Below are 57,671 nucleotides of genomic sequence, written 5' to 3' on the forward strand. Positions count from 1 at the left end.
CACTTATACCGAGCGATCTACCCATTTCTCGATAACTTTCATTTCCGTTCAAATAACGTAGAACGATTTGTATTTTTTCATCAGCTGTAAATTTAGCCATAGAAAAACTGCACCTCCAATTGTTAGACTGTGTCTAACAATTGGGGTGCAGTTCATTAATCCCTACTCTTTTTTACTTTTATTCGATATGATAAACATTCATTTAAAGAGGATCGCTCTTTATATTTCCCAGCTTCAAAATCATGCGCTCCTCCTGGGAAAATCCCAACTATACTTAAATGAGCCTCGGCACATAAATTACTAATCTCACCTACAGCATAGCAGCGTAAAGATTGTGTCACGATATCATTTGAAGAATCTATTTCCCACCAATGGTCTAGCATTCTTGCATTTTCACTATCATATTCATACTTTCGCATTGCAGAACCTATCGGCATTTCTTGTCCATTGGCCTTTTCCCAATATAACGGTTGATAAATATCAATAAGTGCACATCCATCATCCATCATCCAATTTTTAATTCGTTTTAATAGAATCAATTGTTCCTCATCTGTTCCTACACCAAATCCGTCTAAATAAATAACAACATCAAACTTTTCTTTAAAGTTAATTTTATAAAAATCGGCGCAATGAACCTCAATATCATTAGTAGCATGTTCTTTTGCAAACATAGCTAACTCCGGTACAAGCTCAACAGTAGTCATTTTTACATTCAAATTAGACATCGCCCTTGCAAATCCGCCATTTCCAGCTCCTAGTTCTAACATCGTCTGAATTGGATATCCAACTTGTTCTTGCACTTCTTTAGCAACTTCCTGTAACCAATTTTCATTATTTATATCATAGCTTATTAGTTCAAATTGTTTTTTATAAAATTCTTTTACATTTAATTCGTTCATTATTATTCTCCTCCTGCAAATTATTTTTCTGTTACAGGTGAGAAACTAAATTTCTAATGCCCATGAAAAATCCTCCTTTTGATTTCCCTATATTTACAATTCATCAAAATAATAAGAATTTTGAAAGTGAAAGTATAAAAAATAGATAATGGATTATTCCACTATCTACTCTTTAGCTACTTTTATTTTTCTTTTTGATACTCCACCCAGTCACCAGAATCAATAACTTTCAATATCATCTTTTTATCTTGAGCGATATACACATATGCTTCTATTTCCCTATCAGCAACATATACTGTTTGCGTGATTCGATCATATAAATCGGTCTCCGCATTACCTGTATATTCTTCTAGTTCATCTAACTTACACAATATCTCATAATTTACTACATAAACTTCTCCATACACCTTTTCTTCAATCGAATAAGTCATAGCCGGATATCCTTCATTCGTATCAAATAATTTTCCATATGTCCAAGCTCTGTCTGCAATGCACGTTGCACCTAACATATAATGAGCATTCGTTTGTCCTCTTCTTAACGTGCCATAAACGAAAACATGATACATAAAATCTTATCCCCTTTATATGTCTCTACTTTTTTATTTGTAAATAAGCACGAATCATAAAGTAACTCACTTCATTCGGAAGCTGTTCTTTAATAGATTTCAGACCACCCTCAGCATTTTGAACGGCAGTTTCAATAAGAGATTCATACTCTGCTGGAACAAAACTTTGCCACTCTACTTCCATTCCATCCTCGTAGCAGCGAATTAAATGGTTTTCGATTGTTTGTCTTGATAAGTTACGTTCTTTTGCAATCTCATTCAAATCAATACCTTGTTTATACATTTCATACGTTTCTAAATGAGAATTTGCGGACGCTTTTCCTGACTTTTTACGCTCTGCAACTACTTCTGTCTTAATCGTTTCAGCGTAATTTGGATTTTCCTCAATAAAATGCTGAACTGCTTGTAAGAAGTGCGAGCCATATTTCACAAGTTTGTGTTCTCCGATACCTTTTACCGTCAACAATTCGGAATCACTTTGCGGCATTTTCACGCACATATCTTTCAATGTTTGGTCAGAGAAAATAACGAACGGAGGTACACCTTCTCCTTGTGCAATTTCTTTACGTACCTCACGAAGCACTTCAAATAAAGGATGGTCTTGTACAATTTGTCTTGTCTCTACTCGTTCTTTTCGTAAAACATTCTCTTTACCAAGTAATACTTCTTTCCCTTTTTCTGTTACTTTTAACGTCGGATAAGTGCCATGTTCAACTGCAATTAACTCATCTGAAATTAAAAACTCAATAAACTCACTGACCTCTTTTACACTACGGTTCGATAAAAGCCCATACGTTGGTAAAGTATGAAAATTAAATTCAATAACTTTCTTATTTTTCGACCCCGTTAATACTTGCGCTATCATTTGCTTCCCAAAGCGTTGGTTCGTTCTAATCATGCATGATAAAACCATTTGTGATTCCCTTGTCACATCAATGCTCTCGCGATCGTCTGTACAATTACCACAGCGTCCACAATCTTCTTTCGGTTCTTCTCCAAAGTATTGCAAAATGAATGATTGTAAACATTGTTCTGTATGACAGTAATCGGTCATATTTTGCAATTTTTCAAGTTCATTTGAAAAACGTGATTCTCCAGTTGATTGATCAATTAAAAAACGCTGTACTTGTACATCTTGAGAAGAATATAACAATATACATGTACTATCTAATCCGTCACGACCAGCACGTCCTGCTTCTTGATAGTAACTTTCCATATTTTTTGGAAGCTGATAATGAATTACGTAACGAATATTCGATTTATCAATACCCATCCCGAATGCAGATGTTGCTACCATTACACTTACTTCATCTCGTAAAAAGAGTTCTTGTTGCTCATTTCGATCACTATCACTCATACCAGCATGATATTTTGATACAGAAACTCCAGCCTTCATTAAATCTTCATATAACTGATCGACTACTTTTCTAGTAGCTGCATATATAATCCCAGATTCCTTTTGATTTTGACGAATATAATCCGCCAAATATGCATTTCGATCTTGCCCTTTAATGACAGAAAACGATAAGTTCTCACGCTCAAACGTTGTCATAATTGTATTTTCTTGATTAATTTCAAGTGTGTTACAAATGTCCTCACGTACTTGCGGTGTTGCTGTTGCTGTTAATGCTAATACGAGCGGTTTTTCTGGAAGATAATCTAATATGCGATGTATATGTAAATAACTTGGACGGAAATCATGTCCCCACTGTGAAATACAGTGTGCTTCATCAATCGCAATCATAGGGATTTTCATATCGATAAGTTGGTCAACAAACTCCATCGAATCAAGACGCTCAGGCGCGACATAAAGTAATTTGTAATGTCCTTGTTTCGCTAATTGAATTCGCTGATTTGCTTCGGCAATAGAAATAGAACTATTAATATATGTAGCTGAAATGCCATTCTGTACCAATGTATCTACTTGATCCTTCATAAGTGATATTAAAGGCGATATAACCAACGTCGTTCCTTCAAATACTAATGCCGGAATTTGATAACAAATCGACTTACCGCCACCCGTTGGCATAATACATACTGTATCTTTCCCATCTAGTACATTTTTAATTGTTTCATCTTGTCCTCTTCGAAACGAAGAATAACCAAAGTAGGACGCTAAAAGTTCTTGTGCTTTAGTAAACAAAAAAGAGTCACCTGCTTTTCTTTATCTTTCATCTACTTCTATTATATCAATCACTTATGCGACTTGAAAGAGATGAATAGATGCTTATTATTTTTTCATTATTCTATGTTTCTCCACCTATTTAATATGAATTAGCATCCATGTTTTATATGTTTTACAACATTTATAACGTAAATCCAGTAAACATGAAGAAAGAGTTTCAATTTAAATATTCATTTTATTTCCCTTTCTTGAATACTACTAATCGTATACATATAAATTCAGGAGGTTTCTATATGAAACATCATAATATGAGTTCCATCACGGCAAAAAAGAAAACAACACAACTCCAATTCTCTAATAATGATGCGTGGAAATATGAATCATACTATAAGTACCAACCATTATTCTCTTATAAAAAGCTTTTTAATTTTCTTTCTCAACTTTTTAGATGTTAATATATGCGCAAAAAATATATCATTCGCAGAATTTTTCTCAATATTAAATGTATAGACTTACTACAATTCAGTTGTTACCATATATAATAATCTGTTGGATAAACCCCTTAAGTTGACCTGCTTATATTAGCAGGTCTTTTTCATGATTACTTACTTCTACACCTCAATCTCACTTCCAAGTCTTTTTTCCATTTTATAACCATATTTAAATCCCAACAATTAATGATAATCATAAATTGTTGGGATTTTAATTGTTCACATATAATTATGCAATTCTTCTTTCTCAATACACAAAACACATTTTACTTGTTACTATGAAAGTACTCCAGATGAGTTTTTGCTCATCGACATTATCTAGTTAATGGGGCCTGCCGCGGGAAGCAGGTCTCTTTGACTTTATTAAGGTCCCAATTTAATTTGGACACATTTACCAGGTTTTTTCAAAAGAATTTTATGATAACATTACGTAGTCGAGTCCGACATCTCGGCAATACCCTTTTGAGGGTCTGTAACTTCCCTTGCAGACCCTCTTTTACTTTATATTCAATTTATTCATATATACCACAAGATCATTCACCTAATTTCTCCAATTCAAATTCCCTAAAAATAATCTAGGACACGTAACTAAACATAAATCTATATCATACTTTGAGTTATACATGTTCAAAGGAGTGTTACTATTTATGTATTCTTATTGGCAATCGTATTACTCCCCCTACCATAACCCTTATGTAAACTATGATTTATCCGTACGTAACTACCGAATTAGTAAAAACGAGAATTTTTTAAAAGGGTATATGCGTTCTTTATGGGAACAACACGTCGCTTGGACGAGATTGGCTATTATAAGTATTGTATTTAATTTACCCGATGTTAACGTTACTGTTGGACGACTTCTACAAAACGCAACACATATGGGACTATCACTTGAACCATTTTACGGTGAAGATGCAGTAAAAAAATATAGTGCATTAATTAAGGATCACTTAGTCATTGCAGCAGATCTTGTTAAATCCGCAAAAACTGGTGATCAAAATGCAGCTGCCGCTATAGAGAAAAAATGGTACGCTAATGGTGATGAAATCGTTGAGTTTCTTAATAACATCAACCCATATATAGGAAAAGAAGAATTCCGAAAAATGTTTTATGAACATTTAGCACTAACGAAAGCAGAAGCACTTACCTTCCTAAATAAAGATTATGAAGCAGGAGTACAACTTTACGATAAAATTGAAAAAGAAGCATTAGAAATGGCCGACATGATAACAAACGCAATCGTAAAACAATTCCCACAAGTATTTCAATAAAGTGAAATGTTAATCAGAGTAGGTATTACTACTAAGTAATACTTGATAAAATAAGTCGATTCCCCAACATAAATCGGCTTATTTAACTTTCTCTCCATGATATTTCACCTCTCCTCTTTACATTTAGCTTATATCGATATATTTTATTAATATCCGTTTTTTATAGGAGGAAATAGTTTGATTAACGCGATTGGGCTCGTTTTTATACTTACAAATAAACACGAGAAAAAAAAGAAAGTTTACCTAAATGAAAAATTTGCACTAATAGATATTATTGATTCTAAAGAAGTATTTGATGATGAAGGGAATCCTTTAGTAGAACTAACATGTAAATACAGTATATATTTAGATGAAAAATATTACTGTAAATCTCTCGATGATTATACTGGACAAGTATTTCCTTTCTTAAGTGCAAAAATAGGAAAAGGTCTTCTAAGAAACTTAAACTACTACTTTTCTTACGTTGATGCCTATGATAAGAAACCACCAGTTAAAGAAATAAGACCGCTGATGAAACAAGTAACTAACAGATAGCGAAACATACAAAAAAGGAAAGCATCTAGCTCTGGATGTTTTCTTTTTTATTGAAAACTCATTCATTCTCATCCTCTTCTAAAAGTATGTATCCAAGCATATTTTAAATTAAAAACATTGGAGGATTAGACTGAATGAAATACTCAGAAACAATTATAAGTAAACGACTTCGAATGCTTAAAATGACGGGTATGTTTTTCATGCTAGTATTAATAGCATGGATTGGATATACAAAATTACTTTATGAAAACGGATTTCTTCAAGAAAAAAAGAATTCAGTAGAAGTAATGAATACTAGCATTACAGGAGAAATAGAGCAGCTTTTTCATATAAACTTGCAAGGTTATCGAAAAACAAACCTTGATGCTGTTATAGAAGCAAGTAAAACCGATCCAAGCGAACTATCCCTAATTGAACTGGTCAACAAATCCTGCTCGCGAGATTGCATAGGTGAGCCAGTAACATATGTAAACTCAAACAATGGATATATCTTTTATAAGGAATCTAATGGAACTAATGTAGCTATAACGGTTAAAAAGAAAGACACATGGGTAATTGTAAAGAAATCTGTTCAAGATGGAATATAACCACCCTAAAAAAGAGTACGTATCGTACTCTTTTTTATTATTAATACCCTTCATCTTCATCTCTACAATGGCATTTCGGTTTTGTTTTACAATGACATTTTTCACACTCACATTTCGGTTTCTCTTTGCAACAACATTCGTGAAAATCACTGCGTTTACATCTACATCTCCCAAACATTAAATTATCCCAAAATTTATTACAATTTCGGGAATGCCCACAATGACAAGTATTCCCCATGGATATGCTTCCTCCTTAATAGAATTCATCATATTCTATGTTTGAAAGTATACAAAGGCTTGTTTATTAGTCTATTTTCTCCATATTATAACTAGATTTAGAAGATTACATAAAAATAAAAAGCCGTCATATGACGGCTTTTTATTTAGCAAACTACTCTTTTGTATAAAAAAATTTAATTCCTTTCGTATCTAACCAAGCCGTTGCTTTGTCCAGTTCGTTCCCTTGACGATAATCTGTCTCGAAATACACAAGTCCTTGGTTATTTCCGGGAGATATTATTTTAGAAGTATATCCAAGCTTATCCATCATTTGAATCATGTCAGGAATTAAATTTACACCAAATTCATAAGTAACTATTTTGTTATATTTATTCACTATAATTCCAACCCCTTCTTGTTTCTTTATTGGCTCAACAGTTTGATTTATAAACCAAGCTAACGGTTTATTTCCAATTAGCTCATTTAAATCACATTTTCCGATACCAGCTACATTCCCTGTTTCTGTGTATTGCCAAATATCACATGGATACGCCGGTTTGTTACCACCATAACGAGGAATCCATACAAAATCAGAATTGACATTTGCCATTCCAAATGGAGCATACATATGATGAGCAATATATAAACCGACCTTCTTAGCTCCTAATCTACGTAATTCATCAATAAATGCTTGTGCACCCGCTCTCATATCATTCATTGTTTTTACTTCTACGTCAGCTACCCAAACTGTGGCATTTTTTTCACCACGGTTCCAAAAGTCTCTTGCTTCTATCCGTGCATCCTCTACTGAAACGAAACGACAGAACGCATAATTACCAAACGGAATATTTCTTACTTTCATTGCTTGTACATAATTATTATATAAAGGATCAACGTAAGTTGAACCATCTTGCACACGTGCAATTACGAAATCTAATTGTGGGGCTGCGATATCCCAGTTAATATTGCCATTCCATTTTGAAATATCTACAATGTAACCCATTATTCATCATCTCCTTTTTTATTATTATATTCAGAGATTGTATTTTTTGCTCTTATCCCTTAAACAATCAAGTCAGTTTTTTAATTAGCAGTAGAGATTTTGTATTCATTGATAATGATTTAAAATTTAACTTATGTATCGAAAAATAGAATATTATTATAGATTTAAAAGATGATTATTCAAAAAAACTAAAGTATATAATTAAAACCACCTTTTTGATAGGTGGTTTTAATTATATACATTGTCCATATTTGTGGTTACATAGTATATTATCGTGAGCCATTAAAATAATAAAAGCCAACTTGTATTTTTAACCCACTGATTAAAGTTTTACTTTATCTCACATACTCATAGTACCACTTACGCGCATCTAACCAAGCTGTAAATTTATCGATATTTCCAGCTGGATAGCCATTCGTTATAGCATAACCAATGCCATCTTTCTGAACGACAATTTGTCCATCAATACCCGCATCAACCATCGCTTGAGCCAAAGCTTGTAAATTACTAAATGCTACACCGCCAGTTTTTACTTTGAGCAAATCCACTGTACCTCCTCCAGTTTGTCCTGTAAGAGCAAACACAATAGAATTAGCGATTTTATCAACATTCCATTTTGCCATGTCAGATTCATTATCAATAAATCCTAATTCTATAAGAATAGCAGGTGCTTTCGTCCCATTTAATACCGCTAAATCTGTACGCTGTTTTGCACCTCGATCACGCCATCCAATATCTTTTGCTAGTTGAGCTGAGATTTTAGCCGCCAAGTCTTTCTGATCATAATACAGAACCTCAACACCCTGTCCATTTCCATCGCTTGCATTAAGATGAAAAGAAATAACTAAATCCACAGCATGGGAATTGCTTTTACGAATGATATTATTTAAATTTTGTGATTGAGTTGTCCCTACCTCGTCCGTATCGTCATAAACCGTGTGTCCTAAGGCTCTTAACTTAGCCGCCACGGCATCTTTAACTTGCCTATCCAGAACGTGTTCTTTCCGATTCCCGAAATTAGCACCTTGAACAATACTATTATGTCCTCCGTGCAAACTATATCTAGCCATTATTCATCAACATCTCCTTTCTTAATATTCTATTCAAAACTTGTCTTATTGCTATTCCCACTTACAATCTTAACTGTACCCATACACCCTACATTTTCTAAAATTGACGGTACGAACAAAAAAGCATCACCCTTTCGGCGATGCCTAAGCTCCCTAAATAAATAGAGTTTAAAATCACTGAAACTTCACCTATATTTCCTCCCCTTCCTTCACAGCTTCTATTAACCTCTGCAACATATACCCAATCCCTTTACACCCCTCTAGCGGATATGTAATCATTTCTTCTGGATATAACTTTGTCACTACTTTTTTATGCTTTTTTCCTGCTAGTAAGACGATTTCGTCAAACTGTAATAAACTTTTATCTACCATCTGTTTTTGTAATTGCTCTATACTTATTACCTCATCGCTTTTTGAATCAAATGCAAGATCATAGTTTTCTAATACAATATCATTTGGTCTTAAAAATCCATGTTTCGCTGATAATATAACCCAGTTTTCGAAAAACATAGTTGCGTACGCCTGACATGCTTTTCCGAACGGACTAATATATACATCTTTTGCTTCCATCGGTCCGTAGTTTGAATGCTTATCCCAAATTTTCTTTTTTCCACAAGGAATTATACATAGCCTTTTCATATATATTTCTACTCCCTTTACTTCTGTAAATAAAATTCGTTATTTTGTACATTTTTCTCTCGAAATACTATATAATAATTCCGAAAGCTAAAATTACACATTTTACCATATACGTACTATGGATCACTCTCATTGCAAATATTATAATACCATAAAAATTTTTGCTTTTTTCTTCAAAATATTAAATATAAATTTTAACATAAGGATGTATAGATATAATTAAAAAGGAGGTTCATAAAAATGAAAAATATTATCCCTGCACTATTAGTCTATTTTATCGTTTGCGTTATTTCCGTTATCATCCCAGCATCTGAAGGCTATAATTATGTCGGCTGGAAGTTATTTGTTGGGCAAGTGTATGCGATACCTATTTTCTTCATTACTGCGATAATCACATTTTATATAAACAAGAAAAAATCTTACGAATAAACGATTATAAGGATAGCTAACGCTATCCTTATTTTAATTCGTTAATCAAATCTAAAATAGCCCTTGCAGTACTTTGTATCCTTTCTTCCGAAAAGTCAAACGCAACACCTGTATTTATATATATTTCCTGTATAGGTAAATTCCAATCTGAACTCGCTCCCTCTTTAAAGAAAGCAATCGCTTGTTCCTGATTCTCTCGATAAATTTGAAACAATTGCATCGCTCCTATTTGCGCAATTGCATATTCAATTTTATAAAAAGGAAACTGAACAAAGTGAAATGACTCGAACCAATTTCATTCTCTACTCCTGCAATATCAACTGATGAATATTGATACCTTTTACATAGTTCAATATATTTCTCATCTCGCTCTTCTGGTGAATGGTTTGGATTTGTATAAAGCCAGTGCTGGAATACATCTCCTGAAACTGACGATATTAATAACGATAAAGTACGATATAATTGAGCTTGCTGTACTTCTTTATAATCATCCTCTTGCTTATAAAAAATATTAAGCTTATCCATTAATAGTAATTCAAGACTAAGGGAATAAAGTTCCGCCACCTCTTCACGAAGGTATCTTTCCTGCATACTACTTTCATTGTTAAATTGTTTATAAAAGTGAAATGCATGCCCCAATTCATGTATTAATGCATGAATCGCATAAAATGAAGAACTAAAATTAGAATAAACAAAAACGTCTTTACTATGAGATAAGGTAAAGCAAGCAGCTCCTGGTGCTTTATTTTTCCGTTCTTGTACGTCAATTAATCCCGCTTTCCTTTATACGAGTAAATTCCTCATGAAAACATGAATCTGTCTTCCGCAACATTTCTTCAATTCCATCCAATAAATCAATGTAATTTTCAAATGGATATTTTTGCAAATTACAAGGAGCAAGATCCCAGGGACGATACGTTTTTACATCAAGATTCTTTTTAAGAAAACTTCCTAACTGTTTCCAAATTGATACAACACACTTTTCTATCGACTCATGAAACTTAAAACAATCTTCAATACTGTAATCTCTATTTTTTTGTTTAAAGGCATACTCACTATAATTATTAAACCCTGCATTTAATTTTCTGTTTTTTAGAGATAAAAAAGGACAAGTAGCCAATCTGACTACTTGTCCTTGCTGTTTATGTGTACTCAATAAAATTAAGCTTGGAATGCTTCTGTTAATACTGGTACGATTTGTTTTTTACGAGATACAACACCTTTTAATGTAGCTGTGTTGTTTTCTAGTGATACGTTGTATGCTTTCTCAACAACGTTTGCTGCTTTACCGATCGCAAGACCGACAGAATCGTTAGTTAAGATATCAGTTACAACGAATAAGAATAGGTCTAAACCTTTTTCTTCTACTACTGCAGAAATTACTTTTTCAAGTTCCGCTTGGTGTACAAGAACGTCGTTTGTATCAACAGCGTTTACTTGTGCGATTTCAACTTTCGCATTACCCATTTGGAATTCTTTAGCGTCAAGAGAGATTAATTGCTCCATTGTTTTTCCGCTTAAGTCAGCACCAGCTTTTAACATTTCTAAGCCGTAGCTATCAGCATCTACACCAGCGATTTCCGCTAATTCACGAGCAGCTGCTACGTCTTGTTCTGTGCAAGTTGGAGATTTGAATAGTAAAGAATCTGAAATAATTGCAGATAACATTAAACCTGCAAATTCTTTACGAATTGTAACGCCATTTTCTTTGTACATTTTGTTTAAGATTGTAGCTGTACATCCAACTGGCTCACAACGATAGTATATAGGATCGCTTGTTTCAAAGTTAGCAATACGGTGATGGTCAATAACTTCTAACACACGAACTGATTCGATATCGTTAGCACTTTGTTGACGCTCGTTATGGTCAACTAAAATAACGTTGTCCACTTCGCTTGCTACTGTCTCAACAAAACGCGGTCCTTCTACTTTAAAATAGTCTAACGCAAATTGAGTTTCACCGCTGATTTCGCCTAAACGTACAGGCTCAGCATTCATTCCTAATTCTTTTTTCAATTCTGCATAAGCAATTGCAGAACAAATTGCATCTGTATCTGGGTTTTTATGCCCGAAAACTAGTACTTTTTCCATGTTTTCCACCTCTTCATGAAAAGGATATCTTAAAGAAGCAAATATGACAATATTTAAAGCATATTTTTTTATAAATAATTGCACTTTCTTCTATATTTTTCATCATTTTCATAAAAAAAATCATCTAAAATGAATTAGATGATCGAAATATATGTTTCAATTAAAATAGTGTAGGAGCTTGCACTACGTTGTTAAAAGCGAAATTTGAAGCTAAGCCATTATTCACAAGGTTTACATCTATAACTTGATAAAACGCATTTCCAGTGTCTGCAATTTCCCAAACAGCTAAAATAAGATGGTATCCACTACGATCAGTTGGTACATTTGCTTCATGCGTTACTGTTGTCCCTGGTCTAGCCCCACCGTCATTTTTCACATAGAATGGCACTAAATCTAAATCTGATCGCGTTAAAGGTTTATTTGGATTCCAGCCTTTTTTCGTAATATAATATTTCCACTCTTTCGTACTATGAGGAGCAGTTAGTTTCCACTTGAATGTATTCGTCCCGCCATTTAACGTAACTTTCTTCCACCTATCCACAGTTTGAACATCTAAAGCAGGAAAATGACCAGCCCCTGCAATTTGTCCATCAGAAGGTCCTAGTTGCGGAAATCCCCCTATCCCTTCTACACTTTGTGGTTCATATTGAATCGGTCCACAATTTACATTTACCCCTTGCTTACATAAATAAGATCGGCTCGCTGGTGATTCTACATAACCATGAGCTGAAGCCTTTTCTGAAAATCCAAATGTTAATAATCCCGTAAGTAATACGCCACCACTTAAAATAACTTTCTTCATCTTTTGTAAACTATTCTTTTTCATTCTTTCATCCCCTTCCGATAATAAAGCGAAAATAACTATAGTTGGCTAGTCATCTTCTCTACATTTATTATAAGACGAGAATCATTACTAAAAGAACCCTCTAAAAACTTTCTCAAATTCATTTAGTGCGTTAAATGGATTATATCAATAAATTTATTTAACACCGCCAGAAAAATATAGACGGTGTTAAAATAGTTTCTTATTATTCAGTATGATAACCTTTTAATCACAATTTATATGCATTTATAATAAAGAACCGTAGCATCTAACTTTCCATTCGGAGAAATTGCATATCCTGGTATTGTTCCAACTTCTTGGTAGTCTAATGATTTGTACAATTTATTGGATGGATCTCCTTCTCTAGTATCTAATACTAAAAGAGACCTGTTTTCTTGCTTCGCTCGTTCCTCTGCTTTTTGCATAAGCAATCGTCCAATACCGTTACGTCTAAAGTTTGGATGAGTCATTAATTTGCAAATCTCGGCTCTATGAATTCCGTTAGGCTTTGTAACTAATTGTAATTGAATACTCCCTGCTACTTCGTTGTTTATTTTAGCTACATACAATATCACTTCTGGCGCTATGACTGTTTGCCAATACTTTGTTGCGTCTTTTTGTTCCAGTGGAGGCAAAAAACCAATTGATGCCCCATCATTTACAACCGTTTTCAAAAGTTTCGAAAGTTCTTCCATATCATTTTCTAGTTGCTTAATTTCTTCAATTACTAAATTTCGCATTACTTTTCCCCCTTTTGTTTCATTGTAACAATTTTTAAAGAAGGAATAATGAAATAATAAGATGAATTTATATTAAGATATGATTTTTTGTGAAAGGATAACGATATGAAATATATATTAGATAGAACGTACGCAAAAGAACTACTCGAATGGGCATATGAACAAAACCCGGGCCCTTGGTTTGAACATTCACTACATGTTGCTCATGCAACTGAAAACATAATTATAGAACTTATAAAAAAAGGGTATGACCTAGATGCTGACATAGCATATAACGCTGCCCTTTTGCATGATATCGGAAGATACAAAGGTTTTACCAAATCGGTCATTCATTCCTATGATGGTTATATGTATATGAATGATTTAGGATATGCAGGAAACGCCATTATTTGTGTGACACACTCATTTCCCTGTAAAAATGAACATATAGATATCGCAGCGGAATGGCATCTCGTTCCTGACCATATGAAAAGCCGGTTGGTTGCAATATTGAATGAACATAGTAACTACGACTTATACAATAAAGTAATTACTCTTTGTGACGCTCTTGCTGACGCGGATGGCTTTACTACGCTGGAAAGAAGATTAATTTCCGTTGGTTTGCGTCATGGTACAACATCTCATACATCTTTACATTGGAAAGGGTTTTATGCAATTAAGAAAGAATTAGAAGCTTTAATCGGTAAGAGTATATACACAGTTCTTCCTGATGTAGAGAATTCGATTTATGAAGATATAGAATACTAAAGTGAATACAAATTTAATTTCACATAAAAAAACGTTTTAAACATAAAGTTTAAAACGTTTTTTTATTCAATGCTTTTGATTTTTCAGTTCTGTTAAACACTCTTGCACTAAAGTTACCGCTTGACTCATCGCAGCTCCGCCAGCAAATGCTGCTGAAACACCACATGCTTCCAGAATCTCTTTATCCGAACATCCTTGATCAAGACAACCTTTTGTATGATAAATTGTACAATACTCATCTTGCGTTGCTAAACTAATTCCTAATGCAATAAGTTGTTTTTCTCTTTTTGTTAAAGCACCCTCTTGAAAACAAGCTTGCGTAAACGCATTATATGTCTCAGCGATTTCAGGAATTTGATTTGTAAAACTACCTATACCTTCTTTATAATGATGTAGAATATCATTTATCGAACTATGTTGCTCATGTTCCATCTTATTCCCTCCAGTCATATTATCCATACCTATTGTAGTATGCGATGAAATGGAGGCAATATACCTTCTTTTAAATTAAGAATTTTCAGTTAATTTATGTTATAATTTTAAATTATCATCTACAATAACTTTTTCTCTAGAACTTTTTCTTTCAACCTCTTTACTTCTTTCTTCCCAAAATGTTAATCCTTCAATCCCCACATTTTTAGGATTAAATACTGGATCTTTCCCTTCTTTTTTCTGCGTTTCATAGTCTTTTAACACTTTTAATGCAATTTTACTTAATAATAGAATCGCGATTAAGTTTAACCATGCCATACTACCGATTCCTAAATCTCCGAGATTCCATAAAAGCGACGCTGATTCAACACTACCGATGTAAACCATAATTAAAAATCCAAATTTTAAAACTGGTTTTAACCAGCCATACTTCAATTGACGATCTAAATAAGTAAGCGTCGTTTCAGCGATATAGTAATAAGCGAGTAACGTTGTAAATGCAAAAAAGAAAATTGCAATTGAAATAAATATTGGACCAAACCCTGTCATCACAGTTTCAACTGCTTGTTGCGTATAAATTGGACCTGCTTCCACATTTCCTATGTTTTTTACAATAGCGCGTTTCCCTTCAGGTATAACATTATACATACCTGTAATTAATATCATAAGAGCTGTCGCTGTACATACGACAATTGTATCGATATATACGGAAAACGCTTGAACTAATCCTTGTTTTGCAGGATGCGATACTTCAGCAGCAGCCGAACTATACGTCGCTTCTCCGACACCAGCAACGTTTGAAAATACAGCGCGTTTTACGCCCCATGCAATAGCTGCACCAACAATTCCACCAAACATTTCATTTACACCAAATGCGCTAGAGAAAATTAAAGCAAACATACTTGGAATCTCCGTTACATTCGCAATTAATATGATACATGTAACAATTACATAACCAATTGCCATAAATGGAACAAGCATTTGAGAAACGCCAGCAATTCTCTTTACACCACCAAAAATAATTGCTGCTAGTAACACGACTAAAAATATACCAGTTATATATTTGTTAATACCATTAGAGTTTTCAAATCCAACTGCGATACTACTAGATTGAATACCTGGTAATAACACGCCATATGAAAGTGTTACAACTACCGCTACAATGACTGCAAACCATTTCATTTTTAAACCTTTCTCAATGAAATATGGAGTACCGCCGCGATATTCATTCCCTACTTTACTTTTGTATACTTGAGATAATGTTGATTCAACAAACGCGCTCGCTGCCCCTAACAAAGCCATTACCCACATCCAAAATACAGCTCCAGGCCCGCCGAAAGCGATTGCTGTCGCTACCCCTGCGATATTACCAATTCCAACTCTTCCTGATAAGGCTAAACAAAATGCCTGAAAAGATGATATTCCCGTCTCTGAACTCTTTCCTTCAAATAATAGTTTAATCATCTCTTTAAAATAACGAATTTGCAAAAAGCGTGTTGCAATCGTGAAATATACGCCTGCCCCTAATGCAAAAACAACTAAACCGATACTCCACACTTGCCCTACTAACCATTCTACTAAATTCTCCATCCAAATCCCCCTTATCATTCTTTTGAAAAACAATTTTGTATATAAGAAAACGGACAACTATTATCAAACTTTCTAGTTGTCCGCATCTTTCATTATTTCATCCCTCAATTTTTGTCAGTAAAACGCCCTATTACTTTATATTTACCCAAACACTTTTCACTTCTGTATAATTATCAAGCGCATATGAACCTAATTCGCGGCCAATACCAGATTGTTTGTATCCACCAAATGGTGCAGCTGCATTTTCTAAGTTATAATCATTAATCCACACTGTTCCTGCTTTTAATTTATTTGCCACTTGATGACCCGTTTTGATATTTTGCGTCCATACACCCGCAGCAAGGCCATAAGATGAGTTGTTCGCTCGTTCAATTACTTCTTCTGTCGAATCAAATGGAAGTACAACAACAACTGGTCCAAATATTTCTTCCTTAACGATTGTCATATCGTCTGTAACGTCTGTGAATACAGTTGGCTTAACGAAATAACCTTTTTCAAGCGCACGTTCACCACCAGCCGCAACTGTAGCACCTTCTTTCTTCCCTTGCTCAATGTAATTTAACACACGCTCTTGTTGTTTCTTAGATACGAGTGGACCCATCTCCGTTCCTTTCTCCATACCTGCTCCAAGTTTTACGTTGTTCGCCATTTTCACAAGTGCATCTACTACAGTTTCATAATGTTTACGATGAACAAATACACGTGATCCTGCGCTACAATTTTGACCGTGATTATACATAATACCTTGGAATGCACCATTAATTGCTTCTTCCAAGTCCGCATCTTCTAAAATGATATTTGGTGATTTGCCGCCAAGCTCTAACGTTACATGCTTAATCATTTCTGCAGACTGACGCATAATATACTTTCCTGTAACAGTAGATCCTGTAAAAGCAACTTTATCAATGTCATGATGATTTACAATTGCTGCTCCTGCTTCAGGACCAAAGCCTGGTACAAAGTTTACAACACCGTTTGGAAATCCAGCCTCTTTAAAGAGTTTTGCTGTATATAGTAAGGATAAAGGTGTTTGCTCTGCTGGTTTTAATACGATCGTACAACCTGTCGCCAGTGCAGCTCCCATTTTCCAAGAAGACATAACGAGCGGAAAGTTCCACGGAATAATCTGACCTACAACACCTACAGGTTCATGTCTCGTATAGTTTAAGTAATCTTTTGAAATCGGGATTGTTTGCCCAATAATTTTTGTAGCCCATCCTGCGTAATAACGATAATTTTCTACAGTCGCTGAAATATCATCCTCAAGTGCTACTTGATACGGCTTCCCATTATCTAAAGCTTCTAATTGCGCTAACTCTTCTCTATGTTCTTCAATTAAATCTGCTAATTTATAAATAAGATGCGCTCTTTCAGCAGTAGTCATTTCTGCCCACGGACCAGATTTAAATGCAGATCTTGCTGCTTTTACTGCAGCATCAATATCCTCTTCTTGCGCTTCACATACGACTGCTAGAACATCTTCTGTTGCTGGATTGTACGTTTCAAACGTCTTTCCGCCAATAGCAGAAACAAATTCGCCATTAATAAACATTTTAATTTCTTCATTTAAAAACGCTTCCACTTTTGGTTTCAGCTCAATATTTGTCTTTAACATTATGTTCTCCTCCTTATTTAAACAGCTGCATGAGCTGCAATATTTGATAAAATCGTTTGAAGCTTTTGATCTTCGTTAACAGTTAATCCTAGTCTTGGATAGCGAGAAGGTCCTCCCGCTTGCCCATGTAATTCCATGGAACGTTTAACGATTTGAACATATTTCCCTGACCCTTCAAGAAACTCGCAAAGTGGTAAAATAGCATCGTTTATTTCCCATGCTTTTTCTAATTCACCATTTTGAAAATGCTCATACATTTTTGTAACGAGACCAGGAACGATATTTCCTGCTACTGAAACCCATCCCGAGGCACCAACTAAATATGATTCCATAACTAAATCTTCAGAACCACAGAAGACTTGGAAAGCCCCTTCACTTTGTCTTACTAAATCTCTTGCTTTTCGAATATCTCCGCTAGATTCTTTAATACGTGTAACATTTTCACAATTTTTTCCAATACGGAGCATTAGCTCTGTACTCATATCAACACCAGAAGTAAATGGATTATTGTATAACATAATTGGTATATTTACAGAGTTTGAGATTTCTTTAAAATGAAAATAAATCTCCTCTTCCTTCGGTTTACAATAGTAAGAGTTTATAATTAATGCACAATCCGCTCCGTGTGCTTCTGCATGTTTCGTATATTCAATTGTTTCTTTCGTCGTCTCTGCTGCAGTTCCAACAATGACTGGAATACGGCCATCAATTTCTTTCAACACGGTTTCTACCATTTTAAATCGCTCTTCTTTTGATAAACTTACAAACTCTCCTGTACTTCCATTAATGATGACACCTGCAACCTTTTGTTCGATAAAGTAATTTACATTTTGTTTTACCCCATCCCAATTAATTTCCTGAAATTCATCCATCGGTGTTATTAATACTGGAAATGCCCCTTTAATTTTTTGCATATTTATCTCTCCTTATCACATTTTATTTTAATAAGAACCCTGCCGGAAATGGATCCGTAGGGTCTAATAGAAACGTCTGCATTCCTGTAATAAATCCTCTACTTTCAAAACGGAAAATGTATCCTAGCTCCTCCTTCTTCACTTTTTCCACAGTTATAAAACTATTAAATATACTTTCATTTTTAAAAGGTTTATCCGCCGTATAATCATTTTTAAATAACGCATGAACATAGGAAACGATAGTAGAAACAAAACCTGGCGAACGTACGATAAAGTTATCTTCATGAAATGTAATCGACTTTATATGGTTCTTTTCTTTTTGCGAAGGATCTACTAAAATAAGCCTTTTTATTAGCGACTGTTTTTGTATAGCCTGCAGTGTAGCTTCTCCCCATCTTTTCAATTCTGGAATGTTTTCAACACGAATTTCTGGCGAATACGCACCTTTTTCTACAACTGCATATACTTTATCTGCTTGTATGAGAGAATAACTTACATTACCAACCTGTAAATTTTCCTCAATCAAATAGCAAAGTTTGCTTTCAAACGAAACAGATATAACTTCATCATTCTCTACATACGCATGAACTAAAAATATTCCAGATAACGTTTCAATTTTATATTGATTGGACTCTCTCTTTTTTAAATACCCACTTTCGAGTAACATCGTTATTACCGCAACAATGCCCCCATAATGAAGCGGAATCGAACCTTCATAATTAAAAAATAATACAGCTGCATCTACTTCATTATGGATAGATGGAACGACAATACACCCATTCAAACCAATAAAACCACGTGGTTCATTTAATAAAAGCTTCATCTCTTCTGCTAATTCACCTAAAAATTGTTCATTTAATTGCTCCAAACTGTAATAGTATTTGCATGGTACGTCCTTCATTACACGAAATGCCTCGCCATTTACATGTACGTCTACTGCTGTATACATTTTTTGAATGTTCATTTTATATCCTCCGTTTCATGTTCCATCGGCGGAATTAGCAAAAATCCTTCTTTGAGTGGATCCATTTCATTGTAAAAAAATTTATGCATACCCATAAGCCAAGCTGATCCCGTAATTTTCGTTATGACAGCTTCAATATTTTCAACATGTGTCGTATTCACGACATATCCTTTAAATAAAGAACCAACGATACTCTCATGAATGAACTCTTCACCAATTTTGATTTCTTTCTGAGCGTATAATACAGCTAGCTTCGCAGATGTTCCTGTACCGCATGGGGATCGATCTATTCCGCCTGGTGGTACAACAACTGTATTTTTCACATGCGCACATTCATGAGTAGCATCTGTATAAAATTCAACATGTGTTAATCCTCTAATAAACGAATACTCTGGATGAATGATTTCAAACTTCTCATTAATTGTGTTTCTTATATGAATCGCCTTATCGATGATTGTAGATGCATTTTCTGGTACTAATTCTAGGCCTACTGACTTCGCATCAATAATGGCATAAAAATTCCCTCCATACGCAATATCAGCCTCTACAGTTCCAATGTCTTTGACGTGTACAGTAATATTTTTCAATAAAAAAGCTGGTATGTTACAGAAAGATACCTCTTTTGCTTTTCCATCTTGAACAGCAATATCTACTTCCACTAAGCCAGCCGGGGTATCTAGTTTTAAAGAAGTAATCGGTTCAACTACTGGAATTAAACCTGATTCAACTAACGCTGTACATACACCGATTGTATCGTGACCGCACATCGGTAAGTATCCACCTGTCTCTATGTATATAACACCTATATCAGCCTCAGGATGACACGGGTCTGTTAATAATGCCCCTGACATTACATCATGACCACGCGGTTCATTCATTAACAATTTTCGAATCCAATCATATTCCTTTTTCATATGTAACATCTTCTCTGCCATCGTCTCTCCAATCAACTTTGGAAGTCCGCTAATTAATGTCCTCGTTGGATTCCCGCCCGTATGTGTATCAATAGTCGTAAAGACTCTTTGTGACCTCATCCGTTTAACACCCTTTCTGTAAAACGACTCAAACGAAGTGGTTCAATAGGAATAATTGTCTCTTTTTCATTTAATAACTCTTCAATTACTTTCCCAGTAACTGCTGCAAGACTAATCCCATCCCCTTCATGTCCAGCGGCAATGAAATAATTCGGAATATGTTCCACTCGTGAAATAATCGGCAAATGATCTTCTGTCCACGGACGTAAACCAGCGTAAGAACGAATTACCATCATATCTGCCATTTTCGGATAAAAGCGAATCGCTCTATTTGCGATACATTTAATGACTTCATTGTTTATTCTCGTATGAAACCCTACAAATTCACGACTACTTCCAATTAAGAAATTTTGACTTTCAGTAGGCTCAAATACGAGCGCAACCCCGTATTTTTCAGTTAAAGCATCTACTTTTCTTTTTCCGCCAAATTTAGAAATTAAATAACCGAATTCCATTACTTTACGGCATCCTACATGTTGTTGCCTTGATGCTACTATAATATGCCCTTTTCTCGGTTCAATTGGTATATTTACATTTAACATCTGACCAATCTTAGGAGCCCACACACCGGCTGCATTTACAACTTGTTTTGCTGTAAAAGTACCATTCGTAGTTTCTACAACAAATGAACCATTCGTCTCTATTTTCATACTCTTTACTTCGGTCTGCTTAAAGGCTTTTGCGCCAAACTTTTGTGCCTCTGACAGAAGCGAGAAAGCAAGGAGATATGGATTCACAGTTGAATCCGTCGCACATTCTAAACCGCCTAATAAATCATCAGCAAAAAAAGTCGACTCTTCTCTTATATCTTGCCTATCAAGCATTCGAAACGGTAATCCAGCTTCTTTTTGCCGATCTACCCATTGCTGCGCAGCTTCCATCTCTTCGTCTGACTCACATACGAGAATACTTCCTGGTGCCCTATATTCAAATGAATGCTCTAATTTTCCACTTAAATCAGTTACTAATTTTTGACTTACTAAAGACATTTGACTATCAAACCCTGGGTCTTTATCAATGGCCAAAATATTCCCATCACACCGTGAAGACGTCCCGCTGACAAATTCTCCTTTTTCAATGATTGTTACGTCTCTTCCGTATTTTGAAGTGTAATAAGCGATAGAACACCCTATTATTCCACCACCTATAATTAAAACGTCGCAGTGCCTCACAATATACTCCTCCTTTCCCTAAACCTCTCACTTTCTTTTATGCAATTGACGTGCCAATTCTGCACATATACAATTTCCATAAACAATATTTTTATTTGTAAAAATAATTCAAATTTATAGTAAATAGGTGTATTATTTTTTTATCACTGTCAAAATTTTTATACATAACGGGAGGATATTATGGCATTTTCATTTCCGACTATACAAGAGTTTTTGGAAAGTATTTTAATCGATCATACATGTAGCCTTAATCACATTAAGCAAGTAAACGGAAGGTTTTATTATCTCCCTTCTACTACAGAAGAATATAATTGCGCCATTATTTATGTAGATGACTCATTCACTGCATTAATTGACGCTTTTTCTTATGAATTAGCTGTTATCATCCTTAACGAAAACGATGAGCCGATATTCTGTATAACCTCTCAGCAAATGATTCCATTTCTTTATAAGTCCTACAATGAACTACAGTCATTTTATAACACCGTAATACAAACAACTGACTCTTCTGTTACAGTCATTGATAGTAAAGAATGCGTTCGAACTTGGACAGATGGTGCTGAAAAAATATTTTCAGTCAACCATAATGAGATTATTGGGCAACCGATTACTCGTTTTTTTGATTATAAAGACTTGGAAATTTTACAATCTTTACATGATGGAAAAAATATAGTCGCTCAGTTCCATCAGCCTCGTCCCGATTTATTCGTATTAATTAATTCAAATCCAGTTTATTGTAATGATGAAATTATAGGAGCAGTCGTTTCAGAAACAGATGTTACAAATCAAGTCGCTTTAAATGAAAAACTATTTAATATGTCACATGAAATGCACCGTTTAGAACAAGAAGTGGCAAAGTATAAAGATGAATCCGATCCATTCCTTGCGATGAATGGGAAAAGTCCTGTTATACAAAGAACGATACAATTAGCTAGAAAAGTTTGTTCGGTGAAATCAACTGTTTTAATACTTGGGGAAAGCGGAGTTGGAAAAGAAGTATTTGCGAAAGCAATTCATGAAGCAAGTGAAGCAGCGAAGGCGCCTTTCATTTCGATTAACTGCGGGGCAATTCCAGAAGCTTTATTTGAAAGTGAATTATTCGGTTACGAGCGTGGGGCCTTTTCTGGAGCGAATAGTAAAGGGAAAAAAGGTAAAATCGAACTCGCACAAGGCGGTACTTTATTCCTCGATGAGATTGGCGAAATGCCGCTCGATATGCAAGTAAAACTGTTACGTGTACTACAAGAACGAAAGTATTACCGAGTTGGCGGAGAAAAAGAAATTAATATTGATTTCCGCATTATCGCTGCTACAAATCGGGATTTACAAGAAGAAATGAGAAAAGGAACTTTCCGAGAAGATTTATATTATCGTTTAAATGTAGTTAGCCTGCATATTCCACCGCTGCGTGAAAGACGAGAGGATATTATCGAACTCACATACTCATTCTTAAACGATTTTTCGATCAACTATAACCGACCAATTCGTGACCTACCTTCAAGCATTATGCATGAACTGCTTCATTACAATTGGCCAGGTAATATTCGCGAACTTCGAAACGTTGTTGAACGGCTTGTGGTATTCGCAACAGACGGAATTATAAAACAAGAATATTTACCATTTCATACGACTGAAACTTTAGACAACCATACAGCTCATTCCCTATTACTCAGCAACAATAATACAATCCTTTCTTTACAAGAAGAGATGGATGAGCATGAGAAAAAAGTTATTGAAAGGGCTTTACGAATTTTAAATGGGAATAAATTAGAATGCGCAAAACAACTTGGCGTAACAAGGGCTACTTTATATAACCGTTTAAAGAAACTCGGACTTCAATAAAGAATCAGTATGCACCAATCAGGCGTTTACAGGTAGCCCTCTCCCCTCTATATTGGCATGATTTTTGCATATATAATTTGTGCAAACCGAACTAGAGGAGGAATACATATGACAAATAAAAACAACTTAATCGTTTGTCGTTGTGAAGAGGTTACATATGGACAACTTCAATCGACAATTGCTGAATATAACTGCTCGGCAAGAGAATTAAAACTAAGAACACGTGCTGGCATGGGATTTTGCGGTGGTCGCACATGCAGAATAATGATAGATCGAATGATAGAAAATGCGAATCCTGACGTAACTCTTAATGAACTACCGTTAAAATATCAACCACCAATACGTGCAGTTACTTTTGGATCGGTAGGTGAAAGTAAATGAATAGAATTACACATCACCCTATTTTAGGTACTTTACAAAGTAGTGAGCGTATTACTTTTCAATTTAACGGTCATCAATACGAAGCATATGAACATGAAACGATAGCTGCTGCCCTGTTAGCAAATGAAATACGGACATTAAGAGTTCATGAAGATAGCGGGACACCGCGAGGTATTTATTGTAATATCGGGCACTGTTCCGAATGCCGCGTGACAGCAAATAATCAAACAAATGTACGCGCATGCTTAACTGTTGTAGAAGAAAACATGGTTGTTGAAAGCGGGAAACAGCATCCGAATATCGTGAGAGAGATGGTGAAAAAACGATGAGTGATGTAATTATCATTGGTGCAGGACCAGCGGGATTATCTGCTTCTATCTCTTGTGCTCGTTTCGGACTAAAAGTGCTCGTTATTGATGAATTTATGAAGCCGGGCGGGAGATTGTTAGGACAGTTGCATCAAGAGCCTACTGGAGAATGGTGGAACGGAATAGAAGAATCGAAGCGACTTCATGAAGAAGCAGAATCACTTTCAGTACATATCAGGTGCGGTGTTTCGGTCTATAATTTAGATAAAGATGAAAACAATTGGTTTGTACATACTAATATCGGTACGTTAGAAGCACCGTTCGTACTACTTGCTACTGGTGCTGCGGAATATTCTATTCCCCTTCCAGGCTGGACACTTCCAGGAGTGATGTCAATTGGAGCAGCTCAAGTTATGACAAATGTTCATCGCGTGCAAGTTGGAAAAAAAGGAATCATTATTGGTGCTAACATTTTGTCTTTCGCCATTTTAAGTGAATTGCAATTAGCGGGAATTAAAGTAGATCATATTGTACTCCCTGAAAAAAGCGAGTTAAGTCAAAAAGCTGGTGAACCTGAAGAAGTTTTAAACTCTCTTTTAAATGCAGCACATCTCGCTCCTTCTGCTATTTTACGAATAGGTAGCCACTTTATGAAATATGATTGGATTCGAAAAGCTGGATTAACATTCTATCCAAACAGCGGAATGAAAATAAACGGAACGCCACTTCACCTTCGGAAAGCAGCTCTTGAAATTATCGGAACAGATCAAGTTGAAGGTGTACGTATTGCTAATATTGACTCTAAAGGAAATGTTATTAATGGATCAGAGAAAATATATGAAGCAGATTTTGTTTGTATTGCCGGGGGATTATACCCACTTGCCGAACTTGCAGCTGTAGCTGGTTGTCCCTTCCATTACATTTCAGAATTAGGTGGACACGTTCCTCTCCATTCCGAAACAATGGAAACCCCTCTTCCAGGTTTATTTGTAGCTGGCAATATTACAGGCATTGAAAGCGGAAAAATTGCGATGGCGCAAGGAACTGTTGCAGGTCTATCAATTGCTAAATATGCAAGTAAAAAACGTGATATAGTCGACCAACAATTATATCACGCCATTCAAAACGTTCACTTTGTTCGTCAGAAAGCTGCAATTCAGTTTAATCCGATGGTAGATATCGGTAGACGAAAGATGAATAATTTATGGCATAAATTCCAAACAAATTATAAAGATTTCTATAAACAACAAGAAATTATTTAATAAGACTTATTTGTCAAAAAGCTCCCCTTATCAAAAATATAAGGAGAGCTTTTCAAATTATTTCACTTCGATTGTCCAATCACCATCAGCTTGAATAGTGAATATATGTATACCGTTTTCTTTTACAGGTACTTTTTTCGTAGTATCGGCAGCACCAATTTCATTAAATATCATGCTATCGTTTAAATCAACTACAAAATTACTTTCACCATTCTTATGTACACCATGCAATTCTTTCAAACCTTTTTCAAGCTTCACAAAAACAACATCAGATCCGTGACCACTAATTGTTCCTGGAGCTGTTACTACTTTATCTATTGGAATAGACTGAGACATATTCACTTTCCAGTGACCATCTGCCATTGGATTAATAAAATATTTTCCACTCTTGTTTAATAAAACTACACGTTTTTCTTTTCCATTACCAATAAAATTCGAAAGTGAACCAGAGTCATTACCTTGTTCATCTTTTAACTCTAGAATTGCATTACTTTCTCCTGTATGTTCTACTTCCGCAATAACAAATCCGGATTTTAACTCAAAAAAATCAGAAGAATTCGCGCCATCACCTTCTAACGAAACACTATGATCTTGTGATAATCTCTCCACTGCACTTTTTTCTTTTATCTCTTTAGCTTTCAGGCTAGTTTTTGCTGTTTGCTGTTCAGTATTGTTATCTTTTTTTTCGTTCGCTTGTACATCTTTTGTTTGCTCCGTTGAATTACAAGCAGTTAAAGATAAACATACCGCAGCTATTGTTGCTAATAATTTCTTTTTCATAATATCCTCCTATTAATATAAAACATTCTTAATAAGAATAACATATTTTTACCAATTCATTCATTTATTAATAATTGAATTTTATCCCAAAATAGGAAACATACTAATAATAGAAATTAAAATAAAAAAACTGCTAGAGCATGAAGCCCTAACAGTCTTATTGTTCGTCACTATTAATTTTCGCTAATGCGTAAATACCTTCTTCATCATCTAATTCAAGTTGTAATCTCGCTGCGAATGAATTGACATTATATTCTCTGTCAAGCAATAAGCGTAATGCTTCGATTAAGTTTGCTTGAATTAAAATTTGCTGGCGACCATTTACCTCTACTTCCGCAGAGAAACCGTAGTCATCGTCATACATGAGTTCAACTAACACTTCTTCTGGACCCACTTGTCTTTTTTCAGCTATATATACGCAAAGCGCATTTATTAATTCTTGTTCAGAAATTTTTATTGTTTCCATGCTACTTCATCTGCCTTCTTTTTACGTTGGTCTTTGAAGTATTTAAATGCACGAACTGCTAACATTACGATACCAGCCATTACTAACATATTTACCATAAACGCTAATACAGAACCAAGAGCTCCCATATTTGCAAATAAGCTACCCATTAGTAAACCACCAAGACCACCTAGTAATAAACCTTTCATAAAGCTTCCTTTATTACTTTTTGGTGCTGTGTTTGTTGCTTTCGTTTTTGAATCTGGAGTCGTTTTTTGAGAATTTACATTTGAGTCTTTTTTGTTTAAATCAACTTTTGACTTTTGACCTGAACTTGGTGTAAATGATTTTTTACCAGATTTGTAACTTTTCGCTGCCGCATGATCTACGAACATAAAGCTGCTAGCCCCAAAGATAACCATAAATGCTGTCATTACTGCTACAAGTTTTTTCAACATATTATATCCATTCTCCTTTTATATAGATATATGTGAAATCTATCTTTCTAGTAAATTCAGAATGATAGATTTGTTTTTAAGAACATTTTAAAGGTTCTTATGAACTTATTATATGAACTTTTGTCGAAATATGCAAGTATTATTTACTTCCGACAGTTTGGTGACAAAGGAAAAATTAAGCAAAACAGAATTGACTTTAAATGAAACAAAACATATTATAAGTTCATAAGAACTTTTTATTATTTTGGAGGTGAAAAGATGGAAACATTTCATCTCACACGAAACGAAATGGCTACCCTTCTTCTATCACTAAGAGGATGGAATACGAAAAAGCCTCTTGGTATTTTACAAGAAGCTTGGGCAAAGTCACATAAAAAAGATATTGAAAGCGGACAAAGCGTTACAGCTTTTATTACTACCGCACTTTCACCTATTTTTGAAAAGCTGATTAAAATTGACGATACTGATGTCGGTTTTTCTTTAAATGAAATAGTTGCGCTTGGCAATCAGATTGAAAACACAAGTTTCTCTGTAACTGCTATGCAAAACTGGGTGAAACGAGATATAAAAGAAATGATTGGCTCTCCTCAAAAAGGGAAAAAATATTCGATTGAACAAGCAGCCTTACTGTTCATTGTCGAAGATTTAAAAACAGCACTTGATTTTGAATCAATTCGTAAGCTATTACGCCTTATCGTTAATGACCCAGCCGATCGAAGTGATGATTTAATCAATCCTGTTCATTTATATGTAGCATACTCTTCTCTATTTGAAGAACTCAATCAAGGGAATTGCTTACAACTAAATGCAACAGATACAGTTCATACAATTGAAAACATCGTAAAAGAAAAAGCTGATAAAATCGCAAGCAAGTTCGATCAAATTAATAACGAACAACGCGAAGCAATTCGTAACGCTATTATTATTGCGACCCTTTCTGTACATACCGCTTATGTACAAATGTTAGCAAAACGTTACGTAACAGCAACGTTATTTTTACAGAACTTAGATGTGAAGCCTTAAAAAATAGGAGCAGAAATGCTTCTATTTTTTTATGAGAAATTTTTAATAATCTTTTCATTAACCCTTCATGAAAACGTGGCTTATATCCTTTACTATAATACTTATGGGAGACATAAAAGAATTGAAATAGCAATCCCCTATATGAATAAGGTATAATATACATATAGTGAACCTTTTATATTATTAAGTAAAGGGGCATATATTCAAAAATCCATAAATTAGAAGGTGCAACAATGTTAAGTAGTTTTATTCATTCAGTATTAACGTTTTTTGAAGGATTAGGTTATTGGGGCATTATGCTTGGACTTATGATTGAGATTATCCCAAGTGAAATTGTCCTTGCTTATGCAGGATACTTAGTATTCAATGGTAGTATCTCATTTATAGGCGCAGTTGTATTCGGTACAATTGGCGGTGTTATTGCCCAAATCTTTATTTATTGGCTTGGACGATACGGCGGACGCCCTATATTAGAACGTTATGGAAAATATATTTTCATACATAAAAAACAAATAGATGCTGCAGAAGATTGGTTTAATCGTTACGGAACTGGCGTCATTTTTACAGCACGCTTCATTCCAGTAGTGCGTCATGCGATTTCAATTCCTGCTGGTATTACAAAAATGCCTTTACTACGTTTCACTACATTAACAGCACTTGCGATTATCCCTTGGTCTATTATTTTCATTTATTTAGGTGAAAAACTAGGTGAAAATTGGGAGAATATAAACGATATTGCTGGTCCGTATGTGAAATCATTTGCAATTGGTGGCGTCGTACTTATACTTTTATACTTCGTTATAAAAAAATGGACAAAAAAGCGCAAAAATCTTGCTTAAGAATATAATAAAAACCGCTATAAATTCATTCGAAGTTATAGCGGTTTTTTATTTATATATGAATTAATCTTCAGGAATTATATAACACCTTTCCATCTACATTTACATGGATAAGCAACCATTCGATCATTCTTTTCGTATATTATCTCAAAAAGGAGTGATTCCCCTATGCATTGGCAGCAAAAAATACCATACTTAATCGGACGCCCTATCGGTATTTCCTTCATAAATGGGCAAGGAACTTCCGGCGTATTATGTTCAGCGCATGATGGTCAATTATATGTGTATGAATACCTTTATCAAGCTCAGTTCGCAATGAAACATTATGATTATAGACAGGTTCAAGATATACATGCATTCCCAAATTGTCCTCACCAAAATCCTCTATACTAAAAAAATCGGAACGGCTCATAGCCATTCCGATTTCTATACTTTATTTCTCAGAATAAAATTTCTGCACTGCTTCATCAAAATAAATCCAACCTTTCCAGCCCAAATGAATCGTATCTTTTAAGAAATACTTATCATATTCATGGCCAGAGAAATCAACTACTGGATATCCTGCTTTCTCAACCTGTTCTCGAACTTTTTTATAATACACTTCACGGCGTTCTTTCGGGAATCCAGTATAATCATACCAAGGCCCATTTACAGGTACAGAAATAAAGAGCGGTTTGACATTTTTCTCTTTAAATAAATCTAAAATAATTTGTAAATCATTATATTCTGGTGATTCATCATATGTTTCATTTGCTCTAAAGTTTTTTAAACCTTTAAGTTTTTTCTTCAGATTATTCTTATGATAATACGGATTTTCAATTCCAAATGTATTTGTAGTAGACTCAGCTTTCCCTTCTTGTTCTGCGTGTTTACGTGCGTCTTCCCAAGAAATTGAACGAAGTCCGCTATTTGTTTTCTCTTTCATCGGTTCGATTTTAAATAAAGAGTTAAATAAATCTCTATGATCTAAAATATTTCGATGCATATAAGCAAGTGGTTTAACTAAACCTGCTTTTATGTTATGTTTCGTATCATTATATACAATACCTTCTAATGAATTTTTTAATATATCATCTTCTTGAACAACTTTATAATCTAATAGCCGTTTCGCGATTTGCTTCTTCATTTCTGGATTTATCTCATCATTAAAAATAAAATGATATGCTTGTTGTTTGGAGAAATTATTAGTGAAATCCCCTTGTGATACACCAGTCTTTGTAAACCATTGTGGTGAAAGAACAAAGACTACTTTTTTACCTTCTAATTCATCCATAGTAGATGTCATATTTAAAATATGAGCTAAACTTTGTGTACCGCCAGTTCCAATTAAAAACGGTGTAAAACCAGCTGGATTTACTTTGAAATAATTAGACGGATGATATGCATCCATTCGTAAAAATTCTGATGAACCGTACATCGGTAAATACTGTGAATTATCTAACATTTTTTGCTGTAAGAAAACACTTTGTAATTTCTCTTTTTGTAAAGAAGTAGCCGCATCTTCTACCTTCTTATCACTAATAAGCGATACTAAACTTTTCGATGGGATTAGAATGATAATGAAAAAAAGCACACACGCTAAAATTATAGGACCAAAAGCATGCTTCATTTTCATCTTCTGTCCCTCTTTCTATCGTTATTAACTTGTAACCCTTGTCTTTGACACGCCATCTTTTCTCTCCTTTTTCTCTATACATGATGTTCCATTCTATTTGTCTATTATATACATGTATGTATTTCCTTCCTTGTTCTATTAAATCCTATAGAAATAGCGCAAGAAAATGTTTCCATAGAAACACGTTAATTATACAAGATTCTACATAAATTTCACACTGGAATTTTAGTAATAATTTTATTTTTAAGTCGTAAAAAAACATATGAAATGTCTATATTTCATTCGGAACTGTACAAAAAAACAGACTATCACATACGTGAAGTCTGTTTCCCCATTCTTTTATTTTTGTACATCTGCCCCTTTTAAACTTGTAGCTGGACCAAATTGATGTACATATAAATCTTTCACATATGGTTTTTGTAAGTAAGATAATCCGCGCTGGAATACCGGTGCAATTACTGCATCATCAAGTAGCATTTTTTCAGCATCCTGCATTGCTTTCCAGCGAGCCTTTTCATCATTACCTAATTCTGTTTTAATCTTCTTAATTAACGCATCATATTCTGGGTTTGCATATTCTGTATTATTAACACTACTTCCAGAAAGGAATACTTCTAAGTAAGTCATTGGATCTGGATAATCCGGTAACCAGCGTGATAACGACATTTCATATTCTTTCTTCTTCTCTAGTGCTAATTTTTGCGTATGTGGTTGCAATTTCACATTCACTTTTAAACCTGGTAAATTTTTCTCAAGCTGCTCTTTAATGTACTCTCCAACTTTTTTAAAGTTTTCTAAGTCATAATTTAATAGTTCTAACGTCACTTCATCTGTACCTGTTTCTTGCTTTGCCTTTTCCCAATATTCTTTCGCTTTTTTTACATCAGTTTTATTAAACTCACCTGCCGTACTTCTAAAATCTTTTTTACCTGGTCCCTTTAAAAATCCTTTTGGTACGTAATAGTTTGCAGCAACCGAACCATCATTTAAAAATGAATCCGCAAGTCCTTTCTTATCAAAAACTGTACTTAGCGCAAGACGTGCATTTTTATTTTTAAGAATCGGTACATTTTCATTAAATCGGAAGAAGTACATAACTGGATCTGTATATTGTTTTAGCTCTTTATTATTTTTATATTTATCCATGAATTCTGTAGAAATAACAGCTCTATCAACTTTATCTGTTTCATATAAATTTACCGCAGTTGAAATTTCTTTTACAATTTGATAGTTTACTTCATCTAACTTCACTTCTTTTTTATCCCAATACTTATCGTTTTTCTTCATTGTAAAGCTAGCTTCATGCTTCCACTCTGATAATGTAAATGGTCCATTATATACCGCTTTATTTGCTTCTAATCCGTATTTATCACCTTGCTCTTTCGCATATTTTTCGTTAATTGGATAGAAGGATGGTAAAATTAATAATTTCGTAAAATACGGTACAGGATGTTCTAGCTCTACGACGAACGTTTTATCATCCTTCGCTTTTACTCCTAATTCATCTAGACCTAGTTGTTTTTTATTTATCTTCTCAGCGTTTTTCACATCGTACGCAATGTATGCATATTGAGAAGCGGTATCTGGATTAATCAATTGCTTCCAAGCGTATACGTAATCATGAGCGGTTACTGGATCTCCGTTTGACCATTTCGCATCACGCAAATGAAATGTATATGTCTTTCCATCTTTACTCACTTCATATTTTTGTGCGCCTGCCTCAATTACTTCATCATTTTTCGATAGACGGAATAGTCCTTCCATTACGTTATTCAAAACGTTAAACGAGATTGCATCTGTGACTTTCACTGAGTTTAACGACGGAATTTCACCCGTTTCTAGTAACTGTAATACTTTCTTTTCATCTTTCGGCTTTGTTGTAGTTTTTTCTTTTGCGCAGCCAACTAAAAATGAAGAAACTAATAGGGTACTAACTAATGAGTAACGAACAACTTTTTTCATTTAAAAACCCCCTCTATTTTTAAGGTAAGTAACGACGAGCACCAGCGTATTCTTCTATATATCCTGGTGTATTTAGTGGTATAATCTCTACCGACCTTTCAGCTCTTGGTGAGTGAATCATATTGCCATCACCAATATACATTGCAACGTGATGGACACTACCTTTCCCTTGATCATGTGCAAAGAAAATTAAATCTCCCTTTTGTAAGTTTTCTTTATCAACTGCAACCCCTGCTCTTGATTGCGGTCCAGAATCTCGCGGAATTGTAATGCCGTGCGATTTATAGATCGTATGCGTGAAGCCAGAGCAATCAAATCCAAAACCACTTGTACCAGCCCATATATACGGTAAACCTAAAAACATTTTCCCTGTGTTAATTAAATCATCAGCGGTCGGTTTTGGAATATCAGTTTGAGAGCGGTAAACTGTTCCATCATTTTTTCGTAGCCATGCTTTCTGACCATTTGGCAACAATACACGGTATGAAATTGTGTCTTCACTTAATAGCGGCAGTCTTGTATTATAACTGACTTCAAGTGATTTATGTTTTTCAGAAGGATTTATATATAAAATCGCTGTTGGCTTTGTTATTAACACAAAAGGTTCATTTGTTTTATCTGCAAATTCTTGATTATATGTTAATTGCTTTTCAGGCATCCAGCCCGGATAACCTTCTTCATTTCGTGGCGTTGGCTGTCCATGCACTAATACCTTCACCCACTCGCCTTTCTTATCAATAACAGTTACTTCTTGACCGAGTAACGCTTGTGTTTCTAATTTATTTGCATTTGTTAACCATAGTTTCTCGTCAAGTGTCATTGATTTCGTCCATTTCCATAGATCCACTGGATTTGTTGCACTCGGTGTATCGATTGGCCTTAATGCATCAGGTGCTGTCCATAACGTTGCAGCAGATACATCTATAAATGCTTTATTATCCTTCTTTTCTTCAGCATTTGCCGATGTAAACGATGAAAATATAAATAAAGTTGTTAAAAATGCAGTTCCTACTTTTTTCATATATATCCCCCTTAAAAAAATAGTTTACTAGTCTCTTCTCCTAAGACTTACTATTCACTGTCGATTGAAGGTTTACCTTTGATCCAGAATAAGTCATTCCTTCCGGCTCTTCCATTAACCAAAGCGGTGCATCAAGATCAAAATAATGAATATTAGGATGCGCTGCCGCTAAATGCGCAACAGCACTAACGGAAAGTGAAGATTCCATCATGCTTCCCACCATACACTTCACACCAGCTGTTTCTGCGATATCTGCAATACGCCATGCTTCACGTATGCCACCACATTTCATTAATTTAATATTAATTAAGTCTGCATATCTTCCTTGAACGAGCTTTAATGCATCACTTGCTGAAAATATACTTTCATCGGCCATAATTGGCGTTTGCACACGATCTTTGACGTACTTTAACCCATCCCAATCTTTCGCGTGTACTGGTTGTTCAATAAATTCTATATTTAAATTACGATTTTCCATCCCTTGAATGATAGAGACCGCTTCTTTTGGACTCCAACCTTGATTCGCATCTAAACGTAATGTCGTATTTCTTGGTACCACATTTCGAATTGCCTCAATACGTTCCAAATCTAAATGCGCCTCTTTACCCACTTTAATCTTTAATGTTTGAAATCCTTTTTCTATATGTTTCTTCGCTTCTTTTGCCATTAATACAGGCTCATCCACACTCACTGTAATATCCGTATAAATTTCTTTCTTCCCGCCTAACAATGCATATAACGGCACCTTTTGATATTGGCAATATACATCATATAAAGCGATATCTACCGCTGCTTTCGCACTTGAATTTCTAATACAACTCATTTGAATGCGCTGTAGTAACTGCTGAAACTGAATGATATCTTGACCAATTAAACATGAACGCATCGGTCCTAAAATCGCTTCTTCTATTCCACTGGTGAAATCACCCGTAATAACTGGCGTTGCGGCTGCAGCTCCCTTACCAATCACTCCTTCATCTGTATGAATATAAACATCTATACTTTCAATTTCTGTTACAGTACGAAGCGCGGTTTTAAACGGTGTATGAAGTTTTACACGTCTACGATTTACTTTTACATCTGTAATTTTCATTTTGTTCATCCTTTCGTTCTCCAATGAAGTGAAATTTTAATCCACCGGAGATTTATACCCACAGATTATTAAGTAAACCTATTGGGCATTTACTCTCCTATCTCTCTACTTTGTTTCCGTTTACTTTTGATGTAGGATGATAATGTGAAATAAAAAAATCCAGCCATAAGAATGATTCTTACGGCTGGATTTTGTCTATGATTGAGTAGACAAAGCAGCAATCTGATTATATTTTTTCTGTGCATCTTTTAGCGCTACAAGTAACGCTTTTTGAGAAGAGCCGAAATATCGGTTCTTTACTTCCATTACTAACGCCGGGTCATTTATATTTTTATGTAGAAATAAATATTTAACAAATTGAGATGTTAATGCAATTGTCGCTGAGCAGTCTGCATCTACAATTTCCCCTGTATCCTTAACAAGTACAAATGCTACGAAATAGCTTTTAAACTTTTCAGTAATGGGATTATTTTGAGGTGCTTTCGCATCCCCTACGATATAAATTGTATTTGAAGCGTACACAGCTATCTTCCTTTCGTATACGAGGATAACGGGTTTCTTAATAGTCGTATGAGCGAGGAACTCAACGTTGATTAAAAAATGTATCCGCTTACCTTGTATTATAATATAATTGACAGAATTTTAACAACATTTATTTTAGTGCATATTCCATATCTATGAAAATAGCTTAAACTCTTCATTTTTACAATATGTGATTATTCCTTGTACCATTACATTCATACATAAAAAAACAGTTAGCGACGGCTAACTATTTTTTTCATTACTTGGGCATCACAAATATAGTTTCATTTGACTTAGAAAATTGATACTCTTTTCTCGCAAACTTCAAAATTTCTTCCTCATCGTCTGTTAAATTTTCTATGTTAGTCTTTAAAGAATCTTTATCTTTCTTTAAAGATACTAATTGTTCCTTTTGATCCGTAATCGTACCTTTCTTCTTATCAATTACTTCTTGTTGTTTCGTTAAAATATATTGAACGTACAGAGTAGTTGCTGCAATAAAAAGGACCATTAAAATAAGTCGCCTTAACTTCTTTTTATTTATCCTACGCTTGTCACTAGGTTGTGATAACTGCTCTGGTATATTAGGAACATTTACTCGTTTGAGTTTCCTCATTCAAATCCCCCTAACCCATATTTTTCACTACCATCGGCACGTTTTCTTACTAAACTAAATTCTATTCTTATAAAATAAACTCCTTCACAAAAATATCCCATAAATTAACCAATTAAAGATAGCATTCGACGACATTTCCATATTTACACCGATTTTTTTTATACATGCTGCTATAAAATAGTAGTTTCTGTAATTCTTTTTCTACTATTGTAGAAGAGTTTTTTCACACACAAAATTCCTTCCCTACATATCCATGTTATAACATGCTTACAAGGAGGGAAAATATGCATTACCGCACATTAGGTAACACTGGAATAACTGTTTCTGAAATAGGTTTTGGGGCATGGGCAATCGGTGGTGATGAATGGGGACCTGTTAACGATAAACAATCTATAACTGCTATAAAAAAAGCCATTGAGTGTGGTGTGAATTTTATTGATACTGCGGATGTGTATGGTTTAGGACATAGTGAAAAGTTGGTGGCTACCGCGATTAAAGGACATCGTAATGATATTATACTATCAACGAAAGGTGGTTTAATCGGACATCACTACGACCCTAATGGCGTTCCTGTATATGATACTCCTGAAAAAATCATCGCCGTATTTGAAACAAGTTTACAACGTCTTCAAACAGATTATATTGATCTTTATTTTTGTCATATTTGGTGGCATAATCGTAGAGAAACAGAAGCATTTCTACGTGCATTTGACATATTAAAACGTGATGGCAAAGTAAGAGCAGTCGGTGTTTCGACTCATGATTTACAATACATTCATCATTTCAATAACAACAACGAAATTGATATCGTACAACTTGATTACAATATATTAAATCGAAAACCAGAAAAAGATATATTACCATTCTTACAAGAGAAAAATCTAGGGGCTGTTATTCGTGGTCCATTAAAAATGGGCATTTTAACTGGAAAATTTACAAATAAAACAATTTTTCCAGATGGAGATTTACGCAAAGATTGGCCAAATGAAACTTGGTTTCAAGAAGACTTACAAACCGTAGAGAAACTTCGGTTGCTCTCAAAAAAAAATCAGACCCTAGGGCAACTTGCACTTCGCTATGTACTCTCTCATCCGGCAGTAAGTGTTGTAATTCCTGGTGCGAAGTCAGGAACGCAAGCACAAGAAAATGCAAATGCATCTGTTCGCCCTATTTTGAGTGATGAAGAGCTTAACTATATTCATTCAATATAAAAAGCCCAATCCGGGCTTTTTAATTTGGCAAACTAATATCATACTCCATTCGCTTCGCTGTGTCCTCCGCAACATGCACACCTAACAAGTTTTTCACAATATGAAATGCCATATTAATTCCAGCTGAAATTCCGGCAGATGTTATAATATGTCCTTCATCTACAAACTTTACATTTTCTATAACTTCAACATTTTGAAACTCATTTTTAAACTTTTCAATACTAGCCCAATGTGTTGTTGCTTTTAACCCTTCCAGTAAACCTGCTTTCGCCAGTAATAACGCTCCTGTACAAACTGAAGTCATCAGCTTTACTTCTTTCATTTGTTGGCGAATCCATTTTATTACTATTTCATTTTTTATTTCATATTTTCTAGCACCTAGCCCACCCGGAATTATTAAAATATCCACTGGTGGTAAATTTTCAATACTATAATCTGGCTGTACCTTCAATCCATTCCTTGCTGTAATCATTTCTCCATTCTCGCTAACTGTATAAACAGTAAATGGTTTTTCTTCATTCACCTCAGTTACAGAAAAAACTTCAAATGGTCCTGCAAAATCTAACACTTCTACTTCATTAAATAAAAATATACCAACACTCCATTTATTCATCATAAGTTCACTTCCTGTTTCAAATGATGTAAAAGGTGATCATATCCTTTTTCTAATGCAATATCATACGCTGTTTTCCCATCATTTTTCTTTATCATCTTATTAGCTCCATTTTTAAGGAGTAGCATAATTATTTCTTCATTTCCTAATAATGCCGCTTCGTGAAGTCCTGTCCAGCCACCACTTTGCATAATATTTACATTTGATCCTTTTTCAATTAAGAAAGCAACAAGTTCACTTTGCTTGTTCGCGATTGCTGCTTGCAAAGGCGTATTTTCATTTTCGTTTTTCGCTCTACTATGTATATCTGCACCGCTTTCTAAAAGAAAACTCGCTATTTCTTTTTGTCCAAAATAAGCTGCTAAATGAAGTGGTGTCCAGCCATCTTCACTACATTCGTTAACAATACTTGGACTCGCCTTTATAAACTTCACTACTTTTCCCTTATGACCACTTATAACAGCTTGTGCTATTGATTGTAAATGCTCCATAATAATCTCCCATCCTTCAAACTATTTAAGCATCTCCTTCTACATGTTCTATTAATTATTACATTTTCCTTTTAAAACCTTAAGTTTACATAATAATATTATATATCCCTTTTTGTGCTTAATGCTGAATAGCAATAATGTTAAAAATACTGCCTTTAAACAATGAAGACCATGATTTCATTAGAGTTACTGAAAAAGCAAGCAAAAAACTATACACATAGTTTTCATCATATTTGTTCAGTTGCATGAAATAAAACAGGTAATGTTTATTCTGCTATTCATGCTTTCAACATATCAAATAATATTATTCCAATAAAAAAAACAATCCATTTTAAAAATGGATTGTTTTTTTATTTCTGTTTTATGCGGTTTATTTTTTTGTATTTTCAATGAAGAAATAATTACGTTTACAAAAATGAAACGCCACTATCTTCGTCCCTCTTATATTGAGTTTTTCGTTTGAAAACAAAAAACTTTTTTCACCTTACGTTTGAAAAAAACATATGTAAAATTCTCTAAAACAGCTGCCTTATCATACTAATCTATAGCAATTCTGTCTTCTTCCCTTACCTGTTTCCTTTAACACATACGATTTTAAAACAAGCGCCGTTAATGAATCTGTTAATGTTTTATATGATAAATTTGATAATGCCAATAGATCGTTCGTATATAACATTCTATGCTTCTCTAATAATAATAGCACTAATCGTTCAGACGGTTTTAATGCCTCATCACTTTCTAGTATAAAGTCTATATTTTTCATTTCTCTAATTATTACTCCTTATATAAAAAAATACTTTAGGTGCTAATTTAATATAAAAATAATACACAACAAAATTTGAAATATATTAAAATAACATTACTTTAGGACACTATTATACTATAACATATAAAAAGCATTTGCCGAAATAGGAAATGCTTTTTATATTGCTTATATAATTCTTCAAAAACCACATTTAAAAACGGTTAGTCATTCTCTAAATATGAATGACTAACCGTTTTCCAGCTTCTTCTCAATTAACATGTTTTACCTTAAATATTTATTGCAATATGCGGCTTACTGTAATGACTTGTTCCACCGCCACCTACTACTACTTTACCGCCTTTTTCAAAAATTAATAATTTACTTGAACCATCTGCAAGAAGCACTATTACTTCAGCATTATTACTTGTTGCTACATAAATTACATAACCACTCTTTGATATACAAGTTTCCCAATTCGCATCAAATTCTGATCTTACTACACGATTTGAATACACTTGATTTTCAATTCTATCTTGTTCTACGTTTTCCAAATTTATTCTCTCCTCTTCCCTGTATAGTTATATATATTAAAATAGCGACCGATTTTAACATAAATAGTATATGTAATTAGTAGGAGAATGCTTAGACAATGGAAACGAAATAGACTTCAAAAATTTTACAATTGAAACTTCTCTTTAATCATTTCCGCTACTTCTTTTGCACTCAAATACGTGTTATTAATTTTTATATACTCTTCTTTTTCAATTTCACCATGAAGAGAGTTTAATCTATGCTTTTTCATCGTCTCTTTCAAATTATTTTGAGACCACTCAATATCTCTTTTTTTCGGTTTATGTTCTAATCTATTCGGACTTTTATTCCGTTCTAATCTTTCATCTAATTCCGCTTCCAGCTCTATAAAATACACTGTCCCACCTTTTGATTCAAAAATACTTTCTACATAATGTATATAATCCCAATCCGATTGGAGGTCAAATGCCCATACATACGTAAAAATCATTCCAGATAAATCACTTTTAGATACTTCTTCAAATATTTCATTACGAAATAAACTTACTAGCCTTTTTGCTTCTGTCGTACTGTAATCAAAAATTGGACTTACTAAATCAATTGTCATGTGGTTATGAAAAAGTTTTAAACCGGTTAATGTTGCTAATTCTTGACCCACTGTCATTTTCCCAACTGCTTGTGGGCCAAATATTAATATAAGTTTCATTTATTTCCCTCCGATCTTTCTCTATAAACAATTACATAAAATTAAAAATAAGGCAGCCGATTTTTAATCGATTGCCTTATTTTTTTATTCATAGTATTAGTTCTATTCTTTTCGCACAGCTTCAAAAGTAAACATTTGATTTGCATTTGACGGTTCGTTTTTATAAGCATATTCAGCAGAGCAAGTAATATTAGAGAAACCTATACTTTCTAACAGAAGTTTAAACTCTTCTATTCCATACCAACGTACCGCAAAGCGTTGTAGTTCTGTTTGTACTAACTGTCCTTTACTCCACTTTTCATATTTCAAATATGATACAGTAACTTGGTTCAGCCAATCTATTTCAATTGATTTATTTTCTAATGTGATTCCGTCTCCGCTCGGCAAAGAAAAAGTCGATGTATGAATTTCCCCAGTCTTCCAGTCATACGGAAGCATAATATCTACGATTAATCGTCCGCCTGGATTAAGATGTTCATAAAAATATTTCAATGCGTTTATAGAATCGACACGATTTTCAATTAAACAAAAAGATCCAGTAGGAATGATAATTGCCTCATATTTATGCGGAAGTGATAATTGTTGCAAGCTTCCTTCATATAAATTAGGATGTAAGCCTCTCTCTTTACAGCGCTTACGGCAAGAATCTAGCATTTCAGGTGAATAATCTATCCCATCTACTGTAAAACCAGCCTCTAGAAGTGGAATGATGACACGCCCTGAACCTACTGCAGCTTCGAGGATTCTTCCTCTACAATCTTTTAAACGTTCTTTGTAATACTCAATATCACCATTTAAAGAATAACCGACTGGTTTTGTGTAATCATACAGTTCCGTACAAAGTGTACTATAAAAACTAAACATTTATTTTCTCCTCCGTTTTTACGTACGGAAGATTTCAATTCAACTAATCTTCCTGTACCTCGAATTTTAATGAGATTTTGAAAGAGCTGACTGTCATAATATATCACTCACTTTCCATAGAATATAATGATATTGTATTACATAACCTTCCAATTTGAAATATAAAAATTAAAAATTCAGACTGTAAATTAAAGAGCTTACTTTAGTAAGCTCTTTAGAAAAAATATTTATTTCACAATCGGCAATGTCACTTCACTTAATTTCACTGTAAGTTTCGTTCCAGCTTTCGGTCTAATTGTATAATCATAATCACTTGCAATTAAAACAACTCCGATTTGATGCCCCACTTTAAATACATAATCATCTGGCTGCATGTCCCATGTAAATGTATAATCTTTGCCCGGTTGAATCGCCGTTGAATTTTCTATACTCTTTAAGTTTTGTGGATCCATCCAGCCTCTCGTTACGATTTCCGGCTTCGCTCCTCCATAGTCAACAAGTAATGCTGTTAAATTTGATACAGATTGATCAATATTTCCTGTAATTGAAATCTTTGGTATACCACTTATACGCGTATCTTTTTGCAGTACAGGCATTGTATATACTAATCGATTGGCTACTTCTAATTCTGGGTTTGCTACTAATTGATTTGATTTTATTTGTGCATCATCTACGAATGAGAAAACTTTATTAACCGATCCCATACTTAGTCGCAAATTGACTGATTTATTACTTAAATACATACGGATTTTTGAAGGTACAGCCGCTGGATCTGGCCAATTTTTTATCTTTTGCCACGATTTATTTTCTCTTTGCACATCAACCATTGGTTCATCCATAATTCCATTTTCAATTCCGTACAACCAATAATCTAACCATTTATTTTGTGTTTGCTGCCAGTTATTACTTGATGTTCATTATATCAATAGCTACAAAAATTAATAATCAAAAGTATATTCTATATCTAGCTTCCCATCTTGATAAAACACTATTTTTTTTATTAGTTTCTGAAAAGCTTTATGTAAGTCCTGTTCCTCCTGCAACAGCATAAAAGCATCCTGTATATCCTTTGTTTCCCTGTTTTGAATATCTTTATCTTTTAATTTAAGTAATTGAAGTTCCTGAGCTGTCATCTCATCTTCTAATTTCCTGTTTCGATTAACGAAAGTTTCTTTATCAATGAACGAGTCCATGTAAAGTTCTAATAGTTTTTCTTTTTTACTCCCCAGCTGTTTAATCGTCTTTTTTGATTTTGCTATTTTTTCTTGCAGCTTGTCCTTAATTTGTGCAACTAATCTAGTTTCAATATACTCCTGCTTTTGTTTTAATCGTTCTAAGATTAAATTACGAAAATCTTCATATCGGACTGGTATATGATTTACACATGTTCCGTACGCCTTATACGTCGAACATTTCATATACACGCGCTCATATTTACTGCGTACTCCAGCATAAATTGCTCTTACTCTTTTACCACAGTGTGCACACCATACTATTCCCCGAAACTCATTACGATAATCTGATTTTGTTTTTTTATCCTTCACGCCACTTACTGGATTTATACGTTCCCATTGTTCTTTTGAAATTATAGCATCATGGTGATTTTCAAATACTAACCACTTCTCTTTAGGATTTTTAACGGTTTTCTTTTTACCATCAACTTTTACTGTTTTATATTTGTGCATTACATGTTCACCAGTATATAAAGAGTTAGTGACTATTGTTTTTACAGATGCCTCAGACCATAAGTTTCCGAATCTTGTCCTGCATCCCTTTTTATTTAAGTTATTAGCAATCATACGATATCCTCGCCCGTCTTCATACCAGTCAAACATTTCCTTAACAAGGAGCGCTTCCTCCTCATTAATTATTAATTTTTTATCAATACGATCATAACCAAAAGGAATGGTTCCTGTATGCTCCCCACGTCTTACTTTAGCACTTAATGCTGCTGAGATGGATGTTGATAATGTCTTAGGGAGTTGCGCAGCAAACATCGCATATATCTCGAATTTCATATCATTATTACCCTCATAGTAACTATCGTAACCTTCCTCAATTGTTACTAAACGCACCCCATGACCAAGTAATATTTCTTTAATCTCTAGCGCATCTTTAAGGTCGCGGGCTAAGCGGTGTATCGATTTAAAAACTACCGTATCTAATTCATTTTTCCTAACTTTCTGTAATATAAGCTGCATCGCATGGCGCTCAAGCCATGCGGTACCCGAAATACCATCGTCAAAATACACAGCATTCTGATCCCATTCATAACCATTTTTCTCAATCCAGTATCGGCAAATATCAACCTGATTTTCAACTGATGATACTTGTTCGTCCTTATCAGTTGATACACGTACATACACAGCATACCGCAATTTTTACACACCCTCTCCTGTTTGTTGCTAAGAATAATCATGATTAAATTATATGATTAACCGCGAAAACTGGCAATCTATTACCAATGTAAAAAGACGACTTTCTACAGTCGTCAGAATAAAAATATATAAATCTCAAAAAATTAGGAGGGGGTAAACAATACACAACAACATCTAATAAAAACAAAAACAAAAAAGAACCCCCTCTATAAAAAATATACCTTATATATATAATATAAATATATAACTTATAAATATATATTATATATAGAGTATATCATTAGTAATAATATATAAGTATTATTACTGTTAGGGTTCTAAGGTTTTAGTCTACATCGTCCTCTGTAATATCATTTCCCCATCTACCGTAATCATATGGAAATTCGTTCGCCATGTACTCATCGTGACATTCTTCATGAAAGATACCGTATTCAAAATTATTTTTTACCCATTCTCCTTTTTTTAGTGTACGTTTACACCATTCGCAAATCGTGCTTCCTTTTGGAGCTATATATTCACCGTTAACTTTGATAGAAGTCATATAATTCCCCTCCTCATTTCTACTTTGAATCCAATGCTTTTTTAGAATTCAATTCGCACCAATATTTATAAGCTTCCCTATTTGATTCCCAGTATAAGTGTTCATAGTGATCGCGCTGGAATTCAGTTGCTGCTAATCGTCTTTTCAAGTCATCAATTACAGCATCCTTATTGATTGGATTGATTTGTGGAGGTGGTAATAATTTCATAGGTGAATCACCTCTTCCTTGTAATTAGACCACTAAACAACTTTCTGTGCGTTTCAGGCTGTAAGTTCAGTAACCTTATAACCTTTTCAGCACTATCCAGATCCGGTGCATCGATAATATTGTTTCGCCACATCCATCGTTTACTGTCTCTTTTACTTTGATAAACCGCACCACTTTCGCCGTTAATCCACAACCGGTTATTACACCCTAAAATGTTTACACGAGTCCAGTAATTTTTCATCATGAAACACCTGGAACCACATAAACTTTCGCATACACATCGTATTTAGCTGCAAGTTGCTCCAGCTTTTTTTGTCTGTATTCTGTCATAGTAAAGAAATGAATGAGAGGTATTTTTCCGTTGTATTTGTTTTTGTAGTATAACGAAAATTCCCTATACCTGCTCATCTTTTCAGCGTTCACAATCATCATTTGCGTACGATCTATTTCAACAGCATTTAGTGTACCTTCTTCATCCCTGAACTTCACATCAGGAATAATTGTCTTCTTTTTATCATCTACTTTATAACGTATAGGTGTTTCTATCTGCCAGTCGTCAGGACAAAACAGATAGAGCCACGCTTCATTTCTCATTAAGCTGTGTGCTAGTCGACTATTTGGTACAATCTTCTCAGTATCGTCGAACAGTTCACGGCCCTTTTTATTTAAGTAATACACGTATTCTTTTTGATACACTGCGTTATTTACATAAGGACTGAGGTCTTTTAAAATACGATTCGCGTTACGAATCCCTCCCATATCGTGCACCGCCATTAGATGCCTACGTGTTGCGAATTTCAGCTTTCTAATCGAGGTCAGAATCGTCATCTGACGGTTTATTTTGATATGTGTCTGGATGTTCATCTTTTTTCACCTCGTATTGTTTTAGATGTTCCCACATCATTTCATCGCTAATAAACGGTACCTGCAACTCAGTTAGTCGATCAGTTTTATAAATAGCTCTACCAGGTAAGGACGGCAATGTTTCTAGCCCCGATTCATCAAGAACAACCTCAGAAGCCTTATATGTTGGTAGACGAAATCCTAACTTCGCATCAGACATCTGCTTTACTACTGATGGAATTGATGTGACTGTAGGATACTGTGTAGCCAAAATCAAACGAAATCCTAATCCACCCGATACAGTCGCTATATAACTCAGCATGTACTGACACTCTTCTCGGATCTTATTAACATGACGTGGTAATCCTTTGGCCGGAGCAAGCACGGCACCTTCGTCAACAATAACGAAATACCGATCTTTTTCTTTTGTTTCAACAATATTTTTGTAACCATTTTCCTTCATGAATTTTCCACGCTCTTCGATTTTTTTCATTATTTGTTTTAGTACATGATGTGCTTTTTCTACAGAGTCAGCCACTTCCACCACCTGTTTTAAGCCGCTAAACTCGCTAAATTCTAATCCCTTTTCCTTTAAATCAATTAAATATACGTGAGCATTTTCAGGGTTCGCCTCAATCAAGGTAGTAAGTAGTACTTTCATAAATACTGTTTTCCCCATTCGTGTAAGACCACCTAGTACCATATGAGGAGTTTTATCAAAGTCATGATAAATTAACTTCTCGAGGCTTTGCCCCATCGGTACTTGCCATTCACCTTTTTTTACTAGCCCTTCATTCCAACACCACTTTTTTGGGATACGTTTACTGAATACCCGAATCATTATCTTGTAGTTATCGTATTTGATACGTACAGGCTTATTTAATCCTTCACTTACAACATCCTCAACCTTTTGTATTAATTTAGATGGCATCCCTAACGGAAGTTTATATACATAAGTCGTACTACGATCATCTTCTTTTCTTTCGAGAAAAACCGGATAATGTAATTTTTCATCCTTCCTAATTGCAATCCCACTTACTTCAAAGAATACTTGTATCTTCTTTCTATCATCCTCTTTACCTTTTAAACTATCATTTAGCAAAGCGTACCCGAGCGAAACTGCAGGTATTAATAACAATTCAAGCATAGGGGTTCACTCCTTATATATCCTTAAAGGATATAGTTGCTCTTTACTGGAAGATCTACATACAAGTTGTTTTTCTTATATAACAAAGTGTCCCATGATTCTAGGTTCCATTCCTTCAAAGAAACACCATTAGCACATAACGTAGAAGATACAAAAACGAGCCGGTAAGAGTTGTATACATCGTCATACGTGGAAGCCAATGTGGAACACTCATCCCCATTTTCTCAGCTGCCTTCATCGCCACTACAGACAATCCTGTCACTGTCCAAATTACTACAACTTCCCCAGCAAGTGTCATATCGAATCCCTCTTTCTCTTTAGTTGTAATCCTTTTGACGTGAGAATCGGTTGATACTGATTAACCATTTCATCCCATTCAAGAATTTCTTCCTCTTCCCCGTATAGATCCTCAATAATATCGTTAGATAAGCTGTAATAACCTCGGTATTCTTTATTGTTAAACACCTCATGTCTTTCCATATGCTTTACGATAGAATTAGCCTCTCCTTTTCCTCTGGACTCCTTATACATGTTTCTTAGCTCTTTTGATGAATACAAATACGGAGTGTCATTTAAGTAATCATATTGCCATCTCATTATTCATCCCTCCACTGTTTACAAACATCTAAATACGCATCAATCCTTTTCTGAATCCCTATCTCGTTATACGGTCCATAAGGTTCCTCTTCCCCTAATAAATCGACGATATCGATGTAATTTGAATTTTGTAGCATATCGTGTTTTGCAATGTGATCGTACACACAACGCACTTCATTTTCGTCGTCCGCTTCTGTGTACATGTTAAACAAGGTTTGTGACGGATACAGCTGCATACGAGGCAAATACTTATATCCAGGTCTCATTATTCCCCACCTTTCCCCTCTTGATGCCCTTAGTTCTACTTGGTATTCCTCGTGGTCTTAATATAGGTATATGACCTAGAGAACTATTTTTGCACGTCCACACCAATTTTTTTCTTTTTAGCCTGTACTATTTATAAAGGAGTTTATTTCTGCATATAGAAAGTAAATTCTTGAGGTGAGTGTATATGAAGTTTAAATGTAGACTTAAAGTAATCTTTGCAGAACTTGAAATTAAACAGAGTGATTTTGCAAAACGTATTGGAGTTGACGACTCTACTCTTAGTGCAATTGTTCGTAATCGTACTAAACCTCGTTTTGATACGGCCTATCTAATCTGCAAAGAACTCGGTAAACCAATTGTGGAGATCTGGACCATCGAGGAGTAATTCCTCCCCCTCCAGCCTTAATAAGTTTTTATCTTTATTTTTCTTTTTACACTTGACTTTTGCTTTCGGCAGACAATCATGGGATGAGGGTACAGGACAACGGCTAGGGCAGAGAATGACTACCTTACAACGCTTCAAAAATAAAAAGCGTTGTAAAGTAGACGTTCTGTCAATCATGGTCTATCGGGTTAAGGAATCCGTATAGTAACACCCTGTTTAAACGCTGTAATCTCTTACACAGCTGACTTTTTACAGATAAAGCTTGTCCTATCTGCAGAAAGAATCAGGAAAGGAAATGCACTACTGGCGTATCCTTCATTACTCGTAACCTATAATTCTTTCATTATCAGCTGCTACCCGTGCCGTAACACGCCAAGCAACCGCCGTACCGTTAATGGCCGTACTCGCCTAGACTCCTAACAACGCAAACAAGGAAACGTTATTCGTTAGGACGCTTAACTTTCTGACGTTGGCTTAGCTAACCTGTTCAAGTTTAACGAGTGTTAGGTCATTCCTCGTGTGGATCCTCCTCTTAGTTACCTAAAAAAGACAATAGGAAACTAGACCTCGTGTATATCTGTTTTTTCGAATGAGGATATTCACGAGGCTGGAGGTTGTCCGATATTTAGTTAACGAAAGAGCTTATAGCACATGAGCTATAAGCATATTGATAAGGAATAAAACCGAAGCTACAGTATAAAAACCATAAAACCAAATACAATCAGATTTTGTTTCTAAACCGAAGTAATCGCTTATTTTTTGCATCTATACTGTTCCACCCTTCACATTTATACAAAAGTATGACTCTAGAAGTAAAACTTTGTTAGTAACAATATATAACTCTAGGAGTCATACGTCAATAGTCTTCCGAAAAAAGTTTTACTTTGATATGTAAATTGTGTAAAATGAAAAGTAATAAATGATCGGAATGAACGGAGGTATTACCATGAGTTCTATGGTATTCACTTTAGGAGAAACGATGGAGGAAATTGGGATTACCAAAAACAAGTTAGCAGTGGAATCAAAAGTTCGTCCAGCCACTATTAGTAATCTAGTTAATGGTGAGGTTGGTCTTGTACGTTTTGACACATTAAAGTCAATCCTAGACGCTTTAAACCAATTAGCTGAAGAAAAAGGTATGGATAAAACATACCTTATTGAGGACGTTGTACAGTACATAAAATAAATGTACTGTTTTTATTTGTAAATACATTTCTGAATACTCTGATATACTTATTTGAAAGTAATAAAGGAGGAGAAATATGGAGACAAAAACAACGGCAGACGGTAATACGTTTATCATTGAAGTGGATCAAAAAAAGAGTTCCGGAAAAGAAAAATTCGGCCGTAAAACTTCATTGGTTTTCGGCATTTTTGGTATCATTTTTTCTGTTATTTTAGGTATCACAATAGTCGGGTTATTTTTCGCTGTTCCACTGTTTCTTTTTTCATTAGGCTTTATTTATGCAACATTTGAAAAGCAAGAAATCCAGTGCCCTAACTGTAATCACAAACAAAGAATTACAAAAGGAAATGGTTATTTTGATTGTGGAAGTTGCAAGAAACGTACTTTAATAGAATGGAGAAATGAATAAAAAAAGAACCGGATTTATTTGCCGGTTCTTTTATATGCAACAGTATTAAAACATTTTTTCTATCCACTCTACAATACTTTTCCAAAAAGAAAAGAGTAAAATAAATCCTACTACTAATGAAACTAAAAACGAAACGAGAATAGGATGTCTTTCAACGAATGTCTTATTTTTATTTGGGGGCGGAGCATTATATTGATGGCCAATATTAGAGTTTTTAATTTTATTCTTATTTCCAATTTTTATACTCATTTTCCCCACCCAAACCAATTACCTATTCCAGCCCTACTTAGTTTATTCTTATCGCCCAATTTTATAGACTCGTCAAAAATTATTTGCTCAATGTTAAGAATAACCTGTTCCTTTTTAGAAGTATCTTCATCTACTTGAGATTTTATATCCATCTCATCCAAATTATCGTATTGTTTCTCTAATTCCATAATAATATCGACTAATTTTGATTTGACTTTAGATACTATTCCACTAATTAGATTTGAAGCACATTTTATTGTCATTCCAATTATTTGTAAATCATCATTTGATATACCATGGCATATAGTAGTCGGTATAACTTTACCGTATTTTTCTTTGCTTTCACTATTCAAGATTTCTTCAAGAGTCTTAATGCTGTCTTTCACATTAACAGTAATCAGTTGTTCTATCATTTCTTTTTTCAATACAGCTTCTATTGGTACCTGAGCATTTGAATATTTTGCATGGCCGTTAATTAAATATGTACCTACAGGAGAACCTTTTAATATTCTATACGCAGGCAACTCTTCACCTGATTCATAACCGTGCAGCTCTCCTTGAATCCAGCTCATAATTAAATCATTATCTAGATCAGACAATATAACCTTCAATCTTAATAAAATATTTTCGATACTCACTTGTCCACTTACTACATCTTTTAGTAGTTGACTTCTTGCCATATTATCACTCCTTTTCTAACAAATTACTTTTCAGTCTACTAGATTAAATGATTATATGCAATTTATTTGATAAGCAAAATAAAAAATCAGGCTCCCATATAATAGGAGCCTGATTTTTAGCTTACATTCTATCATTCCATATCATTATCTTCATCTTCTTGTCCAAAAACTGCAACTCGTTCATTTATTAATAACTGCATATAAGTATTAAGGTTAACACTTATGGATTCTAAATCTTTTATAAATGATATCCCCTCTTTTATGTTTTCCATATAAAATCCCATATAATTTTGTTTTTGCCTATCTCTAGTAGCATATTCAGGAATTAAGTACTCATTAATACTATTTTCCATATCATCTTTTAAATCACTATATAATATCAAATGATAATTTTGAAACCAATAAAATTCTTTGATTTTTAATTTTAACTTTTCGATATGTTCTTGATTAAACAGACCATCTTTTAAATAATACGATACAAGCAATTGATTATTACTATTAACAACTATATCCACAGTTTCTTCTAATATAGAATTAAACCCTAATATTTTAATCGTATAATAATAATATAGTTGCTCCTCATTAAAAGGTTTTGACAATACTTCTTTATAGCGTACATGAAGAAACCTTTTGAATTCTCTCCCACAGAAAAGGTCCACTTTTTTCAAATGATTTATAGAATACAACATAGTTTCAGGAGAAAATTTAAATATAAAACATAGTTGATGATAATTGAAGAATTCGATAGAAAATTTTTCAATATCAAGCTCCTGAAAATAAGTTGATTTAAAAAATGTATTTAAGAATATTTTTTTTAGTTTATCATCTTCTAAATTAGACATGCGGTAGATTAGTTGATTACTAAAATAAAGTTGGTTATCATTTTTATACTCATCATATCTATTTTTACAATCTGAAATAATTTTTTTCCAGTATTTCTCCGACAATTGATAGTTATTATATGTTAAATAAGTCCATACCTCAATTTTCCCATCATTTCTCTCCAAATTATATTTTTCCAATACGGTATCAAAAATTCTGACTATATTTTCATTATCTTTTTCATTGCAAAAAAAATAAAAATCATCTGAGAAATATGAAAAACTACATTCTAAGCCTTCTTGTCTTAATCTAGCTTTAATATCATCGCTTATATTTTTCAAATATTTTTCTGCAAAGTATAACGAAATATAATTACCCATTATCAGCCCATTTGTATTACCTGAGTTTAAATTTGTTAAAAAATTTTCGTCTCCTCTACTTTCAAAATCAATGTCATGTGTATAAATTCTTTCGTAATAACTTTTAATATCCAGTTTAATTAAATTATCAAATATACATAATTCGTGAAAATCGTTTTCTAATTGTTCGTCATATACTCCAGTTGCAAAATCCCCAGTAACTGTATTAGGAACTAATCTTTTTTGAGGGTCTATATTAGAAATATCTAAAAAATCACTTGCCCCTTTAAACCTATTATATGCGCATGAAAAGTTTAAAATATTTGGCATTTTTAACGTTCTATATTTATCATCTTCTTTTCTCACACGAAAGTTTATAGGTTGTGTCCAAGCTAAATCAGCAATCTCTATAGTATTTACTGGTGATGAAAAACGTACATTATTTATATCTAAGAAATGCCTAACTGGATTTTTAAAATTATATAGATTATTTAATTCTATTGTCATTTAACCTTAACCCTCCTCGATTCCCTTGAAATCGTTTTCGACGCTTACGAGCTCTAATCATAATTTAATATTAATAATTTACTTATTTAGTCTACAAGATTTAATATTTACATGCAATTAATCATCTATATAACAAAAAGATACATCCATATATTGTACCTTTATAAATCAAACTATTATTACGACCATTCATAAAAAATGCGGCTGTGATTGTCATGGGGCATTAACTTTGCGGGTGCAAGAGAATACGGTGGTTCCTCGGGAGTTTATGAGGTTTCCATGTGATCCATTTGCAAGACATATAGAAGAAAATCTCCTCACTTATAACTCAATCCCTAAATGCTTTTTAAATAAGTTTGTTTAATTTCCTCACTAAAAAGCGCACCTCCGATTGTTATCTGCATCTAACAATCAGAGGTGCGCTTCAATTAAAAAACTGATTTTTTCTACTTCACATACACATAGGCTTCACTTGCTGTGATATAGTATGTTTTTCCTTTGCTATTGTGTACTTTATATTGCGGTGAACCATCTACATTTACTTTCGCATCAATTGTAAATCCTAATCCTGCATCTACAGAACCGGCCACATCTTTATCCTGCCAGGATGGAGCATCATAGAAACGTAGATTGTTAACTTTTGAAACAACACGCTTTCCAACAATAGAAGAATCTACTGTGCTTTTCTTATTAAATTTTACATAAGATGGATCGTTCTTAATCCACTGATCTCCACCAAGATTTAACCACCCATCTTTTTCCGCCCACACAATATAAGATTCTGGTTTGTTTAGTTGACGAATTTTAGAATAGCTTGTACCTGGTCCTTTACGTAAGTTAACGTTGTAACCCTCAATATAGGCGATACCGTCTGTTACTGCTGTTGGTACTTCCGATGGTTTAGATGGCTTCTCAGGAACAGAAACATCCACACTAGAATTATTGTATGCTCGTTGTACATCTGCTCTAAATTGAGCTTCTGAAACGCCATGAGACTTTAAGTAATCATTTGGATCTTCATGATCCGTACCGCCAAGGTAATGAGTTACATCGCTATGTGTCCACAATCCTTTTTCTACAGATAACCCACGGTCACGTAAGATTTTAGCTAGTAACTTAACATATTTGTCATAGCTGCGTTTGAATTTTGTATAGTCCGCTGTTTCGCATAACTCTACATGTACAAATCGTTTATTAGCAGCAGGACCGCCACCATAAGCGATGTATTTTGTATCAGCGATTTGGATTGTTTCGTCCCAATCGACTGCATAGTGAACAAATGCATTTCTCCATGTACGAGACTCATATTTTTGAATGTTAATAGCTGGAGCTTCTGGAGTTGCTGTAGAATGTGCTACAACGCCCTCATAAGCACCTACACCATAACGGTATGGTTGTTTCGGTAAATCAGGAATAATAAGCGTTCTATCAGCAAAAGCACTTGTAGCAAAAGAACCAGCAAGTACTAGAATCATAAGGAACGAAGTAATATGTTTCATTGTCTTTTTCATTTAGCATCAACATCCTTTTTCATAATTTTTGTGTGGTCAAATAATCCACTTGCTGACAGTCCGATAATGATTCCTTGAAATATATTTGTTTTAATATCTCCGCCCAAAAATAAAACGCCTAGCACAATGCCAAGCGTTAAATTTAGTAACGGGACATATTTTGTTTGTAATCCAATTGTTTTTCCAATCTGTGAAAGACCAACTACAATTCCAATCATTACAGTAATTTCAAACATTACATACCACCTCCTTTCATTAAGAAAGTGAGAATACCACCAACAATTCCACCAACTATAAGTCGCAGAATCCATGTAGTATTAGCGCTGATTTTATCTAGCTGTTTGTTGATATTAATAATGTCTTTTTCGTTACCCGTTGTCCGCATTTCTAAACTTTTAATCTCTAAGCGAATGTCCTTAATATCTTGCTTGATTTCTTGAACATCACTTCGTACATCTTGTAACCCCTCCACTTCGACCACCCCTTTTAGGCAATAAAAAAAGACCAGCTTATGGCTGCTCTGGTTTCTCATCTATTAATTTTTGTACTAATTCTTTTAATGTGGACACATCGCTAGTTAATGTTGCAACCTGCGTTTTTAGTTGTTTATTCTCACCTGTAACAGTAGTTAACTCTTCATTAAATTCGTGATACTGCTGTTGAAAGGCTGCAATAAGAATAGAAACAGTATTATATAAATTAATGGCCCGTTTCTCTTTATCTGTAAATATAGCATCCGTATCGTCTGCAATCATGCCAAAATATGTTTCAATTTCTTTTGTTGTATATGGTTCTGTTTGTTCTTCCGGCTTGTTCACACGCATTTGATACAGATCATACATATCGTCCTTGAAGTTATACTGTTTGATAGCTAAACTCATGATTTTATCAAGAGCTGAAAAAGGAATATCTTTTATATTTTCTTTCATATTTCTAGCTGATGTAGGATTAAATGCTTTCGCCCACATTTGGCCATTAGCATTTATATTTTCTTGCGCTCGTAGTGTTCTTAATTCTATATCTTTCCATCCTTGACCCATCATATCTTTAATCTGCAAGCCATTGTTATAACCTTGTACAAAACTTGACCTTATCATTGCATTACCCATGATTAAATCATGATCGGTGGCGCCGTTTACGAAATGTATTTTATAGTCACTGCCTTTTCTTTTGAAAGTAAACTGCCCCGAGTTATTTGTAAAAATATGCGGCTCAGTTGTAGTTACAGAGAAGTAACCATATCCTGGAGCCCATCCTTCAGATTCAAAAATAATATTATTCAAGTTTTGAAAACGAAATTGTCCATCTGAATATACGCTCAGATGTCCACCGTCATTATGCATTTGAATATAGTTTGACCAAATATTAGTTCCTTCTGCATTTTCTCCTTTAGAAATCCCAAATTTTGCATATGCTTTAGAAGGTTGATCGACTCCATTAATTCGCGGCATGACTTGATAAATATAAAACGATCCTGTACCCCTGTATTTAATATTGTCAGAACCAAGGACGAGTGAAGGTTGAATACTTCCATCATTTGTTTCCATAAATCCTATATAGCCACGTGGCTTATCTGCATCGAAAATCTTCATGTCTTGCTTATTTATTTCAACAAATCTGTTTCCACTCGTTTTAAGTGTTACTCCTTCTAAAACTTTCCCTTTGATATGCTCAGCTGTTACATATCCTATAAGATTAATTCTGGACCCCTGAATTAGAATTTCCTCAGCTGATTGATTAATCTGGGATATAACATCGCCTTTTTTAACCCTAGAATTAATATTTTGATTTGTTAAACTAAAAGCCGCTTCCATTTCCAAAACATAAGCAAATTTTTTGTCGGCATCCGTCTTTGAGTACACTTCAGTCGCTTTTGCACGAAAACCTATTTCTTTGGTATTCTGCCGGATTTCTGTCTGCATGTTTGTAGTTACTGTATCAAAATCACTTTTTGCAACCTTGTCCGCTACTAAATCCACTAATTCTTTATAGTTAGTAATGTCTTTTGGGTTTGGCATGTATACAGATGGTTCTTTTCCTTGCTGTAGCTGCGGTTGAGATACCCACATTGTACCATTACGTCGTACCCATATATCTCCTTGCAAACGAGTTACAGGAACGTCAGGAGCTTTAATGGTTACACTAACTAGTATCCAGGAGCCATTAACTAATAACTCTTTTATTTCAGTTTGCTCATAACCTAATGCGGTTGAACCATTAAAGAATTGAAGCTTAACGCACGCTCCTTGGTCTAATAAGTTTTTATCTACTACATAAACCCATGCAGACAATACGTAGTCTCCGCTATTTTGTGAGGCTCCAATACTTTGAGCAATACCAGTCCAGCTATTTGCTGCAACCCCCGCATTTGCAATTCTGACCGAGTTATAACCGTCATGGCGTCTGTCTGTTACTGGTATTACTGTAGCACCTGATACAACTCCTGCTACTGTCCATTTATCTGTACTAGCAACCTCATTTGTTATATTGCCATTAGCATCAACTGTTTTTTTCTTAAACTCTGTATTGAAGAATTGATTTATACTACCAAGTGCCCCTACATAAGCTTTCATTTGCTTTTCCGAAATCTTTGAACTTAATGAGTCTTTTGTTTGTGTAATTTCATTCTTGTTTTCTTGAATGAGCTTTCCTTGATTTGTTTGTGTTTCTGTTAGCGTTTTAATATTAAGAGAATTCGAATTTGTGGTCTGCTTCACTTCATTTAGAGTTGTTTGCATTGTACCTTGATCTTGTTGTACTTTCGAGATTGTTTTTGAGTTCGTATTTACTGTTTGTTGAATTTCATTAGTTGTTTGGGTAAAATCTGCTTTAGAAGTAACTTCATCGTTAGATAGTTGCCATGTAGTTCGTATGTTACCTTCTTCAAATTTTGCATGGTGTGAGTTTAAATCCCCATCAATATTGCGCCCAGAGTAATAGAATTTAACTTGAGTTACATCTTTATCTTTTGTTCTAAATGTAACTGATAGTGGTTCGTCTTTATAATTTACATTAATCTTTAATTGCGATTCAGCACGTACAGATTGCCATTCTTGCTCTCCATCTGCATACGTTATCGTTGTTTCTACGCCAAACCAAGCATTTGTATTGAATTTTGTCATTTTACCAGTAAACAAAAATGAGATAGTAAAAATTTTATTCCTATAGTTGACCTTATCCGATAAAATCATTTGTTTACTGTCTGACCAGGATCCAGTCATGTTCTGTTTATTTAACCCTGTTTCTGAACCGCTAGCTAAATTGATTGAACCTACAGAAATATTATTTACAGTAGTTTTTAATTCTGTAATGGTGTTAGTGTTAAATTCGGCTGTCTGTTTAGCAGTATTAGCAGTTTGACTTACTAGCTTAAGATTATCGTTTAGAGTCGTTATCTCCGTTTTCTCTGCTTTATTTTTAATTTCTTCAGCTGTGCGTTCAGCAGTCGTTTTTGTTTCATTTAATACTTTTATATCACCTTTACGGTTTGTTTCGTACACTTGCTTTCCAATAAGGTTTTCGTTTACCCAATCTTTTGTATAAACCCCTTCTTTGTTGGCCTTTCCTTCAAGTTGCTGATTTAACCAAGTCTTATCAGGTATATCTTCTATTGTCTCTTTTAAAGTATCAATTTCTGTTTTTGCATTCTTTATATCTTTTTGTAATGGTCCCGTATCCGGAACAACCGATTCCCAAGTTGTACCTGTCCAGATTTTTAAAATACCAGGCTTGCCAGTACTTATATCACGCCATAGCGTTTTGTTTGGCTTAAGATCAGTAGTTGGTGGTTCTTTACCTTCTATAATGTTAACCATATTATTTTCAATATTTTTTTTCAGTTGCTCTGATATATCTTTAGCCTCTTGCGATTCCTTTACAGCTTTTCCTGATTCTTTCTTTGCTTCTTCGGCCAACTTTTCTAGTTGTTCTAACAGTTCCTTGTTAGCCTTCCCCTCTAACCAAGCACGCATTTTGTTATATAATTTTCGTAATTCCTCGTTCGAATCTATAATTTCTCGATAGTCTCCGAATACATATTTATCTTGCGAAGGATCAGTATATGATTCATCACCAGCGATTACCCTTGCTTCAAGGTATAACTTAGGTGTGAAGCCTGTATCTTTGATTCGGATTGTATCGCCTTCATTAATTAATTCGTGTGCCAGTCCGAATACTCGCCCAATACTTTGCGCTTCTACTTCATACGAAACTGAAGAATTGACACGTTTTTTTAATTCCGTCTTCATCAAAGTCAGTAATCGTTGCGGTGTCATATTTTGATCTTCTGTTTCTGGCGTG

At 34.3% G+C, this 57,671-nt stretch carries 64 protein-coding genes and 2 pseudogenes (1 of these 66 running past the window's edge); 16 read left to right on the top strand and 50 right to left on the bottom strand.

The features are described from left to right. The 4 genes from MR167_RS10975 to recQ form a co-directional block, all read right to left on the bottom strand. The coding region (locus tag MR167_RS10975; RefSeq protein ID WP_002162695.1) for an IS3 family transposase at positions 1-100 on the bottom strand (100 nt) is incomplete at its 3' end. Positions 101-155: 55 nt separating this feature from the next. After that, positions 156-899: a class I SAM-dependent methyltransferase gene (locus MR167_RS10980; protein WP_001004294.1), complete on the bottom strand. Its 744-nt coding sequence runs from the start codon at positions 897-899 to the stop codon at positions 156-158. Between the two features lie 182 nt (positions 900-1,081). Beyond that, positions 1,082-1,465, bottom strand: coding sequence for a gamma-glutamylcyclotransferase family protein (locus tag MR167_RS10985; RefSeq protein ID WP_106082117.1), 384 nt, complete (start codon positions 1,463-1,465; stop codon positions 1,082-1,084). Positions 1,466-1,490: 25 nt separating this feature from the next. Further along, entirely contained in the window at positions 1,491-3,608 is a 2,118-nt protein-coding gene (gene recQ / locus MR167_RS10990) for a DNA helicase RecQ (protein WP_106082118.1), read from the bottom strand. Between the two features lie 1,120 nt (positions 3,609-4,728). On the opposite strand from recQ, the gene MR167_RS10995 reads away from it, so the two are divergent. The 3 genes from MR167_RS10995 to MR167_RS11005 all read left to right on the top strand — a co-directional run bounded on the left by MR167_RS10995 (position 4,729) and on the right by MR167_RS11005 (position 6,473). After that, positions 4,729-5,352, top strand: coding sequence for an acetylglutamate kinase (locus tag MR167_RS10995; protein ID WP_242314615.1), 624 nt, complete (start codon positions 4,729-4,731; stop codon positions 5,350-5,352). 177 nt (positions 5,353-5,529) lie between these two features. Continuing rightward, positions 5,530-5,886 (top strand): hypothetical protein, encoded by a 357-nt coding sequence (locus tag MR167_RS11000; protein ID WP_000606231.1) that lies wholly within the window; start codon positions 5,530-5,532, stop codon positions 5,884-5,886. Between the two features lie 134 nt (positions 5,887-6,020). Beyond that, a complete protein-coding gene (locus tag MR167_RS11005; protein WP_000877576.1) occupies positions 6,021-6,473 on the top strand; it encodes a hypothetical protein in 453 nt (150 codons plus the stop codon). A gap of 391 nt (positions 6,474-6,864) precedes the next feature. On the opposite strand, the gene MR167_RS11010 is transcribed toward MR167_RS11005, so the two are convergent. The 3 genes from MR167_RS11010 to MR167_RS11020 form a co-directional block, all read right to left on the bottom strand. Further along, complete coding sequence (locus MR167_RS11010) at positions 6,865-7,695, bottom strand: GH25 family lysozyme (protein ID WP_242314617.1); 831 nt, start codon at positions 7,693-7,695, stop codon at positions 6,865-6,867. A gap of 335 nt (positions 7,696-8,030) precedes the next feature. Then, the gene (locus MR167_RS11015) at positions 8,031-8,765 is read right to left on the bottom strand and encodes an N-acetylmuramoyl-L-alanine amidase (RefSeq protein ID WP_000135285.1); all 735 of its coding nucleotides are present in this window, start codon (positions 8,763-8,765) and stop codon (positions 8,031-8,033) included. A 189-nt stretch (positions 8,766-8,954) separates the two neighbouring features. Beyond that, positions 8,955-9,404, bottom strand: coding sequence for a DUF6884 domain-containing protein (locus MR167_RS11020; RefSeq protein WP_000824880.1), 450 nt, complete (start codon positions 9,402-9,404; stop codon positions 8,955-8,957). Positions 9,405-9,644: 240 nt separating this feature from the next. Here MR167_RS11020 and MR167_RS11025 point away from each other — a divergent pair, with 240 nt between their 5' ends. Further along, entirely contained in the window at positions 9,645-9,833 is a 189-nt protein-coding gene (locus tag MR167_RS11025; RefSeq protein WP_000789485.1) for a DUF4017 family protein, read from the top strand. Between the two features lie 28 nt (positions 9,834-9,861). Here MR167_RS11025 and MR167_RS11030 read toward each other — a convergent pair. The 4 genes and pseudogenes from MR167_RS11030 to MR167_RS11045 form a co-directional block, all read right to left on the bottom strand. Then, positions 9,862-10,923: pseudogene (locus tag MR167_RS11030) on the bottom strand (M3 family metallopeptidase); the annotation flags it as partial. Positions 10,924-10,994: 71 nt separating this feature from the next. After that, on the bottom strand, positions 10,995-11,924 hold the full coding sequence (ppaC, locus tag MR167_RS11035; protein WP_242314619.1) for a manganese-dependent inorganic pyrophosphatase: 930 nt from the start codon (positions 11,922-11,924) through the stop codon (positions 10,995-10,997). 160 nt (positions 11,925-12,084) lie between these two features. After that, complete coding sequence (locus MR167_RS11040; RefSeq protein ID WP_000742282.1) at positions 12,085-12,750, bottom strand: lytic polysaccharide monooxygenase; 666 nt, start codon at positions 12,748-12,750, stop codon at positions 12,085-12,087. 233 nt (positions 12,751-12,983) lie between these two features. After that, the gene (locus MR167_RS11045) at positions 12,984-13,487 is read right to left on the bottom strand and encodes a GNAT family N-acetyltransferase (RefSeq protein ID WP_001245261.1); all 504 of its coding nucleotides are present in this window, start codon (positions 13,485-13,487) and stop codon (positions 12,984-12,986) included. 105 nt (positions 13,488-13,592) lie between these two features. On the opposite strand from MR167_RS11045, the gene MR167_RS11050 reads away from it, so the two are divergent. Further along, positions 13,593-14,234, top strand: a complete 642-nt coding sequence (locus tag MR167_RS11050; protein ID WP_000874108.1) for an HD domain-containing protein — start codon at positions 13,593-13,595, stop codon at positions 14,232-14,234. Positions 14,235-14,300: 66 nt separating this feature from the next. Here MR167_RS11050 and MR167_RS11055 read toward each other — a convergent pair whose 3' ends face one another. The 7 genes from MR167_RS11055 to MR167_RS11085 form a co-directional block, all read right to left on the bottom strand. Beyond that, the gene (locus tag MR167_RS11055) at positions 14,301-14,693 is read right to left on the bottom strand and encodes a carboxymuconolactone decarboxylase family protein (protein WP_001999958.1); all 393 of its coding nucleotides are present in this window, start codon (positions 14,691-14,693) and stop codon (positions 14,301-14,303) included. A 72-nt stretch (positions 14,694-14,765) separates the two neighbouring features. After that, on the bottom strand, positions 14,766-16,256 hold the full coding sequence (locus MR167_RS11060) for an alanine/glycine:cation symporter family protein (protein ID WP_000429519.1): 1,491 nt from the start codon (positions 16,254-16,256) through the stop codon (positions 14,766-14,768). A gap of 130 nt (positions 16,257-16,386) precedes the next feature. Next, positions 16,387-17,871, bottom strand: a complete 1,485-nt coding sequence (locus tag MR167_RS11065; protein ID WP_242314621.1) for an aldehyde dehydrogenase family protein — start codon at positions 17,869-17,871, stop codon at positions 16,387-16,389. A gap of 17 nt (positions 17,872-17,888) precedes the next feature. Continuing rightward, positions 17,889-18,785: a 4-hydroxy-tetrahydrodipicolinate synthase gene (gene dapA, locus MR167_RS11070; protein ID WP_001169453.1), complete on the bottom strand. Its 897-nt coding sequence runs from the start codon at positions 18,783-18,785 to the stop codon at positions 17,889-17,891. Between the two features lie 22 nt (positions 18,786-18,807). After that, complete coding sequence (locus tag MR167_RS11075) at positions 18,808-19,749, bottom strand: proline racemase family protein (protein ID WP_242314623.1); 942 nt, start codon at positions 19,747-19,749, stop codon at positions 18,808-18,810. Then, complete coding sequence (locus MR167_RS11080; RefSeq protein ID WP_001257537.1) at positions 19,746-20,783, bottom strand: proline racemase family protein; 1,038 nt, start codon at positions 20,781-20,783, stop codon at positions 19,746-19,748. Before MR167_RS11080 ends, MR167_RS11075 begins: the two co-directional genes overlap by 4 nt. After that, on the bottom strand, positions 20,780-21,955 hold the full coding sequence (locus MR167_RS11085; RefSeq protein ID WP_242314625.1) for an NAD(P)/FAD-dependent oxidoreductase: 1,176 nt from the start codon (positions 21,953-21,955) through the stop codon (positions 20,780-20,782). Before MR167_RS11085 ends, MR167_RS11080 begins: the two co-directional genes overlap by 4 nt. 180 nt (positions 21,956-22,135) lie before the next feature. Between MR167_RS11085 and MR167_RS11090 the strand changes: the two genes are divergently transcribed. The 4 genes from MR167_RS11090 to MR167_RS11105 all read left to right on the top strand — a co-directional run bounded on the left by MR167_RS11090 (position 22,136) and on the right by MR167_RS11105 (position 25,748). Then, positions 22,136-23,797, top strand: coding sequence for a sigma-54 interaction domain-containing protein (locus tag MR167_RS11090; protein ID WP_000885737.1), 1,662 nt, complete (start codon positions 22,136-22,138; stop codon positions 23,795-23,797). A 108-nt stretch (positions 23,798-23,905) separates the two neighbouring features. Further along, positions 23,906-24,178, top strand: a complete 273-nt coding sequence (locus MR167_RS11095; RefSeq protein ID WP_000182619.1) for a (2Fe-2S)-binding protein — start codon at positions 23,906-23,908, stop codon at positions 24,176-24,178. Next, complete coding sequence (locus MR167_RS11100; RefSeq protein ID WP_242314627.1) at positions 24,175-24,507, top strand: (2Fe-2S)-binding protein; 333 nt, start codon at positions 24,175-24,177, stop codon at positions 24,505-24,507. Before MR167_RS11095 ends, MR167_RS11100 begins: the two co-directional genes overlap by 4 nt. Beyond that, positions 24,504-25,748, top strand: coding sequence for an NAD(P)/FAD-dependent oxidoreductase (locus MR167_RS11105; RefSeq protein ID WP_199670083.1), 1,245 nt, complete (start codon positions 24,504-24,506; stop codon positions 25,746-25,748). The genes MR167_RS11100 and MR167_RS11105 overlap by 4 nt, the downstream gene beginning before the upstream one ends. Positions 25,749-25,805: 57 nt before the next feature. Here the strand turns inward: MR167_RS11105 and MR167_RS11110 are convergent, their stop codons facing one another. From MR167_RS11110 to MR167_RS11120, 3 genes are all read right to left on the bottom strand, one after another. Continuing rightward, positions 25,806-26,528 (bottom strand): hypothetical protein, encoded by a 723-nt coding sequence (locus MR167_RS11110; protein WP_242314629.1) that lies wholly within the window; start codon positions 26,526-26,528, stop codon positions 25,806-25,808. Between the two features lie 157 nt (positions 26,529-26,685). Further along, positions 26,686-26,994 carry a YxcD family protein gene (locus tag MR167_RS11115; protein ID WP_000447761.1) on the bottom strand — a complete coding sequence of 103 codons (309 nt, stop codon included), beginning with the start codon at positions 26,992-26,994 and terminating at the stop codon, positions 26,686-26,688. Then, positions 26,982-27,431, bottom strand: a complete 450-nt coding sequence (locus MR167_RS11120; protein ID WP_000914478.1) for a hypothetical protein — start codon at positions 27,429-27,431, stop codon at positions 26,982-26,984. Before MR167_RS11120 ends, MR167_RS11115 begins: the two co-directional genes overlap by 13 nt. A 258-nt stretch (positions 27,432-27,689) precedes the next feature. Here MR167_RS11120 and MR167_RS11125 point away from each other — a divergent pair, with 258 nt between their 5' ends. From MR167_RS11125 to MR167_RS11135, 3 genes are all read left to right on the top strand, one after another. Then, positions 27,690-28,454, top strand: coding sequence for a DUF1836 domain-containing protein (locus tag MR167_RS11125; protein ID WP_000447231.1), 765 nt, complete (start codon positions 27,690-27,692; stop codon positions 28,452-28,454). 233 nt (positions 28,455-28,687) lie between these two features. Then, the gene (gene uptA, locus MR167_RS11130) at positions 28,688-29,293 is read left to right on the top strand and encodes an undecaprenyl phosphate transporter UptA (protein ID WP_000952913.1); all 606 of its coding nucleotides are present in this window, start codon (positions 28,688-28,690) and stop codon (positions 29,291-29,293) included. A 168-nt stretch (positions 29,294-29,461) separates the two neighbouring features. Further along, on the top strand, positions 29,462-29,686 hold the full coding sequence (locus MR167_RS11135) for a hypothetical protein (protein WP_000558692.1): 225 nt from the start codon (positions 29,462-29,464) through the stop codon (positions 29,684-29,686). 40 nt (positions 29,687-29,726) lie between these two features. On the opposite strand, the gene dltD is transcribed toward MR167_RS11135, so the two are convergent. The 6 genes from dltD to MR167_RS11165 all read right to left on the bottom strand — a co-directional run bounded on the left by dltD (position 29,727) and on the right by MR167_RS11165 (position 36,122). After that, positions 29,727-30,908: a D-alanyl-lipoteichoic acid biosynthesis protein DltD gene (gene dltD, locus MR167_RS11140; protein WP_000782293.1), complete on the bottom strand. Its 1,182-nt coding sequence runs from the start codon at positions 30,906-30,908 to the stop codon at positions 29,727-29,729. A 339-nt stretch (positions 30,909-31,247) separates the two neighbouring features. Further along, a complete protein-coding gene (locus tag MR167_RS11145; RefSeq protein ID WP_242314630.1) occupies positions 31,248-32,870 on the bottom strand; it encodes a peptide ABC transporter substrate-binding protein in 1,623 nt (540 codons plus the stop codon). Between the two features lie 19 nt (positions 32,871-32,889). Next, complete coding sequence (locus MR167_RS11150; protein ID WP_000755414.1) at positions 32,890-33,891, bottom strand: C40 family peptidase; 1,002 nt, start codon at positions 33,889-33,891, stop codon at positions 32,890-32,892. 40 nt (positions 33,892-33,931) lie between these two features. After that, positions 33,932-34,993 carry a dipeptide epimerase gene (locus MR167_RS11155; protein WP_001038454.1) on the bottom strand — a complete coding sequence of 354 codons (1,062 nt, stop codon included), beginning with the start codon at positions 34,991-34,993 and terminating at the stop codon, positions 33,932-33,934. Positions 34,994-35,179: 186 nt separating this feature from the next. Next, positions 35,180-35,506: a DUF3870 domain-containing protein gene (locus MR167_RS11160; RefSeq protein WP_000271314.1), complete on the bottom strand. Its 327-nt coding sequence runs from the start codon at positions 35,504-35,506 to the stop codon at positions 35,180-35,182. A gap of 259 nt (positions 35,507-35,765) precedes the next feature. Next, entirely contained in the window at positions 35,766-36,122 is a 357-nt protein-coding gene (locus MR167_RS11165; RefSeq protein WP_001228728.1) for an FtsB family cell division protein, read from the bottom strand. Positions 36,123-36,406: 284 nt separating this feature from the next. Here MR167_RS11165 and MR167_RS11170 point away from each other — a divergent pair, with 284 nt between their 5' ends. Beyond that, the gene (locus tag MR167_RS11170) at positions 36,407-37,333 is read left to right on the top strand and encodes an aldo/keto reductase (protein ID WP_000559370.1); all 927 of its coding nucleotides are present in this window, start codon (positions 36,407-36,409) and stop codon (positions 37,331-37,333) included. Between the two features lie 19 nt (positions 37,334-37,352). Here the strand turns inward: MR167_RS11170 and MR167_RS11175 are convergent, their stop codons facing one another. The 15 genes and pseudogenes from MR167_RS11175 to MR167_RS11245 form a co-directional block, all read right to left on the bottom strand. After that, positions 37,353-37,949 carry a DJ-1/PfpI family protein gene (locus MR167_RS11175; protein WP_000981426.1) on the bottom strand — a complete coding sequence of 199 codons (597 nt, stop codon included), beginning with the start codon at positions 37,947-37,949 and terminating at the stop codon, positions 37,353-37,355. Continuing rightward, positions 37,946-38,437: an ankyrin repeat domain-containing protein gene (locus MR167_RS11180; RefSeq protein WP_000400677.1), complete on the bottom strand. Its 492-nt coding sequence runs from the start codon at positions 38,435-38,437 to the stop codon at positions 37,946-37,948. The genes MR167_RS11175 and MR167_RS11180 overlap by 4 nt, the downstream gene beginning before the upstream one ends. Before the next feature lie 532 nt (positions 38,438-38,969). After that, a complete protein-coding gene (locus MR167_RS11185; RefSeq protein ID WP_000789031.1) occupies positions 38,970-39,200 on the bottom strand; it encodes a hypothetical protein in 231 nt (76 codons plus the stop codon). A 269-nt stretch (positions 39,201-39,469) separates the two neighbouring features. Beyond that, a complete protein-coding gene (locus MR167_RS11190) occupies positions 39,470-39,733 on the bottom strand; it encodes a hypothetical protein (RefSeq protein ID WP_000432422.1) in 264 nt (87 codons plus the stop codon). A 125-nt stretch (positions 39,734-39,858) separates the two neighbouring features. Next, positions 39,859-40,419: an AAA family ATPase gene (locus MR167_RS11195; RefSeq protein WP_098829565.1), complete on the bottom strand. Its 561-nt coding sequence runs from the start codon at positions 40,417-40,419 to the stop codon at positions 39,859-39,861. 102 nt (positions 40,420-40,521) lie between these two features. Beyond that, positions 40,522-41,283, bottom strand: a complete 762-nt coding sequence (locus tag MR167_RS11200) for a class I SAM-dependent methyltransferase (RefSeq protein WP_000490920.1) — start codon at positions 41,281-41,283, stop codon at positions 40,522-40,524. Positions 41,284-41,510: 227 nt separating this feature from the next. Continuing rightward, positions 41,511-42,197: pseudogene (locus MR167_RS11205) on the bottom strand (CocE/NonD family hydrolase C-terminal non-catalytic domain-containing protein); the annotation flags it as partial. 24 nt (positions 42,198-42,221) lie between these two features. Further along, entirely contained in the window at positions 42,222-43,661 is a 1,440-nt protein-coding gene (locus tag MR167_RS11210) for a recombinase family protein (protein ID WP_242314631.1), read from the bottom strand. Positions 43,662-43,986: 325 nt separating this feature from the next. Beyond that, a complete protein-coding gene (locus MR167_RS11215) occupies positions 43,987-44,202 on the bottom strand; it encodes a hypothetical protein (protein WP_242314633.1) in 216 nt (71 codons plus the stop codon). A gap of 19 nt (positions 44,203-44,221) precedes the next feature. Continuing rightward, entirely contained in the window at positions 44,222-44,410 is a 189-nt protein-coding gene (locus tag MR167_RS11220; protein ID WP_000771630.1) for a hypothetical protein, read from the bottom strand. A 240-nt stretch (positions 44,411-44,650) separates the two neighbouring features. Continuing rightward, entirely contained in the window at positions 44,651-45,274 is a 624-nt protein-coding gene (locus MR167_RS11225; RefSeq protein ID WP_075716946.1) for a replication-relaxation family protein, read from the bottom strand. Beyond that, complete coding sequence (locus MR167_RS11230; RefSeq protein ID WP_098348450.1) at positions 45,216-46,400, bottom strand: FtsK/SpoIIIE domain-containing protein; 1,185 nt, start codon at positions 46,398-46,400, stop codon at positions 45,216-45,218. The genes MR167_RS11225 and MR167_RS11230 overlap by 59 nt, the downstream gene beginning before the upstream one ends. 115 nt (positions 46,401-46,515) lie before the next feature. Beyond that, positions 46,516-46,698: a hypothetical protein gene (locus MR167_RS11235; RefSeq protein ID WP_030025233.1), complete on the bottom strand. Its 183-nt coding sequence runs from the start codon at positions 46,696-46,698 to the stop codon at positions 46,516-46,518. After that, positions 46,695-46,997, bottom strand: a complete 303-nt coding sequence (locus MR167_RS11240; RefSeq protein WP_242314635.1) for a hypothetical protein — start codon at positions 46,995-46,997, stop codon at positions 46,695-46,697. Before MR167_RS11240 ends, MR167_RS11235 begins: the two co-directional genes overlap by 4 nt. Beyond that, positions 46,997-47,263: a hypothetical protein gene (locus tag MR167_RS11245; protein WP_242314636.1), complete on the bottom strand. Its 267-nt coding sequence runs from the start codon at positions 47,261-47,263 to the stop codon at positions 46,997-46,999. The genes MR167_RS11240 and MR167_RS11245 overlap by 1 nt, the downstream gene beginning before the upstream one ends. 185 nt (positions 47,264-47,448) lie before the next feature. On the opposite strand from MR167_RS11245, the gene MR167_RS11250 reads away from it, so the two are divergent. Next, the gene (locus tag MR167_RS11250) at positions 47,449-47,649 is read left to right on the top strand and encodes a helix-turn-helix transcriptional regulator (RefSeq protein ID WP_242314638.1); all 201 of its coding nucleotides are present in this window, start codon (positions 47,449-47,451) and stop codon (positions 47,647-47,649) included. 642 nt (positions 47,650-48,291) lie between these two features. On the opposite strand, the gene MR167_RS11255 is transcribed toward MR167_RS11250, so the two are convergent. After that, complete coding sequence (locus MR167_RS11255) at positions 48,292-48,414, bottom strand: DUF3961 domain-containing protein (RefSeq protein ID WP_141520207.1); 123 nt, start codon at positions 48,412-48,414, stop codon at positions 48,292-48,294. A 181-nt stretch (positions 48,415-48,595) separates the two neighbouring features. Between MR167_RS11255 and MR167_RS11260 the strand changes: the two genes are divergently transcribed. Together MR167_RS11260 and MR167_RS11265 are read left to right on the top strand one after the other, a co-directional pair. Further along, positions 48,596-48,835, top strand: a complete 240-nt coding sequence (locus MR167_RS11260) for a helix-turn-helix domain-containing protein (RefSeq protein WP_242314640.1) — start codon at positions 48,596-48,598, stop codon at positions 48,833-48,835. 76 nt (positions 48,836-48,911) lie between these two features. Beyond that, complete coding sequence (locus tag MR167_RS11265) at positions 48,912-49,244, top strand: hypothetical protein (protein WP_242314642.1); 333 nt, start codon at positions 48,912-48,914, stop codon at positions 49,242-49,244. Positions 49,245-49,289: 45 nt separating this feature from the next. Here MR167_RS11265 and MR167_RS11270 read toward each other — a convergent pair whose 3' ends face one another. The 7 genes from MR167_RS11270 to MR167_RS11300 all read right to left on the bottom strand — a co-directional run. Further along, positions 49,290-49,493 carry a hypothetical protein gene (locus tag MR167_RS11270; RefSeq protein WP_242314643.1) on the bottom strand — a complete coding sequence of 68 codons (204 nt, stop codon included), beginning with the start codon at positions 49,491-49,493 and terminating at the stop codon, positions 49,290-49,292. Beyond that, entirely contained in the window at positions 49,490-50,173 is a 684-nt protein-coding gene (locus MR167_RS11275) for an AbiTii domain-containing protein (RefSeq protein ID WP_242314645.1), read from the bottom strand. The genes MR167_RS11270 and MR167_RS11275 overlap by 4 nt, the downstream gene beginning before the upstream one ends. 131 nt (positions 50,174-50,304) lie before the next feature. Then, complete coding sequence (locus MR167_RS11280) at positions 50,305-51,861, bottom strand: RNA-dependent RNA polymerase family protein (protein WP_242314647.1); 1,557 nt, start codon at positions 51,859-51,861, stop codon at positions 50,305-50,307. A gap of 446 nt (positions 51,862-52,307) precedes the next feature. Continuing rightward, positions 52,308-53,372, bottom strand: coding sequence for an N-acetylmuramoyl-L-alanine amidase (locus MR167_RS11285; RefSeq protein ID WP_242314649.1), 1,065 nt, complete (start codon positions 53,370-53,372; stop codon positions 52,308-52,310). Next, positions 53,369-53,608: a hypothetical protein gene (locus tag MR167_RS11290; RefSeq protein WP_025118144.1), complete on the bottom strand. Its 240-nt coding sequence runs from the start codon at positions 53,606-53,608 to the stop codon at positions 53,369-53,371. The genes MR167_RS11285 and MR167_RS11290 overlap by 4 nt, the downstream gene beginning before the upstream one ends. Then, entirely contained in the window at positions 53,608-53,844 is a 237-nt protein-coding gene (locus MR167_RS11295; protein WP_016081457.1) for a hemolysin XhlA family protein, read from the bottom strand. The genes MR167_RS11290 and MR167_RS11295 overlap by 1 nt, the downstream gene beginning before the upstream one ends. Before the next feature lie 37 nt (positions 53,845-53,881). Beyond that, positions 53,882-57,671, bottom strand: partial view of a phage tail spike protein gene (locus MR167_RS11300; RefSeq protein ID WP_255786937.1) — the 3' portion only. 785 nt of this gene lie beyond the right edge of the window; 3,790 of the gene's 4,575 nt are visible here — the last part of the coding sequence; its start codon lies beyond the right edge, outside the window — the gene reads right to left on this strand; the stop codon is at positions 53,882-53,884.

This window comes from Bacillus cereus group sp. BfR-BA-01355, assembly GCF_022663675.1.
Classification (GTDB): domain Bacteria; phylum Bacillota; class Bacilli; order Bacillales; family Bacillaceae_G; genus Bacillus_A; species Bacillus_A thuringiensis_S.

Coding starts and splice junctions, on each gene's coding strand:
- MR167_RS10980 (WP_001004294.1), bottom strand. CDS start 899: ATGAACGAATTAAATGTAAAAGAATTTTATAAAAAACAATTTGAACTA.
- MR167_RS10985 (WP_106082117.1), bottom strand. CDS start 1,465: ATGTATCATGTTTTCGTTTATGGCACGTTAAGAAGAGGACAAACGAAT.
- MR167_RS10995 (WP_242314615.1), top strand. CDS start 4,729: ATGTATTCTTATTGGCAATCGTATTACTCCCCCTACCATAACCCTTAT.
- MR167_RS11005 (WP_000877576.1), top strand. CDS start 6,021: ATGAAATACTCAGAAACAATTATAAGTAAACGACTTCGAATGCTTAAA.
- MR167_RS11010 (WP_242314617.1), bottom strand. CDS start 7,695: ATGGGTTACATTGTAGATATTTCAAAATGGAATGGCAATATTAACTGG.
- MR167_RS11015 (WP_000135285.1), bottom strand. CDS start 8,765: ATGGCTAGATATAGTTTGCACGGAGGACATAATAGTATTGTTCAAGGT.
- MR167_RS11020 (WP_000824880.1), bottom strand. CDS start 9,404: ATGAAAAGGCTATGTATAATTCCTTGTGGAAAAAAGAAAATTTGGGAT.
- MR167_RS11025 (WP_000789485.1), top strand. CDS start 9,645: ATGAAAAATATTATCCCTGCACTATTAGTCTATTTTATCGTTTGCGTT.
- ppaC (WP_242314619.1), bottom strand. CDS start 11,924: ATGGAAAAAGTACTAGTTTTCGGGCATAAAAACCCAGATACAGATGCA.
- MR167_RS11040 (WP_000742282.1), bottom strand. CDS start 12,750: ATGAAAAAGAATAGTTTACAAAAGATGAAGAAAGTTATTTTAAGTGGT.
- MR167_RS11045 (WP_001245261.1), bottom strand. CDS start 13,487: ATGCGAAATTTAGTAATTGAAGAAATTAAGCAACTAGAAAATGATATG.
- MR167_RS11050 (WP_000874108.1), top strand. CDS start 13,593: ATGAAATATATATTAGATAGAACGTACGCAAAAGAACTACTCGAATGG.
- MR167_RS11055 (WP_001999958.1), bottom strand. CDS start 14,693: ATGGATAATATGACTGGAGGGAATAAGATGGAACATGAGCAACATAGT.
- MR167_RS11060 (WP_000429519.1), bottom strand. CDS start 16,256: ATGGAGAATTTAGTAGAATGGTTAGTAGGGCAAGTGTGGAGTATCGGT.
- MR167_RS11065 (WP_242314621.1), bottom strand. CDS start 17,871: ATGTTAAAGACAAATATTGAGCTGAAACCAAAAGTGGAAGCGTTTTTA.
- dapA (WP_001169453.1), bottom strand. CDS start 18,785: ATGCAAAAAATTAAAGGGGCATTTCCAGTATTAATAACACCGATGGAT.
- MR167_RS11075 (WP_242314623.1), bottom strand. CDS start 19,749: ATGAACATTCAAAAAATGTATACAGCAGTAGACGTACATGTAAATGGC.
- MR167_RS11080 (WP_001257537.1), bottom strand. CDS start 20,783: ATGAGGTCACAAAGAGTCTTTACGACTATTGATACACATACGGGCGGG.
- MR167_RS11090 (WP_000885737.1), top strand. CDS start 22,136: ATGGCATTTTCATTTCCGACTATACAAGAGTTTTTGGAAAGTATTTTA.
- MR167_RS11095 (WP_000182619.1), top strand. CDS start 23,906: ATGACAAATAAAAACAACTTAATCGTTTGTCGTTGTGAAGAGGTTACA.
- MR167_RS11100 (WP_242314627.1), top strand. CDS start 24,175: ATGAATAGAATTACACATCACCCTATTTTAGGTACTTTACAAAGTAGT.
- MR167_RS11105 (WP_199670083.1), top strand. CDS start 24,504: ATGAGTGATGTAATTATCATTGGTGCAGGACCAGCGGGATTATCTGCT.
- MR167_RS11110 (WP_242314629.1), bottom strand. CDS start 26,528: ATGAAAAAGAAATTATTAGCAACAATAGCTGCGGTATGTTTATCTTTA.
- MR167_RS11115 (WP_000447761.1), bottom strand. CDS start 26,994: ATGGAAACAATAAAAATTTCTGAACAAGAATTAATAAATGCGCTTTGC.
- MR167_RS11120 (WP_000914478.1), bottom strand. CDS start 27,431: ATGTTGAAAAAACTTGTAGCAGTAATGACAGCATTTATGGTTATCTTT.
- MR167_RS11125 (WP_000447231.1), top strand. CDS start 27,690: ATGGAAACATTTCATCTCACACGAAACGAAATGGCTACCCTTCTTCTA.
- uptA (WP_000952913.1), top strand. CDS start 28,688: ATGTTAAGTAGTTTTATTCATTCAGTATTAACGTTTTTTGAAGGATTA.
- MR167_RS11135 (WP_000558692.1), top strand. CDS start 29,462: ATGCATTGGCAGCAAAAAATACCATACTTAATCGGACGCCCTATCGGT.
- dltD (WP_000782293.1), bottom strand. CDS start 30,908: ATGAAAATGAAGCATGCTTTTGGTCCTATAATTTTAGCGTGTGTGCTT.
- MR167_RS11145 (WP_242314630.1), bottom strand. CDS start 32,870: ATGAAAAAAGTTGTTCGTTACTCATTAGTTAGTACCCTATTAGTTTCT.
- MR167_RS11150 (WP_000755414.1), bottom strand. CDS start 33,891: ATGAAAAAAGTAGGAACTGCATTTTTAACAACTTTATTTATATTTTCA.
- MR167_RS11155 (WP_001038454.1), bottom strand. CDS start 34,993: ATGAACAAAATGAAAATTACAGATGTAAAAGTAAATCGTAGACGTGTA.
- MR167_RS11165 (WP_001228728.1), bottom strand. CDS start 36,122: ATGAGGAAACTCAAACGAGTAAATGTTCCTAATATACCAGAGCAGTTA.
- MR167_RS11170 (WP_000559370.1), top strand. CDS start 36,407: ATGCATTACCGCACATTAGGTAACACTGGAATAACTGTTTCTGAAATA.
- MR167_RS11175 (WP_000981426.1), bottom strand. CDS start 37,949: ATGATGAATAAATGGAGTGTTGGTATATTTTTATTTAATGAAGTAGAA.
- MR167_RS11180 (WP_000400677.1), bottom strand. CDS start 38,437: ATGGAGCATTTACAATCAATAGCACAAGCTGTTATAAGTGGTCATAAG.
- MR167_RS11185 (WP_000789031.1), bottom strand. CDS start 39,200: ATGAAAAATATAGACTTTATACTAGAAAGTGATGAGGCATTAAAACCG.
- MR167_RS11195 (WP_098829565.1), bottom strand. CDS start 40,419: ATGAAACTTATATTAATATTTGGCCCACAAGCAGTTGGGAAAATGACA.
- MR167_RS11200 (WP_000490920.1), bottom strand. CDS start 41,283: ATGTTTAGTTTTTATAGTACACTTTGTACGGAACTGTATGATTACACA.
- MR167_RS11215 (WP_242314633.1), bottom strand. CDS start 44,202: ATGACTTCTATCAAAGTTAACGGTGAATATATAGCTCCAAAAGGAAGC.
- MR167_RS11220 (WP_000771630.1), bottom strand. CDS start 44,410: ATGAAATTATTACCACCTCCACAAATCAATCCAATCAATAAGGATGCT.
- MR167_RS11225 (WP_075716946.1), bottom strand. CDS start 45,274: ATGAACATCCAGACACATATCAAAATAAACCGTCAGATGACGATTCTG.
- MR167_RS11230 (WP_098348450.1), bottom strand. CDS start 46,400: ATGCTTGAATTGTTATTAATACCTGCAGTTTCGCTCGGGTACGCTTTG.
- MR167_RS11235 (WP_030025233.1), bottom strand. CDS start 46,698: ATGACACTTGCTGGGGAAGTTGTAGTAATTTGGACAGTGACAGGATTG.
- MR167_RS11240 (WP_242314635.1), bottom strand. CDS start 46,997: ATGAGATGGCAATATGATTACTTAAATGACACTCCGTATTTGTATTCA.
- MR167_RS11245 (WP_242314636.1), bottom strand. CDS start 47,263: ATGAGACCTGGATATAAGTATTTGCCTCGTATGCAGCTGTATCCGTCA.
- MR167_RS11250 (WP_242314638.1), top strand. CDS start 47,449: ATGAAGTTTAAATGTAGACTTAAAGTAATCTTTGCAGAACTTGAAATT.
- MR167_RS11255 (WP_141520207.1), bottom strand. CDS start 48,414: ATGCAAAAAATAAGCGATTACTTCGGTTTAGAAACAAAATCTGATTGT.
- MR167_RS11260 (WP_242314640.1), top strand. CDS start 48,596: ATGAGTTCTATGGTATTCACTTTAGGAGAAACGATGGAGGAAATTGGG.
- MR167_RS11265 (WP_242314642.1), top strand. CDS start 48,912: ATGGAGACAAAAACAACGGCAGACGGTAATACGTTTATCATTGAAGTG.
- MR167_RS11270 (WP_242314643.1), bottom strand. CDS start 49,493: ATGAGTATAAAAATTGGAAATAAGAATAAAATTAAAAACTCTAATATT.
- MR167_RS11275 (WP_242314645.1), bottom strand. CDS start 50,173: ATGGCAAGAAGTCAACTACTAAAAGATGTAGTAAGTGGACAAGTGAGT.
- MR167_RS11280 (WP_242314647.1), bottom strand. CDS start 51,861: ATGACAATAGAATTAAATAATCTATATAATTTTAAAAATCCAGTTAGG.
- MR167_RS11285 (WP_242314649.1), bottom strand. CDS start 53,372: ATGAAAAAGACAATGAAACATATTACTTCGTTCCTTATGATTCTAGTA.
- MR167_RS11290 (WP_025118144.1), bottom strand. CDS start 53,608: ATGTTTGAAATTACTGTAATGATTGGAATTGTAGTTGGTCTTTCACAG.